Source organism: Saprospiraceae bacterium, from assembly GCA_016713025.1.
In the GTDB taxonomy this organism is placed as follows: Bacteria; Bacteroidota; Bacteroidia; order Chitinophagales; family Saprospiraceae; genus OLB9.
On sequence record JADJPZ010000001.1, the window covers coordinates 1 to 41,991 of the forward strand.

The window sequence follows — 41,991 nt, forward strand, 5'->3', positions numbered from 1 at the left end:
GGGAACATATTTTTATAAAAGTACATAAGCCTGAAAATTATGATTTTTGTAACACCAGTCAAGGATCAGATGATGCCAAAAGATAGCGATGTGATGAATTTTCCAGATGGGACGGCCTTACTATTTACAGTGGGCTGTGCAGTGACAATAACCGATATAGATGCCGGAATAAAATCAAAAGCTCTACCTGTAATACTCAAAGACTTTACGGGAAGATGGAGATCAGACTGATGATGTCAATGAGCTTGCGTGGACAACAATGACAGAAGTCAATAATGATTATTTTGAGATAGAAGGAAGTGTGAATGAGGAGATTTTGGGGTGGTAGGCCGTGTAAAAGGAAAAGGAAATAGTACAAGGAGATCAATGTGTGCAAGCTTGCAGATAGAGAAATCCAGCAGGAATGGTGATTACGTGTATCGTTTGAGACAAGTGGATCATGATGGCAATGAAAGCATGTGGACCACTATCGATAAAAGTAGAAAGAGACAATACAGGTAGAAAGCTGATATGTCAAGCCCAACAAAGACCTATACGATAGAAATCGGGCATCAGAGGGACAAGAAGTGACAGCAGATATCTATGATAGTACCGGCAAGAAGCTGAAGTAAGATCATAGACAGTGTGTCTCTGACGGAGAAGTAATAAAGTATCAGGATACAGGATTAGGTTGGGTAAAGGGATGTACTACATTGCTTGATCAATGTGGATGGTGTTCTGACCAGCAAACCATTGATAGTGATTGAGTAAGTAATCAAAGGTTTATAAAGATCATTCTCAAATTTTAGGTTCGCTTAAAAGTGTAAAACTTGAAATTTATTAGGTCGGGAGCTTCGGAACTTCTGGCCTTTTTTAATTATTAAAATTTCTAAGCTTTAAATTTTTGGGTACCAAATGAGAAATTTATTAACCAATCCCCTTTCCCAATCTCCGTGTCATCAAACTTGAATAAACCAAATGATGACTCGATGAGTTTTCCTGACTGATCAGAAATCTTCATAATGACTAGTCCTTTATAATCCTAAATATCGATGTAAAAAGTCCTTTTAAAGGATTGGGATAGATATTGACAGTGTAGGTTTTCCAGTAAAGCTGGAAAATGTTGCAATAACATCGTTCAACGAGTGATGGGTCAAAAACAAATGGATTTACATTGGATTGGATGCGGGCAAATGGTCATGGATCGTTTGATTTCTGTGGAGTCTGCTGTCCGATCGATGCCAACGGCAGAGATCGGGAACATAAAAGTGAAAAAGGTTTTGCTCTTTTTATCAGCTTCAGATCGGTAGAAAGTGTAAAGTAAAATATAGACCTGGCAATGTCTCTTTTTGAAATTCAATCGGTTCCAAAGCATTAGATTTGGATTCAGAGTACTGGTGAATTTGTGTTCTACAGGTATTGTAGTCAAAACTTTGTCTTTATGGATCAGTATTTAGTTTGATCATCAGGAGTATCTGCAAATGGGGTATTCGTCGAAGTGTATTGATGCTGGCTTTGGTAAGGTCCAGGTGATGCAGATCACCTAGTGCCGGAAACGATGCTGCTCAAATGACCTGGGAAATAAGTGTTCGGTTTGGATGCCCAGTTTAGCTGTTCAGAGACAAGACTTTGCGTTTGTCGGTGATTGGGATTCTGTACCCGGAATAAAAACATTCTATGGAATCTTGTTCCGGGAATATTTCGGTATAGAGTTTGGTCCTGGCTTCGTCGTATTTTAGGATATTTTTGGGGTGTAGTATCCTTTTAGTTCGGTGATTAGGGAATCTTCTTTTAGGCCGGGAAGATGATTTTCCTGGCAATTTAAGGAAGGAAGAGGAATAAGATTAAGGTTGAGAATAGAAATTTGAAGGTTTCATTTTAATTAATTTCGATGATTTAAATGATTGTATTCAATTGATTTTGCATTAATGCCGGCAGGGCAGATACTTTGCATTGCCAAAAAGTATCCAAAAACGCTAGTTCAAAAAGGCGATTACGAAGCATCGTTCATTCCCAAATCAAAATGCTTTTCTATCGCATGTTGATTTTATGTGATATTGTGCCAAATGCGATAGACGCACTTTTGATTCTTCACTCGCTATCGAGTGTTTTTGAACAGTAGAAGTATCCTACAATAAGAGCGCTACTGAGTAGAGCTAAAGCAGCTGCTCTGGACACACACCTTTCTGTATGCGAAAAAGTTAGTAAACTCAATCAATGATGTGAAACAATTTAATGGTGGTTCACTAAAAGTGGCCGCTGCCAGGGCAGCGACCACATAACCAAAACAATGTGAACCATGCATCTTATTTCTTTTATCGGTAGATGTGGATTTGTATTCTATCCAATTGCATCTCACGCCGAACGACTCCATACGCGTTCGCCGTAACATTTTCTATGTGGCGCAGAAAGATTGCTGGTGAAATGTGTCAACACTTTGCGATTGATGAAAAGCTCATAACGCATCAGGATGATCTGGCCAAGGACATTGGTAGTGGTGCCGTAATGTTTGACTTAGTCACTCTGCACCAAGATCGTCAAAACAATACGACTGTTGGATCGTATTCCTGTCAATATAGTCTACATAATTGCGCCCGTACAGCATGAGTACATTGGAACCTTGTTCCATATATTCCAAAGAAAGTTGCTGACATGACTTTATTTTAAATCTTTCGTTCAGGTCCATCAATCTTCTCAAAAGCTTTATATGTACGGTTTTTTCCAACACCTGTTTTTCCGGAAAGAAAAGGCCTTTATTGAGATCAATGGAAATCAAGTTTAACAAGATGACCAAAAAAACGATATAAGAATTCTGACATTTATCAATATTCACCTATCAAAACAGAATAACATTTTGTGAATATTTCTATTTTTCTTGGTGATATTGGAAACCTTTCGATCGCCGCCCCTAGTGCGAGTGTCCCTTGTAGTTTTTTGTCTTTTCTAAAATTTTTAATTTTGCTGTAGTTAAGTAATTATGTAGTATATAGTAGTATATGTCTTTATTTGGTACTGCGACGGGTTTTCGACGAGTTCTCATTACGGTACGCACCCGACTGCGAATCAGTACGCACCTGACCGTAAAAAGAACTCCATATCCTATTTTGAGAACTCATATGGACTGCTGTTTTGGTATCAAAATATGGCAAAATGTGTGATTGGAATTTTGCTCAAAATATTAACTTTTTGGCATCATTTTTAGCGGTTTTAAAAGGCAAAATAAATTTTGCGGTACGCTCAAAATGGTTTAAATTGTATGAAATTACATGTTCCCAGAGATTCCCAAATTACATATAAAGATATGTTTTATTTATAATCAATTGAATAAAAGTGATATATAGAAAAAATCTTCTTTTGCGGCCGACCCGTCCAGTCCGGCAAAAACATAACATCAAATAGAAGTAAATTCTGTTTGGCGTTTGTTTTTCAAGGAGTTATGAAAGGAACAAACTCTAAATCTCACCAAATTATATATGAATTATTTGCTACCAAAATGAGACCAAGTACTAGTTAAAATGTAATGATAGATAGCGAATGATCAAGTTTATACAAAATATAGGGGAATACTTCTCATCCAATTACTTTGATGAAGCCTTTACGTCCAAGGTACCATGATCATCCGGGGTTACCAAAAATTAGATGTACACTCCGTCATAGAGGCTATTTCAAAGGTGTTTTCGAAGAAATAAATGCAATGCCAATAAAACCCCAAATTGTGGGGAAAGAGAAAATCATGATAGTTTAGAATATAAGTTTTAAATAAGAAATCTTTATTCTTTAATCATTTTGCCAAATACTCGGCATTACTCACGAATTATAACGGATACTTAAAATGACGGAATCGTTTTGGGACATTGGAAGAAACGGAAATTCCTAGTGATTTCAGAAATTTAGAAAACAGAATGTTTTGGTTCTAGGTTAATAGTAAAAATTTTTAACATGGTACTGAAATTTGAAATTCTACTAAATGATGCATAAAAAGCAAAGCAAAAAATATTTTAAAATTTTAAAAATCGAAAATTTGTTGTAATGTTGCTTTTAAAATCATAAAAATGAAAAAATCAGGTTTTATACCGCTAGAGTATAAAAAACCATCAGAAGAATTATTGATCCAATATACCAGCGATTTTTACCGAAAAATGAAATCGAGAAGATCAGTCCGACATTTTTCAGATAAAGTTGTTCCTGATGAAGTGATCCAAAATATCATCATGACTGCAGCTTCTGCGCCATCCGGAGCACATAAACAGCCATGGACATTTTTGTGTCATTAAGGATCCTGATATCAAAGCTAAAATCAGAGTTGCAGCCGAGAAGGAAGAATATGAAAACTATCACGGTCGCATGTCTGACGAATGGCTTAAGGTTTGGAAAAGTTTGAAACCGACTGGAAAAAGGAGTTTCTGACCACTGCACCTTCTCGATAGTGATCTTCAGAAAGGCCTATGACCAGGAAGACGATGGGTCAAAATCCAAAAACTACTATGTGTCAGAATCAGTAGGTATCGCTGCCGGATTTTTGATAGCTGCTATTCATATGGCAGGTTTGGTGACCTTGACCCATACGCCCAGTCCGATGAATTTTTGCAGGAATTATTGGGAAGGCCTGAAAATGAAAACCATTTTGTTGCTGCCTGTTGGCTTTCCGGCTGATGGTGTCTTCGTTCCTGATATCAACAGGAAGAAAATAAACGAAGTTTTGGTGAGGTATTAGAAATATGTAAAACAATTGGTACAATTTAGTGTTTCAAAATCATTATATCAAAAATTAAAATTTTTTAGAATATGGCTTTTTACACTTCCTGCTTTAGGATACAATTACGATGCACTTGAACCCCATTTTGATGCGAGAACGATGGAAATTCATCATACGAAACATCATCAGGCATATATCACCAATCTAAATAATGCCATTGCTGGCACAGCCCTGGAAAATCAGGACCTTGATACAATGCTTAAAGGACTGGATATGAACAATATGCCTGTGAGAAACAATGGAGGTGGACACTGGAATCATTCGCTTTTTTGGGAAACTTTAAATCCCGAAAACAGAGGTAGGCTTTCTGGTCCGTTGGCTGATGCCATAGATGCAGCTTATGGAAGCAAGGAGACTTTTATTGAGAAGTTTGCAGCTGCTGCCATGACGAGATTCGGATCTGGCTGGGCATGGTTGTGCGCACATCCTGGCGGACATGTAGAAATATGCAGTAGTGCAAATCAGGACAATCCTTTGATGCCAGGTATCGGTTATGGAGGTACACCGATCCTTGGACTAGATGTATGGGAACATGCATACTATCTGAACTATCAAAACCGTAGGGTGGATTATGTTGCAGCTTTCTGGAATGTGGTCAACTGGAATGTTGTAGAGAAAGTACAACAATGAGATAAAGTAAATAGCTAAAAAGGAATCTTGCTTTTTTGTAACCCGTCGTCCGTCATAGCTTTAGAGCTACGATATCGTATCAGTAGGCATCTTGTCTAAAACTGTACAAAATAGCGATCAACAACAAGGCTGGGTGGAAGGCATTTGATATATTATATTAACGGGCCGCTACACTGAAATTTGGCACAAAGGAGCTGTTTTCACAAAGAGAACGGCTTTTTCTATTTACACATCAACATTTGAACTGTTGTTTACGTTATACACTAATTGAGGAACAGTTTGGTGAATGTAAAAGAAAATTTTTTAAATTTAATAATCATTTAAATATAATTCAATGAAATCCCTTGTGTCGTCCTTTTTCATACTTTTAGTGTTTCTATCACCACTTTTTGGTCAAAATGGAGAAAACAATACTATTCAGTTTTATGAAATTATGAAGTCCAGAGATGCAGGCAAACCGCTTGAATTAAACGGGTCAGAATTTTTGCATGATGAGTGGATACCAATGAAAATATTTATGGAGGATGGACGTGTTTTGATGTTGCTCAGGCTAGAATCAATATTTTAGGAGGCTCTATAGATGTAATGCATAAAGGAAGAGAAATGGAATTATTGCTCACCTTTATTGATAAGGTGGAGATCAATCACGAAAGCAGATCGAAAAGTATGATGCCTATTTTCAGAGTAAAAGCTAAGGAACTGCCGGAAAAGGTTTGTGGAAGTACTTAATGCCGGTGAAGATATTGTCTTGGTGAGATATCATAAATATATCGTAAAAAAGCAGATCCGAATGCCAAAATTTTGGGCTTGGATCCCAGGCCAAAGGTATTCAATAAGCAAGAAATATATGTTGTCAAAAGTAAAATTGCCTATGAAGTTTCTTCAAAAAAGGATCTTAAAAAAGTGTACAAAAACAAATCCAGGAAAATAGATGAAATATTTGATGCTGAAAATATTGATATAAAAAATCCTTTAGCTTTGGCATCATAGATAGCAAGAGTGAATGTCAAAGATGCGCAAAACTGATTTTTATACCAAAGAAAGAATTGCACACAAAATTCAATCTAATGATTATTTATTTAATATATAATGCATTATGATTTGATTTTTTCAAAATATTTTTTGGTCCCTATATGGTATGGTCGACTTTTCTATTTTCCTTTTCGTATTTGTACAACACAGGTGCTATTTTTGCAAATGATGTCTCACTAAGTGTATAAAAAGTCTTTGAATCTGACGCCCATGCTATGGATTCTCCTTGAGGTTCTATAAAGTATGGAGGTAGATACGGTGTTGTTAATAAAGCTTCATCAATCTTTTGATTAGTTGACAAACTAAAGTAATATATTTTCTCGTAATCTTTGATTATCATTGCACTACGATCCTCGCTATATCACCGCCAACTATATATTTGTATGGCAATTCTGCCAATTTTGTAGCTACAATACTTCCACTTTGATATGGATATGCTATTTTGTAAATTCCTACTTTTTGTTCTCTTTTAGTAATGATATAAATGTCACCATTTTGGGGATCTACCATAAGCGTCTCTGCATCACGAGGGCCATCCGGATAGGTGTAAGTGATGGTTTTGATCGGGGTGACGATTGTTGGTAAGGATGAAGGTTTATACGCTGGTTCTTCTATGATGTGTATTTGGCAAAAACTGTATTTTGCATCATTGTCTCCTATGTCACCTATATAAAGATGTGTTTTTCCATTATGAGTATCCTTAAAGGATGCTATATCTTCCCAATCTCTATTTTTGACCCCATCCAATGTGACCGTTTGGATGAGTTCTCCCCTTAGATTGATTAGGAAAAGCCTTGCCTTGTCACCATTATCATTATGTGCCCAAAGATGATCAGAAAAACCTGTTGTTGATACAATACCTGATATCTCATCCATTTGTGGATCCGATAAAATACCAAGTGTTATAGGATTTGTGTAGTATAAACTATCTTTTACCATTTGATGGTTGACCTCATTTTGTGGCATTCTGTAGCAGCTTGCCAACAGTGAAATAGTAAGTATATACCAAACAGAAAATGTATTTCGAAAATATATAATCATAATTATTTAATTTACAATATAATATGATTTAAATTTTTTGCAAAATATTTTCTGTTCACTATAAATCCTAAGAACAAAAACGTTTTCATAAAATGATATTTTGAAGCACAGCCAAAATTTAGATTAATTTTATTAATTTTATATAATGAAAGCCACTAAACATTCTCTTAATGTGGGTTTAAAGAAATAAAAAATAAAACATGTGCTAAAATAAAAAAGGTTTCAATGCAGCATTGGAACCTTTTTTATTTTAAACTACTTCTTAGGTAGAAATATTAATTGCCTTTGATGATATTAGGTTGGGCAGCAGGAACCGGAACTTCTTCTTTTTTAGGAAGAACTTCTCCAATTACCTGTAATGTGTGATCACCTGCATTCGTTCTAACGGTAATAGATTTACTAATTCTACCAACTCTGTCAGTAGCATATCTTACTTCAAGACTTGCGCTTTGACCAGGTGCTACCGGTTCGGTTGGCCACTTAGGTACTGTACATCCGCAAGAACTGGTTGCGTTATTGATGATAAGTGGTTCCGTACCTGTGTTCGTAAATTTTACAATTCTTACAGGATCTGAATTGTGCTCTATGGTACCATAATTCACGTCCAGCGATTCAAAAGTCATCTTTGCTTTTGATGAAGGTGCCATAATAAATTCAGGGGCAACCTGTGGCGCAGATGGTGTGGCTGGTTGTACAACCTCCTGTTTTGGAGTTTCTGGAGCACTTTTTACTGCGTTTTTTGCTTTTGTTTTCTGAGCATTGAGACCGAAAGCAACAAAAACTAATAGGATAAATAAAAGCTGTTTCATGATAATTTTTGTTTTTTATTAATTTAAGGACAAATATAGTGGTAAAAACTGTAATATATGAAAAAAGTTTCATTTTCTGCTGTTAAACAACTGTTAAGAACACAATTTAGACCCATGACATGTTTTTTATACTGTATAACTATATCATTTTCAGACTTTTGTTTTGTTTTATGCGGGACGGTCTATCACTCATCATTTCAAACCTCTGTTAGCCAGCAACTTAATGATTCTATCCGCTTTTTTGATACCCATTGGTCACCATGTATAACTTACCATCTATTTTTGCAACTAATGCCGGAAAAGACTTGATGCCCATGGATCCGGCAAGGTCAAAATCAGAATATGCATCCATTTTTGCCTGGCCCTGCTTGAATCGTTTGTGAAATTCTTTGGGATCCAGACCCAAACCTGCAGCTATCTGTACATATGTATCGTCGTCATTGGGCAGATTGTTTTGGATGTAAAATGATTCCTGCACAGTTTTAAAATAATCATATTTTATAGCCGGATTCATTTTCCCTGCTAATATGACTGCCCTGCATGCTGGTTCGGTATCGTATGTGATTTCAGATTTTTTAAGGATCGCAAAATTGAATCTCTGACCACTTGTTCTGTGGACCTCTGTCCAGTGTTCATGCAGAAAGTCTCTTAAATCACCCATCTTTTCCGTTCCTCCGGGTCTCAAACCGCCCATGACGATCTCAAACGGAGTCTCGGGAAATGCAAGGATAATCTTGTCTAATTCAGGGCTAAAACCATAACACCAGGAACACATCGGGTCACCTATATAAATGAGTGTATCCTTTTGTTGACCTTTTCCCATATAAAATGAAAACATTAATAACAGACAAAATTATTTCTCTTCATTAATTTCTAAACATACTCTTGATTAGCAATAAAATACAGAATTTAACCTGTATAAAAACACAATTGGTTGATTTAAAAACAGGTGTCTATTGATAAATCAGATATTTTTGCCTGACTTGCATAAATTTTCCAATCCTTGTTTCCACGTCGACCTGATTTCTTCTTCACTCTTGCCTGCAAGTATTTGTTTTCTTAACTTATCGCTTCCTGCAAGTTTGTCAATGAAGTTGTTATCAAGAAAAAATTTCTGATTAGCGCTTTTCATCTTATTATGATAGTCAATCAGATAACTAAGATTAATTCTTTTGTCTTTGATGATACTTCCAGTAGTAATATTACTCAGATCTGTGCCATAACACTTCTCGCCTTTCAGTGGTGGTTCTTTGGCTCCTTCATTAGGTATTGGAGTGAAAGAAAAGTCTGATTTTAAGAAAGGGTGTCCGATGACCTGAAATTGTTTTTCTGTGCCTCTTCCTAAACTTAAAGTGGTACCTTCAAAAAACACACAGAAGGATACAATAATATAGATCTCGTATTTGGAAGATTAGGACTGGGTTTTACAGGTAGTTCATAGAATGTGTCATGGGTATAGTTTTTACATTCTATGACAGTCAGATCGCAGATGGCTTTATTGGGCAACCAACCTTCTCCATTGATCATTTTTGCATATTCACCAATAGTCATACCATACACAGTCGGGACCTCATGCATACCTACAAATGATTTGTAGGCAGGATCGAGAATTTCGCCATCAATAAAATACCCGTTTGGATTTGGTCTGTCCAGTACCAACAGAGGCTTTTTAAATTCTGAACAGGCTTCCATTACATAGTGCAATGTGGATATGTAGGTATAAAATCTAACACCTACGTCCTGAATGTCAAAAACGACAATATCCACTTCTTTGAGATCTTCTGCTGATGGTTTTTTCTTTTTGCCATAGATCGAGATGATAGGAAGGCCAGTCTTGGTATCTTTGGTATCATTGATCACTTCACCTGCATCAGCCTTACCCCTGAATCCATGCTCCGGAGCAAAAATCACGCTGATATTTACACCAAGTTTTAATAAAGTATCGACGAGATGACTTTCTCTGACAATACTTGTCTGATTAACCACCAAAGCTACTTTTTTATTTTGTAAAAGCGGGTGGTAGACTGCAATTCTTTCAGCAGCAGTGATGACAGACATAGTTGCTTCAACTGACGACGTAGTCGGTTGAATTGTAGTTTCTTCTGTAGGTTTGCATGTCATCAGGAAAAAGGTGACAAAAGAGTAAATGTAAAAATACATAAGATGGTGGGTTTGTGCCTGAAAGACAATTGTTGAGAAAAATATAACTATAAAATATTCATTTTCAATGTATTATTTCCTATTGATTTATTAGGGCAACAGTCAATTGGATATTTTATCAACCCAAAAGTAAGGGTTTTAGTATACATTAACGCTAATTTATATACTTCTTAACATTTTTTTGGCTCTATATCTGCGTTTTTACAACAAAATGTAATGGTTATGAGACAAGTATTTTTTGTTTTAAGTATTTTATTGATTTCTTTAAGTATGCATGCTTCTCAGAGCATAAAGGAAGGAAGCTGGTATAATCCTTATCTTCAGAGAAATATTTTTATTTCACATCACAGAGATGGTGTTAGGATCAAAGGAATTCATTCGCGTTATGGGTGGACATGGTTTGAAAGATGCGGAAAAAATACCTTTAGGGACAGATACGAAAATACTGTAAAATTCACAGGTAGCAGCAGGATGATATATTTTAAACAAAACAGACGGGCGAGGCTCACATTTTATCCAGTCACTGATAGATATTATGACAGATATGGCGAAAGACCTGGCGGTACGTACAGAAATTACGGTGATGATGATTGGTATTCTGAGCATGATCGAACAGACTACAAATATGAAGAATCCCAAAATGATGTGGAAGGGCGTGGCAGTGCCTTGACTTCAAGAAAACATAGAAATCTCATAAGCCCTGAAGGTACCTGGCAATCTCGGGAACTTAACAGGAATGTGTATATTATTGATACCAGAGACGGACTGAAGGCAAGATTCAGCGATGAACATGACTGGTATATTTTCAAATCTGATGATAAAAACAAAGGTGTTTTTTATAGCGAAAAAGGCCATAGATACGAATACATTGATGAAAACAATATGCTATGGATAGACAGTTCCGGTCAAAGAAAGTATAAGCTGATAAAAATATCTGAAGAGATTAAGTGATCTACAGCATACTTAAGTGTTTAAAATTTTTCTAAGTGGTAGGTGTAAATCAGGAGATAAATTAAGGTAAAATCTTCGAATCATTTTGTATATTAAAGCAAATAAAGGTTACCTGAATTGCCGTTACTCAGGGGTATATTTTATTTTGATATATTTAAAATATCTCAGAACATGTTTTATGATTGAAAAATATTTAATGGTGACCTTGAATGTTTGACTTGTGAGTATGTTTAAACTTTTATCATTTGGCTCCAAGTAGCAAATTTTATTTTGTCCGACGTTATATTATTCGACGTACCGCGTCAAACTATGCTTGAGCCTCAGGGACGCTTCTGTCCCGGTCAAGACATTTTTTTTAAAAATCGTCTTGACCGGCTATGAAATGGATAATAAGGAAGCATAAAAAAAACTCAATATGGTTTTTTGGAGTAAATCCTTAAAAACTAAAAACTATTTACAAAAAAAGAAAATTAAATAAGATTAACTGCATTTTACAAATTAGACTATATTTGTGTTAAGGTATTTCTAATTTATTAAATCAAACAATCAAAACTTATGTTACGATCATTGGTGCTGATCTTAATACTTAACTGTGCATTTATTACTACAGGTAAAAGTCAAATTGAAACCGATACTATTAAAACACCTATTTTTGGAATAAAAATTGCTTTACTAACGAGATTTCTGAAAATAAAAGACATCCGGATGCCATTCCTTTTAAAAGGGCTTCCAGAGGTGGCTTTAGGTCAGGTACATGGAATGTAAATGATGGATATGGCACATCATGTACCCATGATTGTGTCATCACAAGCGCAGCGCCATGCAGCAAGTACCGAATACCAGTTGTATTTACAGTAAGTACTCAACCTGGTTGCGGCGTTTCTACCCCTACACAATCCAATATTGATGCTCAAATAGCGATCACCAATGACTATATGAACTGTATAGGCGTGCCTATTGAATTTTACAAATCTACTACTTATTCTAATCACCCTACGACAGGAGACTTATCTACAAGGTATCAAAATATTGGCTGTACTTATTCAGCAAGTGTATTGAACAATGTACCCAATGTACTCAATATTTATATATTTGCAAATACTTCCTATGGAACAGGGGCAAATGGATGGGCTTACTTACCTACTGGTACAAATGCTCAAAATGTAGTCGTCATGTCAAGAGCAGCATTCAATACATTTACCTATCCCTATCCCAGTGGATATATCGATTGTGGTAATCCTTCATTAGGTCTTAGTATAGTATTGATTCATGAATTTGGGCATATATTAGGATTGCATCACACCCACAATGAAGCTAATGCAACCCTCGAATGCCCTAATATGTCCAACGGCTGTGTTGCGGGAGATTACATTAAGGATACTGATGCAGACCCTGGATTGTTTAATGCATGTGCAAATGGTAGTGGATGCAATAAATCACCCAATAATTGTACTTCTCCCTGTGGTACACCATACCCAACTGATATCAACTCAGAGTCCAATATAATGTCTTATAATAATGGATTTGATTGTAGAAACACATTGACTCCATGTCAGAAAGCAAAGATGATGGATGCCTTACTTTGTGTCAGAGGACCTCAGATGTGCGATAGGAATGTGGAAGTAGAATTTGTCAATGGCATATCAGATACATATAAAGAAATCTGTTTGGGTGGTAGCGCACCTGCATTTACAGCCACATCTAGTTGTTATAATTGGTATGCTAATTTAGGCTCCACTTCCCCATTGACTGTTGGATCAGCAACATTTACTCCGACGATTGGTACTGGGCCTGGACAATTAAATAATTTAGTGCCAGGGGAATATTTCTGGTATCTGGGAGATCGAAATGAAATCAACTCCAATTGCCGGACAAAACTGACCATAAAAGTAAATGCTAATATTGGTACAGCTACAGCCAATGGGTTGTCTGCTTTTGTTTCAAACACATGTACAATGTCCGCAAATGCCAATCTTACAACTACAGCATCAGCCTTACTGAACAACGATATCATAGGTTGGTGGATCACGGAAGGTCAGCCCATCACATCAACAGTCACAAATGATGCAACTTTGGTCAGTGCTTTATCTTCAGCCACCATAAACGGATCCATCTCCAACCCCGTAAACCACCTGATCCAATCCACAGCAGGTACTCCATTGAAAAATTTGACATTACCTTTCAATTGTGGATCATTGAACAAAGAAAAAAACTATTTTGCCACACCTGTTCTTGCTAAATATGCGGCGGCTATTCCAGATGAAGTTTTTAATTGTACCACAAAACCAAGTCTTTGTGGAAATTCTGTAGGAGTTAATTTTGGATGTGGATATGCGAGTGGTGGATTATTTAATACAGGGGCTGTATCAGGCACTCCTTCAATCCCTGTCAATCCTCCTACTTACAATATCGCTATTTCAAACATCGTATATCCATCTAATTGTACTGCAAACAATATGTTGGTCGATGTAAGAAATGCAGCCAATACTGCTAGTATTGGCTTGTTTTTACCCGGTAATGTTACATCATATACCCTGACTCAAAATAATTTCCCTGGTTACAATCCTGCCAACGGTTTTTTGATATTGCTTTACGACCAAGCCACAGGTTCTTGTTGCGGTGGTAGCCCTGCTGTAGTAAGTTTTACCGTAAATATTACTATCACTTATCCAGGGTTGCCTGCTATTGCTTTTCCATCCATTTCATCATATAAAAGTTGTAAATTTGGAAATGCAATCCCTTTAAATTGTGCTTGTTCTTGCTTACCTTCTGCTGAGATTTTTGCAGACAAAGAAGTGATATGTCCTTCCACCACTGTAAATCTATCTTCGTCTCCGGCAATAAATTACTCTTACTTGTGGAGTAATAGCGTCACCACCCAAAATCAAGATGTAACGCCATTGCTTACAACTTCATATACTGTCACAGTAAGTCACAATGTTGTCAATTGCAGCTCTCAAGCTACCAAGTCGATTTATGTCGAGTCAGGCAATACAGTAACCAATCCTGCAAATGACGGTGCCGGTACTTTACGAAGTATTTTAGCGTGTATCTCAGATGGGGGCACGATAGATTTTCCCCCAATTATAAACTTGACAGAATCTTTGGAAGTCAATAAAAATATAAGTTTGCAAGGTGATCCCATCAATTCATCAATTATAGGAATTAACTCATCATCTAATTTTGGTCTAAGTGTAAATGTTAACAAAACTGTTACATTAAAAGATGTCATTTTAAATTTAACGGGAACGGCTTTGCCTTCTCTTAAAAATGATGGAGTACTAAATCTGGATCATTCAGAAATCAAAAGTACAAATGATCCCGTCATCCAAAATAATGGTCAATTGAACATCATAGGAAATAAAATATCTTTGATAAAAAAACTTTGATTGGACATTACGATGTTTGTAAAGAATGGTAAAGAATCAAATTTCTTTAGTAATAAAATGGTGCTACTTTGTCACCTTCAAAAATCTAAGTCAATTACACTTTCATCAAAATGTAAGCAGCCGGAAACCTGATAGCTTTTCATATTTAAAGATAAATGTATGAGTGAATTTGGGTCACAACTGTTGGGTCAACCCAACAGTTTCCGTTTAATTTGACAAAGTAGAATTAGGACGATTAAGATGTCTCTTATACCATTAATAAACCAAATCTTTGAAGCTTATGAAATAACATCAATCATAATGGGAGGATGTGCTGAAATAATATTATTGCATCAAATCCAAAGGGATTACACAGCTGAGAGATCTATGACTGGGCTAGGACACCAAGGAGAAAGATTAAATGTTAGGTACCGTCTGCCTGATAAACACAGAATAACTAGATCTGGCTTATATTCAGACCACCTGAACCCATACTGCTTTGAAGCAGGATAAATTAATTAATTAAATTTAATCATGCTCTAAAGTTATTTCCTGGCAGCCATGGCAGCACCAACAATTCCGGCATCGTTCAACAATGATGCCGTATCTACCTGAACTTTTGTGTTAAGGAATTTACCGTATTGATCAAAGTTTTTACTCACTCCACCACCTATGAGAATGAGGTCCGGACTTAAAAGCAGATCCAGATGATTGAGGTACACATCAAGTTCTTTTGCCCATTTTCTCCAACTGAGATGATGAAATTCCCGCGCGCTATTACTGGCGTATTTTTCAAAAATTGATTTTTTGTATTTCAAGTGACCCAATTCTGTGTTTGCAAGCAACTGCCCGTTATAGAACAATGCGGAGCCTATACCAGTACCCAAGGTCAAAAAGACCACTAAACCTTTTACCCCTTTTCCTTTTCCATATGTCATTTCTGCGATTCCGGCAGCATCTGCATCATTGACGACAGTGATATCACATCCTAACGCCTCGCTAAAAGCACTGTCCACCGGATAGTTTATAAACTGGCTGTCTATGTTGCTGGCTGTGAGCGAAACGCCATTTTTAATGACTGCGGGAAATCCGATTCCAACTTTTTTTCCTTGCCATTTGAAATGATCTACAGCGGTTTTCATACATTCAATGATGGCATCAGGTGTGGCTGGAGTTGGTGTTTTAATTTTAAGCTTTTCGCCGGTCAACTCTCCTGTTTCAATTTTTACAGTATTAATTTTGATTCCAGTACCTCCAACGTCTATACCTAATACTTCCATGATAATCTTACTTTTTTAAATGGTTCGGTGATTCAATATATTTACTTAATTATATTAATTTTTATGATTTTGACATCGCTAACAGGACGGTCATTTTGGTCAGTTTTGACATCTGCAATACTGTCAATAATTTCAAAACCATCAATCACCTGACCGAAAACGGTATATTCCCGATCCAACTGAGGCGCGCCTCCTTTTTGTATCATCAGGTCTCTGGCTGAAGGAGTATATTTTATTTTTTTTTGTGCTTCATATCCATCAAGTACTTGTTCCGGCACGGGCCTTCCCTGGACTATGTAAAATTGCGATCCTGAAGATGATTTGGAAGGATTCATCTCGTCGCCGATTCTGGCAGCTGCCACTGCCCCTTTGATATGAAAGATGCTATCTGATATTTCAGCTTTGACGGTGTATCCGGGCCCTCCGCCACCTAATCTTTGTCCTGCTTCTGCATTTTTTGAATCCGGATCTCCGGCCTGTACCATAAAGCCCTTGATCACCCTATGAAATAGTATCCCATCATAGTATCCACTTTCTGCCAATTTGATAAAATTGTCCCTATGCTCGTGAGTGGCGTTATACAATTTTATGACCATGCTGCCCGAGGTAGTCTGAATTTCTGCCAGACATTCATGAGGTGGAAATACGTGCAAAACCGTTATCTTTTTGGAGGTCTTTTTATTTTTTTTAGCTTCAAGTATTACTTCATATCTTCCGGAATGTATATATCTATTGACCGGATTTGCCAATGCAGAAGAGGTACCGTCTCCGAAATGCCATAAATACTCTTCCGCGTCTGATGATTGATTGATGAATTTGACCTGAGAAGGAGCAAGGTCCGATTTTTTTTCAAATGTAAATGCGGCCTTAGGCCCACTACAGGAATAAGTGAAAATAATAAAAAATAAAAATAACTTGAATGACTCTGACACAAGGGTAGTTTTAAAACAATTTATTTATAAATCTTCATTTTTACATCTTTGAGCGGACGATCCTGATGATCTGTGTCTACAGAAGCAATTTTGTCCACAACATCAAGCCCATTGACTACCTCACCGAAAACTGTATAATCTCCATCCAACATAGGAGTACCACCCAATTTTTTATATTTTTCACGTTGAGCCGGTGTATATTTAAAACCCTTGGTTTTTTCCATGACATTCAGTTCCTGATCGGTAACGGGTGATCCATGGACAATAAAAAACTGTGATCCCGAAGACTCTTTCTGAGGATTGACAGCATCACCTTGTCTTGCAGCAGAAATCATACCTTTGAAGTGTGGTATTGCTATCTCAGCCGGGATAGTATATCCAGGACCACCAGAACCAAGTGGTTGCCCCGGTGATGCATTTTTTGAGTCAGGATCACCTCCCTGGATCATAAATCCACTCATTACTCTGTGAAATAATAAACCGTCATAATATCCTTCACTCACCAGTTTGCTGAAGTTTTCCTGATGTTTGGGTGTTGATTTGAAAACCCTGATACCAATCTTACCCGAATCAGTCTCTATTGTATATGATGTGTCTGATTTACACGATATGATCGTCATAACTGTGAAAATCAATAAAAATATCCTTACCATAATTTATTTAGTTTTCTGTAAAAGTATGTAAATGATTATAATTATTAAAATACTCAATGATCTTTCCAACCAAATAAGCTTCCTGCTCATTGATACCTTTAAGACTAAAAGGCATCTTCTCTTTCCAATGAGGCCATCCGTCCTGATCTCTGCCTTCAAATTCAAAATAACCTTCACTCTCCAGCAAGGTACAGACTGCAATGTGCATCAGATCCCTTTTTTCTTCTTTTGTAAATTTTGATTTTGGTATCCTGCCTAATTCCTGTACACCGATGAGAAACAATATCGTCTGGAGATCTGGTAAAGTGTCTTTTTTTAAGGCATTTTTTACAATGGTCCTGACTCTTAAAAATTCAAAATCTCTTTCCCAAAATTCCATGAATTGAATATGTTTTATAAAAGCCGGCAAATATAAGAAAGAATAAGGTATCAATGTATTCTGTCTCCTCTTAATTCTCTTTTTTTCATGATTTCAGCTTCAAATTCCACCATTTCCTGCCATCTTTTTTTGACTTTCTCTTCAGGAGCATACATTTTTGCCAAATCAAGAAATGTCCTGTAATGACCCGCCTCCGACACCATAAACTCATGGTAAAAGTCTTTTAGCTTATCATCAGAAATGTGTAATGACAATAATCTGAATCGTTCACAACTCCTCGCCTCAATCATTGCAGAAATGAGGAGCTTGTCCATCAGTCTGTCTTCTTCTCTCCCTCCTTTACGTTGGAATTTCATGAGCTCCGTCACATAATTATCAATTCGGTTTTTACCGAAAGCATACCCTCTCGACTTAAGTTCTTTCAGTACTTTTCTGAAATGACCCCATTCTTCTGCGACTATTGGCGTGATTTCTTCCACTAGTTCGGTACGATCAGGAAACTGTATGATCAGGGAAATACAAGTAGATGCCGCCTTTTGCTCACAATAGGCATGGTCTGTCAGTATCTCATCTATACTTTTTTCGGCAATATTTACCCAATAAGGGTCTGTAGCTAATTTTAATCCAAGCATGATCTTCGAATAAGCATTAAATATTCAGTTAAAACATACCTTAATTTATCACTCGTTTGATACAAGAAAGTTGCTTCATGATGACATCTATATTGTAGATCACATAAGACTCAAAACCTGATGTCCACATAATGCCGATAGTATCCACAGGAACTTCACTGAGTGCTTTTACATCACTGTCTTTGAGTAGAAAATCAGTTTTATAGATCACACTACCTGTATAATTTTCTACTTCTCCATATGAAGTTTCAAGACTATAAATGTCAATTTTTTTACCTGATATAAGTGAGATTCGCATCAATGCTTCATATGGAATATGACCATAATTTTTTGATGCATCTTTTGAAATTAGTTTTTGAAATAATCTCAGTTTGGTTATATTTTTTTCTGTAATAATTGCTACATCCGTTTCCATCAACTCTTTGTCCTTAAAATAGCTTTTCAATTTTTCAGGGGTGTAGCTAAATAGATATTCTTTTTTCAACTCTAATGTCCTGTTTTTTCCTTCAGTTACGTCTTTGTTAATGATACAATCCGCTGGAATTGGCTTTGATTTTTTAATAGTAATACCTTCAGGAGATGGTGCCTTTACCTCTGGATTTGCTGCCTGCAATATTAAATTTGATTCTTCTGGAATATTCAATTCCTTCGTAATGATATTCATGTTCTTAAGATAATTTTCATATTCTTGTAACCTTAGTTTTTTGACTTCTTCCACTTTTAGGGAAGCCGAATTGTAGTTGGATTCAGCAAGTTTGATAACTTTTTCGACCGTTTTAAGTTCTTTTTCAAATTGTCTTTGCTCCAGTTTATTCTTCAGTCTTTTGGACTGCGAAATTTTCATTTTTTTATGATCTTTCTCTTTATTGAGTGAGTCTAAGACCATAAATGCCAAAACTTCTTTTAATTCAATTGCTTTTATGACAGATCTGAGTTGCCCGATCAATTCAGGAGTCATAAATGGTTTGTAAGGTAATTCATTGCTTGTGATCGATGTTTCAGCAACTTCAGATTGGTAATATTTCCATGTACCATCGGACATAATGTACACACTTTGACCGGATTTAGTAGTCATGAGTTTCTGACCTTCCATATTTGTGTATAAGGATACGTACAAAGTTACGATTAATAAGTATTTCATAAAACATACACTTTGAAGTTGCAAATATACATTATTCAGTGATGAATTATAAAATTTTATGGTGCACTTGGCTATTATTTATTCAAAACCTTGAGTGCGCCAATTCTTAAAAGGCAATCACTTATCAACTTTGGCTCGAAAGCACCGAATATATAAATCAAGCTGTTATCGGCTAGTGCTCTGACCAAAAAACCAAATGCGCTTGCCCCTTCCCACCCACGACAAAATAGTGGAGTGTGTATAACATATTGCACTTTTGTGAAAAAAATTAACTTGCTACATTTGCCTATACTTACTCCCAACTAAAGGGGAGAGCAGCACTAATATTGAAAGCATTGGCGTGGGTCGTCTCAAGCGTAGCTTGACAGGCTCTTTAGGGAATGAGGGTAGCGAGGGAATTTAAGTATTTGTGCAGTTTGTTATACACACAATAGTGGAAATTTACATTATTGGACAATGTAATTTTGCTATCTTTGACCTGTTAAAAATTCATTAGGCACAAATGAACCGAATTAAAGATGTTTTGAAAGAGAAAGGTATCTCACAAACTTGGCTTGCTAAGCAGTTGGACAAAAGTTACAACACGATTAATGAGTATGCCCGAAACGTGAGACAACCTAGCATTGAGGATTTGTACCGCATTGCAAAAATTCTGAACATTAATGCCAAAGATTTATTGAAAGAAGAATAATGAGCAAAGAGAATCAAATAGAAGAAAATCTAATCGAGCAACTAAAAGGGCTGAAATACACGCATCGCCCTGACATAGTTGATAGAAAAACGCTTGAACAAAACTTCAAAACAAAATTTGAAGCGCTTAATCGTGTGCGATTATCTGATAATGAATTTTTAAGACTAAGAGAAGAAATAATTCAACCAGATGTTTTTAAGGCATCTAAGTTATTACGTGAAAGACAGTACTTTCAGCGAGAAGATGGTACACCATTGCATTATACATTAGTAAATATCAAAGACTGGTGTAAAAATGATTTTGAAGTGATCAGCCAATTGCGCATCAACACTGAAAACAGTCATCAAAGATTTGATATCATTTTGCTGATCAATGGATTGCCCGTGGTGCAGATTGAGTTGAAAAAACTCGATATATCACCACGAAAAGCAATGCAGCAAATTGTAGATTACAAAAATGAACAAGGCAATGGATATGGCAATTCTCTGCTGTGTTTTATGCAATTGTTCATAGTGAGTAACCGAAGCAATACCTACTATTTTGCCAACAATAAGAATCAACATTTTGCTTTTAACGCCGATGAGCAGTTTTTGCCGATTTATCAATTAGCAGACGAAAGCAATAAAAAAATAACACACCTTGATTTATTCGCTGAAAAGTTTCTTAGCAAGTGTACGCTTGGTGAAATGATCAGCAAGTATATGGTTTTGGTAGAGAGCGAAGAGAAATTGCTAGTCATGCGTCCCTACCAGATTTATGCAGTTAAGGCTATTGTAGATTGCATCAAAGACAATAGAGGCAACGGCTACATCTGGCATACTACAGGAAGCGGTAAAACTTTGACTTCTTTCAAAGCATCAACTTTACTAAAAGACAATACCGATATAGAAAAATGTTTGTTTGTGGTTGACCGTAAAGACCTTGACCGACAAACCCGTGAAGAGTTCAATAAATTTCAGGAAGGAAGTGTGGAAGAAAACACTAATACCGAAACATTGGTAAGGCGTTTACTTTCTACCGATTATGCCGACAAAGTTATTGTCACAACCATTCAAAAATTAGGATTGGCCTTGGATGGCACCAACAAAAAGAACACTTCGACCGGGCTCAGGACAGGTTATAAGGAACGCCTAGAACCATTAAAAAATAAACGAATGGTTTTTATTTTTGATGAGTGCCACCGTTCGCAGTTTGGTGAAAATCACAAAGCTATTAAAGAATTTTTTCCAAATGCTCAGTTATTTGGCTTTACAGGAACACCCATCTTTGACGAAAACGCAACGTATCAAATAAGAGAAGGCGAAGAAGCATCTTACAAAACCACGCAAGATATTTTTGAAAAGCAATTACACGCTTACACCATTACCCACGCCATTGACGACCGAAATGTGTTGCGTTTTCATATTGACTATTTCAAGGGCAAAGGAACACATCAAGCAAAGCCAGGCGAGCAAATTGCTCAACAAGCTGTAGTGGAAGCCATTTTAGAGAAGCACGATGCTGCTACCAATTCAAGACGTTTTAACGCTGTATTGGCAACGGCTTCTATCAACAATGCCATAGAGTATTACAATCTTTTCAAAGAAATTCAAAAAAAGAAACAGGTCGAAAATCCTGATTATGTTCCATTGAACATTGCTTGTGTTTTTTCGCCACCATCTCAACTCATTGCAAAAGATGGTGACCAACAAAGCCAAAAAAATGCGGCTGATGTTAAGCAGCTGAAAGAAGATCTTGCTCAGGAAAGAGAAGATAACAAACAAAATCCTGATGAAAAGAAGAAAGTATTAACAAGTATTATTGCTGACTACAATGCTAAGTTTAAAACGAATCACAGTTTTAATGAGTTCGACTTATATTATCAGGATGTGCAAAGCCGTATCAAAGACCAGAAATGGACGAACAAGGAACTGCCCCACAGCCAAAAGATTGACATAACCATAGTAGTGGATATGTTGCTCACAGGGTTTGATAGTAAATACCTGAACACGTTGTATGTGGACAAAAATCTGAAATACCACGGATTGATTCAGGCGTTTTCACGCACCAACCGTGTGCTAAACGATACCAAACCTTATGGCAATATTTTGGATTTTCGTTCGCAACAAGATGCCGTAAACCAAGCGATTGCATTGTTTTCGGGTGAAGACCATGGAAAAGCCAATGAAATTTGGTTGGTTGACCCTGCACCTGTGGTGATAGACAAATACAAGAAAGCAGTAGAAGCTTTGGGTGTATTTATGCAAGAACATGGCCTTGTCTGTGAACCACAGGAAGTATATAATGTAAGAGGTGATGCTGCAAAAATTGCTTTTATACAAAACTTTAAAGAAGTGCAACGCCAAAGAGTGGCCTTAGAGCAATTTACAGATTTAGAACCAGAACAAAAGCAGTTAATAGAAGCAATTCTGCCCAAAGATTCTTTTTTAGAATTTAGAAGTTCTTATATAGAAACGGCCAAACAATTTCAAAAACGCCAACAAAAAGAAGGCGACCAAGCACCGCCAGAAATTCAGCAATTGGATTTTGAGTTTGTGTTGTTTGCTTCTGCCGTGATTGATTACGATTACATCATGAGTCTGATTGCCGACAGTACGCAAAAGAAACCTGCCAAACAAAAAATGACCAAAGCACAGGTGATTAGTTTGCTAAGTTCAAATGCCAACCTGATGGACGAACAAGAAGATTTAACCGAATACATCAATGGTTTGGATTGGAATAGCGGACAAGATGTTGAAACGCTACGCAAAGGGTACGACACTTTTAAAGACGACAAATACAACAAAGAACTGGCTGCCATTGCCCACCAACACGGTTTGCAAACGGCTGACTTGAAAAACTTTGTAGAAAAAATAATGAGCCGTATGATTTTTGACGGAGAAAAACTCACCGACCTGTTAGAACCTTTAGACCTGAGTTGGAAAGAACGCAGGGACAAAGAACTGGCATTGATGGCAGACTTAGTACCCCAATTAAAAAAATTGGCCCAAGGGCGTGAAATTTCAGGATTAGCAGCTTATGAGTAATGATATGAAAATAATACCAGAGTTGAGGTTTCCTGAGTTTTCTGAAAATTGGGAAATCAATTTATTGTCTGATATGTGTGATGTCTATAGAGGTGGCACATTTTCAAAAGCTGATATGGATGAAAATGGTTCTCATCCGTGTATTCATTATGGTGAGTTATTCACAAAGTACAACGAAGTAATTACTAACATATATTCAAAAACAAATAAAAGTGAAGGATTCAAAAGTGAGGTTGGAGATGTTTTAATGCCTAGTTCTGATGTAACACCTGATGGCTTAGCAAAAGCTTCCGCAATAATGCTTGATAATGTTGTTTTGGGTGGAGATATGAATATTCTTAGACCAAAGAAAACCTTTATTCAATTTTTATAAGCTATTTACTTAATCATTCCAAGAAGGAAATTATCAAGCTAGTTTCTGGAACAACCGTAAAACATATTTATCCAAGTCAAATCATTACTTGTCAATTACCAATAGTCTATAACAAGCCAGAACAACAAAAAATCGCATCCTGTCTTTCATCCTTAGATGAAGTGATAGCTGCCCACAGCCAAAAGTTGGATTTACTCAAAGACCACAAAAAAGGCTTGATGCAAAACTTATTCCCGCAAATGTCTGAATCAGGATTTACTGGATTAAAGGATAATAGGATGAATGATGATGAGATTAAAAATAAAACCAAAAAAATCCTGACATCCCAAAATCAAAAAAATCAAGGTTCAGACAATGTTCCAAAGGTTCGGTTTAAGGAGTTTGAGGAGATGGGGAGTGGGTGGAAGAAATATTAGGAGAAATTTGTGATGTTCGAGACGGCACACACGATAGTCCTAAATATGCTTCAAAAGGGTATCCAATGATTACTTCTAAGAACCTTCTTATAAATGGAATGATTGATTTTGACAATGTGAGCTATTTATCAGAAGATGACTACAATCAAATAAATAAACGTTCTAAAGTAGATATTGATGATATTCTATTCGGAATGATTGGGACAATTGGAAATCCTGTGATTGTTAAAAATGATGGTTTTGCAATAAAAAATGTTGCTTTAATTAAAAGTATCGGTAAACTAAATCAGGAATTTCTTTTACACCAACTTAAAAGCAATTACATTTTATCACAATTCGAAAAAGTAAATGCTGGAGGTATATTGAAATTTATTGCTCTAGGTGTTATAAGAAATTTAACCGTTATAGTTCCATCACTCAAAGAACAACAAAAAATAGCTACCTGTCTATCATCCTTAGATGCACTCATCACTGCACAAGCAGAGAAAATAGATCAATTGAAGTTGCATAAAAAGGGTTTGATGCAGGGCTTGTTTCCGAAAATAATTGCGAGTTAAAAATTACGAATTACGAATATGGAAGTGTGGTCTCATGAAATACGTTGACAGCAAAAATGTGGAAAACTTTTCACAAATTTGCAAATATGAGTACAAAAAGAACGAGAAAAGTATTCTCAGAGAGCTTTAAGAAGCAAAAAGTAGACTTAATAGAAAGTGGCAAAATGACCACTGGATCAGTTGCTGCCCAATTTGATGTGAGTTATGCGGCTGTTTACCAATGGGTCAAAAAGTATGGAAAGGTCAGTCCACCGGATAAGATAGTCATTGAGACGGACAGCGATTATCTGAAAGTTTTGGAATTGCAGAAAGAGAAGTCTAATCTTGAGCGGATCTTAGGCAAGCAACAGATCAGAATTGATTATTATGAGACACTTATCGAAATGGCCAAAGAGCATTACAAAGAGGATATTGAGAAAAAATTTTTAAAAAAGTAATCACCCGTCTTCATAGCAATAAAAAGTCGTACAGTATGCAATCAGTGTATAGAGAATTAGGGCTGAGCAGACAAGCCGTGCATCAGCAGTGGAGGCGGGATGATAGACAAACAATGCAATATGAGCAAATTATCCCCATAGTGAGGAATGGAGGATCAAACATCCACGTATGGGAAGCCGTGCATTGTATTATAGTATAAAAAATGTTGGTGGCATTGACCTTGGACTGGGAGTCAATAGGTTTGAACAACTCATGAGTACTTCAGGTTTGACCATCAAGCCTGGTAGAACAAGAATAGTAAAGACAAGTGACGGAAAAGGTAAAGGCGATTATCCCAACCTGATCAATGGGCTCATATTGGATAATGTGAATCAACTCATTGCTGGTGATATTACGTATTATAATATTGATGGTCAGTGCAGTTACATATTCACGTTAAAGGATATTTATTCGCAAAGGGTACTAGGACTGATACCGTCTTTAACTATGGAAGCTTCCATCGCCATACAGTGCCTGGAACAAGTATTTATGTTGCGTAAAGATATAAATTTACAGGGATGTATCCATCATTCTGACAATGGCTCTCAATACAACTCAACAGCTTATAAAAAATGTTGACAGATGCAGGGATGCTAATTAGCAGAGCTGAAAATTGTTTGGAAAATGGAAGTGCCGAAAATTTAAATTCCATTGTTAAAAATATGTACCTCAAACCTTGGAGTATACGCACCTTCAAAGAGCTAGAGCAAGCGTGCCAGGAATTGATTTATATCAATAATCACCAAAGAGCCATCGAACAATTAGGACAGCTAAGCCCTGTACAATTTGAACAATTAGTGGCAAAGTTGCATCCTGACGAAAGACCTAAAAAGTATTATATGATTTTGACAGCTAAGCGGGACATGGGGTTTTTAAGGCATGATTCCCTAAATTGGAATGTAGGTTATAAAAAGTCAAGGAGCATTTTAAATGTGCTCCTCGACCGAACCTTACGTTCCACTTTGAGTAATTATGATATTCCTTCCAAGGTTGCTCCCCAGCAGAGCCTTAGTCCGCTTCACATAATCGTCAAAACAAAGGTACAGTATTATTATTTATTTCTTAACTTTACGTTTTCCACATGTTGTTATAAGTTACAACATTGTTGTCAACGAAAATCATGAGAGCTCAAAGTGATAAGAAATCAAGTTAATCTTAAAATCAAAAAAATCAAGGTTCAGACAATGGGCTTGATGCAGGGGGTGTTTCCGAAAATAAATACGAATTAACATTACGAGATGGAAAATTTACCTTCAAATACAAGCAATTTTATTCTATATACCACACCAGCTGGTGAAGTGAAGCTCAGCGTTTTATTGCAAGATGAAACTATTTGGCTTACCCAAAGGGCTATGAGTGTTTTGTTTGACACCACTACACAAAATATAACCATTCACTTAAAAAATATTTTTGAAAGTGGTGAGTTAAATGAGGCAGCAACTTGTAAGGATTTTTTACAAGTTCAATTAGAAGGCAATAGGGAAGTATCTCGAAAGCAAAAAATGTATAATTTAGATGCCATCATCTCAGTAGGTTATCGGGTGAACTCTTCTAAAGCCACCCAATTCAGAATTTGGGCAACCAAAACACTCAAAGAATTCATTATCAAAGGTTTTGTGCTAGATGATAATCGATTGAAGCAAGGTGAAACTGTTTTTGGCAAGGATTATTTTAGAGAGCTATTAGAGCGGGTACGTTCCATCAGAGCCAGCGAACGCAGAATTTACCAGCAAATCACCGATATTTTTGCAGAATGCAGCATTGATTATGACCCGAATGCAGAAATAACTAAAAACTTCTACGCAATGGTGCAAAACAAATTCCATTTCGCCATTACAGGTCAAACTGCAGCTGAAATCATTTTTAAAAATGCCGATGCTACCAAAGAAAATATGGGTTTAACCACTTGGAAAAATGCCCCAGACGGTAGAATTCTTAAATCAGATACAGCTATAGCCAAAAATTACTTACAGGAAAAGGAAATTAAACAATTAGAGCGCACCGTTACTGGTTATTTTGATTACATAGAAAACCTGATAGAAAGAGAAAACACCTTCACGATGGAAACTTTGGCAAATAGCGTAGATAAATTCTTGAATTTCAACGAGTTCAAGACCATGGACGGAAAAGGCAAGATTTCGCATACTAAAGCCATTGAAAAAGCAGGTGAAGCATACGACCAATTTAATAAGACCCAAAAAATTGTTTCTGATTTTGACAAAAAATTAAAGCAAATAAAGCAAAAGAAGAATGACAAATAAAGACCAACAACAACTGGGCAAAACCCTTTGGGCTATCGCTGACAACTTGCGAGGTGCAATGAATGCGGATGATTTCCGTGATTATATGCCTTCGTTAGATGCGCTCATCACCGCACAAGCCGAAAAGATAGAACAATTGAAGTGGCACAAAAAGGGATTGATGCAGGGCTTGTTTCCAAAAATGTCTGAGCCGTGATTTTGTGATTAAATGATGAATATGATAGATATAAGAAAGGACATAAATCAGACAATTTTAATGGGGTGGAAATCGTCCACTTTAAACCCAACGAAAACAATGGATTAACAAAAGTAGGGTAAAAATATGGCAACAAAGAACAGTATACATGTAAAAGGTACAGCAATCACTGTAGTGGTACAAAACGATTTAGATTATTTATCACTGACAGATATGACAGTTGGCTTTAAGGAAGGAAGCAGTTTAATTGGCAAATGGATAACGAACAAAAATACGCTTGAGTATTTAGGCATTTGGGAAAAATTAAACAATCCTAATTTTAATTACCCTGAATTCGGGGTAATTGAGCAAGAGGCTGGAATAAACCGATTTATTATGTCTGTGGGGCAATGGGTTGAAAGAACAAAAGCAGCTGGTTTATTGGTAAAAGCAGGCAGATATGGTGGTACGTATGCTCATAAGGATATTGCTTTTCATTTTGCAATGTGGCTAAGCCCTGAATTTCAAATTTATTTAATTAACGAATTTCAACGCCTAAAAGAGGAAGAACAAAAGCAGTTGGGTTGGTCTGCTAAACGAGAATTGACAAAGCTCAATTACCACATTCATACGGATGCCATTAAGCAAAATCTGATACCAGCAGCACTCACACCTGCCCAGACAGCTATAGTTTACGCTTCAGAAGCGGATGTATTGAATGTGGCAATGTTTGGAATAACAGCCAAGCAATGGCGAGAAGACAACCCTGGTTTAAAAGGAAATATGCGTGATTATGCCACAATTAACGAATTGATTTGCTTGGCTAATATGGAAAACCTGGATGCTGTTTTTATTCAGGAAAAAATTTCACAAAAAGAAAGACTCATTAAATTGAATCAAATAGCTATTCAGCAAATGAAAGTGCTGATGGATGTTGAAAATAGAAAATTATTAAAATAGATGACAAATAAAGACCAGCAACAACTGGGTAAAACCCTTTGGAATATTGCAGACGATTTGAGAGGTGCAATGAATGCAGATGATTTTCGTGATTATATGCTTTCGTTTCTTTTTCTTAGGTATTTGAGCTACAACTACGAAGAAGCGGCAAAGAAAGAATTGGGCAAGGACTATCCCAACCTACCTGAAACGGATAAGAAAACCCCACTTTCTGTATGGTATGCATCCAATAAAGATGAAGTAGTGGACTTTGAGCAACAGATGCGTAGAAAAGTGCATTATGTTATAGAACCAGACCACTTGTGGAGCAATATCAGCGAAATGGCTCGCACACAGAATCCAGAGCTTGTTTTCTGAAATCAATTTGAATTCTGAAAAATTGGGGAAAACATCAGCGGAACGGAACAAAAAACTTTGTACCATCATTCAAAAAATTGCAGAAGGCATTGCTGAATTTTCTGCCGACTCTGATACGCTTGGCGATGCTTATGAATATTTGATAGGCGAATTTGCAGCAGGTTCAGGCAAAAAAGCAGGGGAATTTTATACACCACAACAAATTTCAACCATACTTTCTGAAATCGTAACCTTAGACAGTCAAGAGCCAAAGACAGGTAAGAAAAAGAAGTTAGACAAAGTGTTAGATATGGCTTGTGGTTCAGGTTCGTTGTTGCTCAATGTAAGAAAGCGAATCAAAGATAGTGGCGGTAGTGTGGGCAAAATTTACGGTCAAGAAAAAAACATAACCACTTACAACCTTGCCCGAATGAATATGCTTTTGCACGGTATGAAAGACACCGAGTTTGAAATATTCCACGGAGACACTTTGGAAAATAGTTGGTCATTGCTTAACGAAATGAACCCAAGCAAAAAGACAGAGTTTGATGCTATTGTAGCCAATCCGCCTTTTAGTTTGCGTTGGGAACCCAATGACACCTTAGCAGAAGATTTCCGTTTCAAAAGTTATGGTTTAGCACCTAAATCAGCTGCCGATTTTGCTTTTCTATTACAAGGTTTTCACTTTTTAGGCAAAGAGGGTACAATGGCGATTATTTTACCACACGGAGTTTTATTCCGTGGTGGAGCAGAAGAAAGAATTCGAAAAAAATTGTTACAAGACAATCATATTGACACCGTCATTGGTTTGCCTTCAAACTTATTCTACTCGACAGGTATTCCAGTTTCAATTTTGGTTTTAAAGAAATGCAAAAAACACGATGATGTTTTATTTATCAATGCATCAGAACATTACAAACAAGGCAAACGACAAAACACGTTAAGAGTGGGAGAAAACGGAGAGCCAAACGATATTCGAAAAATCGTTGAGACATACCAATACCGACCAGACCATATTGAAAGATATGCCCGTAGAGTTTCAATGGACGAAATTGAAAAGAACGGCTACAACCTGAATATTTCAAGGTATGTCAGCACATCAGAAGATGAAGTGCAAATTGACTTGAAAGATGTAAATGATAAACTGACTTCAATAAATGAAAGCATAAAAGCAAACACAGACAAGCACAATGAATATTTAAAAGAATTAGGACTGAAACCTATTTAATGCCAACGCTATACGCCATTTTCATAACATCATGCAGACTGCGTGCCGTTTTTAGAAAGAAAGCCAAAATAACATTTATAATCAAGAAATTAGTAATTGTGCAATTTGTTATACACACAAATTGATCATCCCCAAATAGTGGCAAATTAATTTTATTATTTTATCATTGTGCCTTGAAGTTTGTTAGATTTAGATTTTTACAAAGATTTTAGGATTTTCTTGATTGATGGGAAATCCCTTGGCTTAGATAATTGATAAAACACACTCTCGAAAGCAACAAAAAATAATAAACCAATTCAAGATGACAAAAATATATTATTTCATTCTGATAATTTTGATTTCACCATTGATGGTATTCAGTCAAAAATCAAAAGAAAAAAATACGGTGAGCAGTAGTGTTCCCGTAGCAATTACTCAGGATCTGAATACGTACTTTAAACCCATGAAGTGGCGGAGTATTGGACCATTCAGGGGTGGAAGGTCAGTGGCCACTTCAGGAGTCAGGGGCGATATTACTACATACTATATGGGTACTACCGGTGGCGGACTCTGGAAAACTGAAGATATGGGACTCAATTGGAGAAATATATCTGACGGCTATTTTAAGACCGGTTCTGTCGGAGCTGTTGCGGTGGCAGAAAGTGACCCCAATATCATATATGTGGGAATGGGCGAACATGCTGTACGAGGTGTGATGACCCATCATGGAGACGGGATGTACAAGTCAACAGATGCTGGCAAAACATGGAAACACATAGGTCTTGAAAAAACGCAACATATTTCCAGAGTAGTCATACATCCCAAAAATCCTGACATCCTATTTGTAGCGGCACAAGGTGCACTTTATGGACCATCAAAAGAAAGGGGAATCTATAAATCTACTGATGGAGGATTGACCTGGCAAAATGTACTATACAATGATGAAAAAACAGGATGTGTCGAATTGTCCATGGATATGAATAACCCATTGATACTATATGCAGCTATGTGGGAACATGGGCGGCTTCCATGGAAGGTCATCAGTGGCGGACCAGGTAGCGGATTATATAAATCTCAAGATGGTGGCATCACATGGAGTAAAATTCATGAAGGATTACCTGCTGAGCTTGGAAAAATGGCTATTGCAGTCTGTCGATCCAATTCCGACAAAGTGTATGCATTGATAGAGAGTGATTCTGAGAAGGGACTTGGAGGTTTGTTTTTATCTGAAAATGGTGGCAAATCATGGTTCAGGGTATCTTCTGACAATCGATTAATACAAAGAGCCTGGTACTATATTGAGCTATTTGTGGATCCAAAAGCTGAAAACACGGTATATGTTCTGAGTGCACCCGCCTTAAGATCTATAGACGGCGGAAAGACCTGGGCCAATCTTGACGGGCCTCACGGTGATTATCATGATTTATGGATCAATCCTGATAACCCCAAGAATATGATCATTGCTGATGATGGCGGTGCTTCTGTAAGTTTTAATTTTGGTAAATCATGGTCACTGCAAAACAATATGCCGACAGCTCAATTATACAGGATTAATGTGGACAATCAGTTTCCTTACAGGATTTATGCTGGTCAGCAGGATAATACTTCCATGGTGATATCAAGCAGTGAGCTGAGTAGTGGTGGTATCACTCATAAGAGTTGGTCAGTGTCTGCAGGTGGTGAGAGTGCCTTTCTGGCATTCAATCCCGACGATCCACGTTACGTTTTGGGCGGCAGTTACCTCGGCACCATAGAAGTACTGGATACTAAAGCAAAAGCAGGAACCAATATCATGGCTGCTCCTATCCAATATCTGGCGCGAAACTAAAGACATGAAGTATAGATTTAACTGGAATGCTCCGATAATCTGGTCTAAACATGAACCCGACACATATTATCACGGGTCTCAATTTTTACTTCGTACCCGCGATATGGGTAAATCATGGACTGAAGTCTCTCAGGATCTCACAAGAAATGAAAAAGAAAAACAAGGAAAAGGAGGGGGACCATACACCAATGAAGCAGTTGGTGCAGAAAACTACGGTACGCTGAGTTATGTACTCGAATCGCCACATGAAAAAGGTGTCATATGGACAGGCAGTGATGATGGATTGGTTTATCTTACGAAGGATGGCGGAAAAACCTGGCAAAATGTGACACCATCAGGATTGCAGGAATGTCTTATAAACGCCATAGAAGTATCACCGCATGACCCGGCTGTAGCTTATATAGCCACTACCAGATATAAGTTTAATGATCATACTCCAGGCATATACAGGACCAATGATTACGGCAAAACATGGACAAATATCAACAATGGAATACCAAAAAATGCTTTTACAAGAGTAGTCCGTGAAGATGAAACCCGTAAAAATTTGCTTTTTGCAGGCACAGAGACTGGAATATTTATTTCCTGGAATGGAGGTAAAGAATGGTCTTCATTCCAGCTAAATCTGCCTGTAACTCCTATAACAGATTTAAAAGTACATCAAGGGAATCTTATTGCTGCTACTTCAGGGAGATCATTCTGGATACTTGATGACTTATTTTTATTAAACCAATACAAGGCAGACACAACAAGTTTGACTTTGTTCCAACCTGCACCTTCTATGCTGGTCAATGGGTATAGTGAGCTGGATGGCAACAATCCTGAGTTTGACGGAACCAATCCATCCAGAGGAGTCAATCCTGCGACAGGTGCGGTTTTGTATTATCATTTGCCGGAATTAAAACCAGATGAACATATCACAATAGAAATTCTTGACAGTCAGGGCAATAATGTCAGAAGCTTTTCTTCCAGGGCGGATTCAACTTTTTTGCAATATGATGGCGGACCCCAAGCAGAGCCAGTACTTCCAAAGAATAAAGGTCTGAACAGGTTTGTATGGAACCTGAGACATGCCACCATTCCGGGTGTACCCTATGTGTATATTGAGAGCAGTTTCAGAGGTCACAAGGCCATTCCCGGTACTTATTCTGTCGTCCTGAAATACGGCCAGATGTCAAAAAGTACTTCATTACAAATAACACCCAATCCGCTTTACGCTATCGATCCGGCAACCTATCTGGAATATGACCGCCTCATGACCAAGATGGAAAATGAAGTAAGGATCATGCATCAGATGACCAATACTCTGAATAATAAAAGACTCCAGATAGAGAAGATGCTTGATATTCTCAACAAAGATCAAAATTTATTAATGTCGCCACTACAGGAAATGCATTAGTGACTAAAATGAAAGCATGGGATGAGGATATGGTGCAGCGTAAATCCAAGGCCTATGATGATGTGGAAAACTTTCCTAATAAATTTACTGCCAATTATCTTTTATGCTGAATCATACCGAAAGCGATTTGCCCCGAATAAACCAACCAACACTGGACCGCAAAAAGGAACTCGATAGCGAATGGGAGGCATTAAAATCAAGAGCAAATGAATTTCTGGGCAAAAGCCTGCCGATGTTTAACCAACAGCTTTGGGAAGCAGGAGTGGGTGCTGTATGGGAAAAATAAAATAGTCCGATGATAAAAAAAGCAGTCTTGGTCGGTGTATTGATTTTCATGGTCGGAATATATTTTTATCCGTCTACAAAATATTCTTTTTCTGAGATTTATCAGAGGGAAGACGATGTAAGCCTATCTCTGCAAAAATTCAGAGCCAGACCCACAAAAACAGCTGATGTAAATGGTATGACTATCACTTACCAAAAGGAAGGAACGGGCGATACATGCATCCTGTTTTTACATGGCATGGGTGGATCATATGACACCTGGTGGCAACAGATGGATCACTTCAAGCAAAAATATACCACCTTAAGCCTGACATATCCGAGAGTTAATAATCTGAAAGATTTATCAAAATGTGTACTGTCCATACTTGATAGAGAAAATGTAAGAAAAGTGGTCATAGTTGGCAGCTCTTTGGGAGGATATCTGGCACAATATATTACCACTTTTCATCCGGATCGTGTTTTGATGGTCTCATTGGGGAATACCTTCCCACCCAATACAGAAAATAAAGAAAAAAATGAAACCCTGATGCAGATCATGACGTACATGCCTGAGTGGTTTGTAATTCATTCTATACGGAAGAAGTACAATGCAGAAGTTGTCCCCGCAGCAGAAAACTCTATGGTAGTCAATGCGTTTTTGAACGAATTGCTTGGAAGTCAGGTGAAAAAAGGAGATTTCTTAAGCAGGTATTACTGTGTTGTCGATACTTTTATATCAAAATATCCACAAAACTATACCCATTCAGATCATTGAGTCAGATAATGATCCATTGGTCAGTAAAACATTGCGTGATCAGCTTAAAGCAACCTATCCACAGGCAAAAGTTATTACCTTAATCAATAAAGGCCACTTTCCATATCTGAATGATGCGGATCACTACAATACCCTGATTGATACTTTTTTGAGCAGTGATGAGAGATAGAGTGTAAAATTATTTTTTGCCAAACCTATTGAATGCTCACCTTTATTTTAGCAACTTAGAGAGTAGTGTAGCTCTAATGCTCTGACTAGATAAAAGAACTTAATTAAATGTGGTTCTTTTTCCGAATATCTGCGTTAAAAATACTCGCGGTCCATAGAACATTTATATCATTCAGTTTAAGCTGTGGTACGGAGCCCACAGTTCAAAGCTAAAATCGTTTGCGACGATTTCTGTACGCTCTTCTTCTTGATCTTAGAAAAATTACTCCCATTTTAATTTAAACACGTTGGAGTTCGAATTCTAGAAATAAGGCTATGTTTTCAATACATTCATTAACTCCTACGAGGTTAGCTTATTATCTGGACAGAGCGCTTGTATTAAATGTTGTTGAGGTTTTGTTCTTGGCGTTTTATAAAATTGAGAGCATTTTGTGGAGTGATATAAAAAGAATTGTGAATCCACTCCCAAAAGCTTAGGATGAAGTAAAATAAATCATATTGATTTCTACTGCATTGATAATCAAGTACATTTTTTTAGGTCAACCTTCTGATTAGGCATGAGATAGTGTAAAAAATGGTTGTTTATCATAAAATTATTGTTTTCGGAGCAGCAATGATGATTCGAATAATGGACTCAGCAATATTTTCTATTAATTCTTCAGCATTGGTGATGGCATCGTCAAGGGTTGTTGGTTTATCAATAATCGAAAAGATGCCGTCGAATCCGTTGTTATAAAGCTCCTGATAACCTATCCCCAAGCTGCCGGCAATTGCAATTACGGGTATATTGTTTTGTTTTGCTACTTGTGCTACTCCGAACGGGGTTTTTTCCAAACGCAGTTTGAGAATCAATTCTACCTTCACCTGTAAACACCAAATCGGCACCCACGACTGTATCGGCAAACTTGGTTTCCCGCATAATAATTTCAATGCCACTTTCGAGCTTAGCTCCCAAAAAAGCACATAACTCCATAACCCAGTCCACCTGCTGCACCGGCACCCGGATACTCACTAAAATCCAATCCGGTATAAGATTTCATTAGGTCGGAAAAATGTATCAGACCTTTATTCAAGGTTTGAACATCAGCATCGGATGCCCTTTTTGTCGTCCATATACGTTTGATGCTCCATTTATACCACACAATGGATTGTCCACATCGCAGGCAGCTATAATATTTAAACCTTTTACTCTTGTATCAAGACCCGACATATCCACAGAGTGAATATTGATAAGTTCAGCGCCGCACATATTTTGTTCTTTGCCTTTTTCATCCAAAAACCGGACACCAAGTGCTTGAGCCATACCAGTTCCTCCATCGTTGGTGGCACTACCACCTAAACCTATAATGATCTCTGTACAACCCCTGTCAAGGGCATGTTTTATAAGTTCGCCTGTACCAAAAGTACTTGTATTTAATACATTTCTCTCATCATTTTTTAATAATTCAAGTCCGCTGGCAGCAGCCATTTCGATAACCGCCGTTTTACCATCGCCCATAATGCCATAAAATGAGTTAAACGGGCGTGATAAAGGATCATGAACCATCACTTCCAACCATCACACCTTCAGACATTGCGATAAGCGATTGAACTGTCCCTTCGCCACCGTCGGCCATTGGAACTATAACAGTTTCAATATTTGCATCCACTTTTTTATTCCCTTTTCAATGGATTTAGCCACCTTAATGGCAGTTAAACTTCCTTTAAATGAATCGGGTGCAATAATTACTTTCATTTTTATCAATGTTGACTTTTATTTGTTGAGAATTGAAAAATAAATTCTCAGCAGCTTACTACTATATTTTGGGCGTCTATTCTGCCCAAAAGTACAAATATTACCTAAACATCTTATGAATTCTATCAGTGCATTTGCCTATATGGTGTGCAAGATCAAAGTACAACCTGACTTCACTTCGTTGGCAGTCGGGTAGGGAGAATCATTTTAAAATTTCAGAGTACTCTTAGTTTATTTCTGGTTCTTTTAAAAACGTACCAATTTGTTATACACACCTACCATATTGTGTGTATAACAAATTGAAATTGCACAAATACTTAAATTCCTCCCTTCCCTCATTCCCTAAAGAGCCTGTCAAGCTACGCTTGAGACGACCCACGCCAATGCTTTCAATATTAGTGCTGGTCTCCACTTTAGGGGTTGGGGGTAAGTATAGGCAAATGTAGCAAGTTAATTTTTCACAAAGTGCAATATGTTATACACACTACCATATTTTGATGATAAGTAATTCCACGATATTCATTATCTTTGCCTTCATCAAGAAAAATCTTAATGAAGTTTTCTAACTACCATTTTGTGAATGAGATAAAAAATAGTCTCGAGAAGCTCGGTTTTAAAAAGCCCACCGACATTCAGTTTAAATGTATACCCAATATTCTGAAAGGAGAAGACTTACTGGCTATCGCACAGACCGGGACAGGAAAAACTGCTGCTTTTGCTATACCTATCTTACATATACTGCATAGCAAGGTAAATACCAAAAGGGAGGATGGTATCAAATGTGTTGTTATGGTTCCAACTCGCGAGTTGGCAATACAGATAGCTGAGGTTTTCAATATCTTAGGAAAGAACACCAGAGTCAACATATTTTCGGTATTTGGCGGAGTCGAACAAGGCCCGCAAATAGCCAGGTTGGAAAAAGGAATTGATATCCTGGTGACCACTCCCGGTAGAATGTTTGATCCGGCAAGTCAGGGGTTTATCAAGCTCAATCGTGTCGAAATCCTGGTGCTGGATGAAGCTGACCATATGCTTGACCTTGGTTTTATCAAAGATATCAGAGATTTGATCCGTCATCTACCTGTAAAAAGGCAAACTCTCTTTTTTCAGCCACTATTGATGATCAAATTAAGGATCTTGCCTATTCACTCGTAAAAATCCTATTCGGATTCAGATTTCCCCCCAAAGATCCAGTTTCAAAAAATGTAGACCACTCCGTGATGTTTGTCAATATGGATGATAAACGTTTTTTCTTGAAAGGCTTGTTAACGAGCAACCGGAAGCCAAAATTCTGGTTTTTGTAAGGACAAAGGTAAAGGTGCGAAAGGGTAAAAGCAGCGATGCATCGCGTTCATATTGCATCTGAATATATGCATGGCGGGCAAGAACAGGCAGACAGGCTATCTGTACTCAACATGTTTAAGAACGGTACAGTAAAACTCCTGATAGCCACAGATGTCAGCGCAAGAGGTATAGATATTCCGGATGTGGATTTTGTTGTCAATTATGACCTACCGGAGCACTCCTGAAAGCTATGTACACAGAGTAGGACGTACAGGTAGAGGCAGGAAGCGGGTATAGCATATTCTTTCTGCGATGAGTCAGAAAAGACCTGCTTAAGCACATAGAGGAGTATATGGGTACTAAAATAAAAGTGTCCACTATCCTCCATGAAGACTATAAAGAAGTCGTAGATCTTTCATCAGAAAAAACACTCAACCTCAAGGATATCATCACAGAACTAAAAATGTCGCCTAATAAAAGATATGGAGTGAAAAAGTCTAAAAGAAAGCTGTAAACCATTCTCTTTCTCCAAAGAATGCAGCAAAGTTATGTGGATAAAAGATCATTTAATATACCACAAATTCATCTAAATGTGTGATGATTTCCTGTTTTGAAATGATGATATTTCATCAAAATTCCTAAGCAGAACTGATAGTTTATTTACCTTTCAAATCCGCAATCTTCTTTTCGAGTTCCAGCTCATCACCAGGATTATAGCCATTATGGGCATACACTATTTCACCTTTATCGTTGAGCAGGAAAGTCTGGGGGATAGTCTGGAAGTTGAGTGCTTGCTGCAACTCCTGTTTGAATCAGCTAAGACTGTAAACTCCCAACCTTTGGTCTTGACCATGGATGGCACCTTAGAAAGTCCTCTTGCATCATCTATGGTGATTGCCAATAATTGAATATCATATTTCTCCACCCATTCGCTGTACAGTTCATTGAGTACATCCAGTTCTCTTTTGCATGGAGTACACCAGGTTGCCCAGAAGCTTACGATAGTGATCTTTCCTTTTGAAGTATAATCTGTTGTACTGACCTGCTTTCCGTCAAGAGATTTGATATTGACTGTCGGAAACGGATTGCCGAATGCAAGTGTCAAAAATGTAAATACAGTGGGTAAAAGAATTTTAAAGGGTTCATTTTTTTATGTTGAATGAATAAAGGTAACATAAATACGCAAAAAGTGTCTGTATTGTTCCTTATTAACTTAATTTTAAGATGATATGCAAAAAAAAGCCCGAACAAATTTGTTCGGGCTAACTACGGTGCGTACGGAATTCTTCAGATTGCCTTATAGCTCATAGCCATAAAGACTATTAAAATGCTAAGTAGCAAGAAGGCAAAAAAGAAAACGTGAATCCCGGAACAAATTTCGTCTTTTGTAAAACATAAAAATCTGAGTTTGGTATTGGTTATTAAGTTCTATATTTCGATAACTTTTATCGTGTCGTCTTATCACACTATGCCAAAATGATACCATATGAAAAATAGATAATATGAACTATACCCACTATTTTATACCAAAATCAGGGTGTTTTTCTCATGTAAAATTATTACTCCCTTTGTGTTTTAAGCATCAACTGTTTTTATATGATGATTTTATTAAAATGTCAATTTCACTAATATATGGCTGGTGAAAATTACCCAAATGATGGTAATAAATAATTTTTATCCATTTAGACATTATAGATACTTCAGGAATAAATATAAAATTTGGAAAATCATACTTGATATATTACCTTTGATGATCTTCTAATAAGAGTGTTAAAGGAATTTTCAAATACAACACAATACGAACAAAACATATGACTTATCCATTAGAATTTGAATTAAAGTATTGGCACTTGCTCCGCAATTTTATGTAAGAGACATTCGGCAGAAATGTGGCCTATGTGAAACAAAACTTTTTAAACTAAAAGAAGATATCTCCGTATTTGAAGATGAAAGCCAGCGAAATGTCATTTTCAAAATCAAAGCGAATCAATGGATTGATTGGTCAGCATCCTACATTACGTATGATAAGGAAAACCATGAGATGGGACGGATAGGGCGAAAAGGAGCCAGATCGCTCTGAAGGCCACCTACGAAGTATTTGATGATGCTGATCACAAAGAGTTCATCATAGGGAAGAGAATGCTTTTGTCAAAATCATGGATGGTATCTTTTCTGAAGTTCCGATTCTAGGTATTTTTACAGGATACTTTTTCAACCCCAATACAACATCACCAATACAAATGGTGAATTGGTGGCTGTATTTAGTAAAGAACAATCTTTTTGGGGTAAGAAGTTTTCATTAAATCACTTCCCATTTCGAAATGGAAGAACAAAGAGTCATTCTTGCCCTTATCATGATGGTGTTATTAGAAAGAAGCAGAGGGTAAAAACTGCCCCAAGTGGATGGTTGTAAATAGGTAACTACATTTTACCATCAATTTGACGGGCTATAAAAATCCGTCATGGCCTCCTGACTTTGGTACAAGGCATCAATACCAGTGCTTCTTGCGGCGCAAGGTCGCAACTGGTGTTTTTACTATTATGAATTTTCTTAACCTAATATACCTGTATGAAACTTTTCCTAGGCTTTTACTTGCTCAATTGCTTCTTTTTTATACATTGGTAGTTATTTGCAGAAGAGCATTATCTGTAAACTATTTTTTTTATAAGTGATTAACGATTTGCTATCCTTTAACATTTTATGTTTTAACCTGAATTGCTGGAAAATCAGGTGATTATATCTAATTTTAGATTGAGTATTTTCATACTAAGGTAGCTTATAGTGACAGAAAATATTTTCCATAAAAATTAAATTATAATGCATTGTAAATTAAATAACTATGATGTTAAATTTTGCACTCAACTTTCTGTTTATTATAAACTGCTATCATAACTTTTCTAAACGAAATTAATAAATTATGAACACTCATTTACAGCTCAAAGAAGAGACAAAAACCAATAACGATACGGGATCATATTCTAGGTAACATGTCATTTTGTACACTTTGTAATAGTGCGCTTGGGGAGTGTATTCGCATCAGGTGATTATGCTCCACTTTATGAAGTTTTAACCCTGATGCAGAAACTTTTTCCTCAAGGAATAGATGAACAACGCCGAAACATTCAAGGTATTCAAAAGATTTTTGATTTTTGGCAAACTTGGCGCATCAGCAATAACACCATCGCCATGACTATCACTGAAATAAATTCAGTGCCCGTCATCGTAAGCGGATCAGTTGGAGAAACAGCAAAACCTGGCACCTGGGCGGTATTTTCTTGGTTCAATGTCAATGTCAATTTTGTTCCAAGCATGCAAAGAGGCCAGGTAAATGCTACATTTAGTTTCTAAGGAAGAAAGCATGATCCAAAAAAATATTTACTTATTATGACCCAAACCAGTTTTAACAATTTGCTTGATCTTAAATCAAAATTCTTTTTATCAAAACCCCATCCACCGCGTACAATTTAATGGTAAACTTTTCTTAACCCCAAAATCAACAAATATGATTCACCCACCAAGCCAAGGTCCATTGATTCTGCAAAAAAAACTACATGAACACATAGTAAATTCCGGCTCAAGCGAAAAACTTCAATTACATGACAGGAAAGGCGCCGAAACATTAGAAGCACTCTTTCTTAGGTACTAAAGGAATCAATCCCGAAGTACCTTACTGAGTTGTTACTTGTTGCTGTTGCAGGTATGTTTATGCTAGAGAATCCCTTTTCCAAACAAACCTGATTATGTCAACAAAGAAATTCAGAGTCCGAAAGTTTCAGGATACAATGATGCTTATGCGGCGGTTGTTAGTTTTGGTAGATGAATTGACCAAGTCAGGCACTTTTATAGCATGCGCTCGATCGGCCATATGGCACAGGATGCGGCGATGCCTGGAATTTTGGGATATTTTGCTGCATTGCTATATAATCAAAAATAATGTTGCTGTTGAAGCTTCTGCAGTTACAACTTGGCTGGAGATGGAAGTAGGTAATGAGCTTTGTAAGATGTTTGGGCTATAAATAAAACCCATCGGATTACCACCTTTACTTCGCTGAATCCAATTCCTGCGTCTGATGAAGCAACAAATAATTCTATAACTGCTTGGGGCACATCACTTGTGACGGGTCTGTAGCAAACCTCGAAGGTGCCGTGGATGGCACGAAATCAGAAGTTTTATGCAGTAGGTACTAAAGGCGGCAATATTAAATAGACCAGCTTTGGCAGCAGCTAAAAACTTTAAAGTTACACTTCTTGATGGCACAAAACCATTGATTCAACTTGATAACTGGACATTGTAACTTACCAATTGACGAAGTTT

At 37.0% G+C, this 41,991-nt stretch carries 37 protein-coding genes and 7 pseudogenes; 30 read left to right on the plus strand and 14 right to left on the minus strand.

Going from position 1 to position 41,991, the window contains the following annotated elements; genetic code table 11:
- The first annotated feature begins 39 nt into the window (after positions 1 to 39).
- Together IPK35_00005 and IPK35_00010 are read left to right on the plus strand one after the other, a co-directional pair.
- Positions 40 to 231: a hypothetical protein gene (locus tag IPK35_00005; protein MBK8051689.1), complete on the plus strand. Its 192-nt coding sequence runs from the start codon at positions 40 to 42 to the stop codon at positions 229 to 231.
- Between the two features lie 922 nt (positions 232 to 1,153).
- Entirely contained in the window at positions 1,154 to 1,303 is a 150-nt protein-coding gene (locus tag IPK35_00010) for a hypothetical protein (protein MBK8051690.1), read from the plus strand.
- A 1,194-nt stretch (positions 1,304 to 2,497) separates the two neighbouring features.
- Here IPK35_00010 and IPK35_00015 read toward each other — a convergent pair.
- Positions 2,498 to 2,755: a hypothetical protein gene (locus IPK35_00015; protein MBK8051691.1), complete on the minus strand. Its 258-nt coding sequence runs from the start codon at positions 2,753 to 2,755 to the stop codon at positions 2,498 to 2,500.
- 1,276 nt (positions 2,756 to 4,031) lie between these two features.
- On the opposite strand from IPK35_00015, the pseudogene IPK35_00020 reads away from it, so the two are divergent.
- From IPK35_00020 to IPK35_00035, 4 genes and pseudogenes are all read left to right on the plus strand, one after another.
- Positions 4,032 to 4,693: pseudogene (locus IPK35_00020) on the plus strand (nitroreductase family protein).
- 84 nt (positions 4,694 to 4,777) lie between these two features.
- Positions 4,778 to 5,365: pseudogene (locus tag IPK35_00025) on the plus strand (superoxide dismutase).
- 495 nt (positions 5,366 to 5,860) lie between these two features.
- Positions 5,861 to 6,094: a hypothetical protein gene (locus IPK35_00030; protein MBK8051692.1), complete on the plus strand. Its 234-nt coding sequence runs from the start codon at positions 5,861 to 5,863 to the stop codon at positions 6,092 to 6,094.
- A gap of 78 nt (positions 6,095 to 6,172) precedes the next feature.
- Positions 6,173 to 6,355, plus strand: coding sequence for a hypothetical protein (locus tag IPK35_00035; GenBank protein ID MBK8051693.1), 183 nt, complete (start codon positions 6,173 to 6,175; stop codon positions 6,353 to 6,355).
- Positions 6,356 to 6,494: 139 nt separating this feature from the next.
- On the opposite strand, the gene IPK35_00040 is transcribed toward IPK35_00035, so the two are convergent.
- The 5 genes and pseudogenes from IPK35_00040 to IPK35_00060 all read right to left on the minus strand — a co-directional run bounded on the left by IPK35_00040 (position 6,495) and on the right by IPK35_00060 (position 10,407).
- Positions 6,495 to 6,698: a hypothetical protein gene (locus IPK35_00040; GenBank protein ID MBK8051694.1), complete on the minus strand. Its 204-nt coding sequence runs from the start codon at positions 6,696 to 6,698 to the stop codon at positions 6,495 to 6,497.
- Between the two features lie 35 nt (positions 6,699 to 6,733).
- Positions 6,734 to 7,438, minus strand: coding sequence for a hypothetical protein (locus IPK35_00045; protein MBK8051695.1), 705 nt, complete (start codon positions 7,436 to 7,438; stop codon positions 6,734 to 6,736).
- A gap of 275 nt (positions 7,439 to 7,713) precedes the next feature.
- On the minus strand, positions 7,714 to 8,247 hold the full coding sequence (locus IPK35_00050) for a DUF1573 domain-containing protein (protein MBK8051696.1): 534 nt from the start codon (positions 8,245 to 8,247) through the stop codon (positions 7,714 to 7,716).
- A gap of 229 nt (positions 8,248 to 8,476) precedes the next feature.
- Complete coding sequence (locus IPK35_00055) at positions 8,477 to 9,070, minus strand: DsbA family protein (protein ID MBK8051697.1); 594 nt, start codon at positions 9,068 to 9,070, stop codon at positions 8,477 to 8,479.
- Between the two features lie 130 nt (positions 9,071 to 9,200).
- Positions 9,201 to 10,407 (minus strand): annotated as a pseudogene (locus IPK35_00060) (DUF1343 domain-containing protein).
- A gap of 222 nt (positions 10,408 to 10,629) precedes the next feature.
- Between IPK35_00060 and IPK35_00065 the strand changes: the two are divergent.
- The 3 genes from IPK35_00065 to IPK35_00075 all read left to right on the plus strand — a co-directional run bounded on the left by IPK35_00065 (position 10,630) and on the right by IPK35_00075 (position 14,747).
- Positions 10,630 to 11,358 carry a hypothetical protein gene (locus tag IPK35_00065; protein ID MBK8051698.1) on the plus strand — a complete coding sequence of 243 codons (729 nt, stop codon included), beginning with the start codon at positions 10,630 to 10,632 and terminating at the stop codon, positions 11,356 to 11,358.
- A 555-nt stretch (positions 11,359 to 11,913) separates the two neighbouring features.
- Positions 11,914 to 12,123 carry a hypothetical protein gene (locus IPK35_00070; protein MBK8051699.1) on the plus strand — a complete coding sequence of 70 codons (210 nt, stop codon included), beginning with the start codon at positions 11,914 to 11,916 and terminating at the stop codon, positions 12,121 to 12,123.
- 170 nt (positions 12,124 to 12,293) lie between these two features.
- Complete coding sequence (locus IPK35_00075; protein ID MBK8051700.1) at positions 12,294 to 14,747, plus strand: hypothetical protein; 2,454 nt, start codon at positions 12,294 to 12,296, stop codon at positions 14,745 to 14,747.
- Positions 14,748 to 15,271: 524 nt separating this feature from the next.
- Here IPK35_00075 and IPK35_00080 read toward each other — a convergent pair.
- Genes IPK35_00080 through IPK35_00105 form a run of 6 tightly spaced genes read right to left on the minus strand, consistent with a single transcriptional unit; the run spans position 15,272 to position 19,743 of the window.
- A complete protein-coding gene (locus tag IPK35_00080) occupies positions 15,272 to 16,006 on the minus strand; it encodes an ROK family protein (GenBank protein ID MBK8051701.1) in 735 nt (244 codons plus the stop codon).
- A 41-nt stretch (positions 16,007 to 16,047) separates the two neighbouring features.
- A complete protein-coding gene (locus tag IPK35_00085; GenBank protein ID MBK8051702.1) occupies positions 16,048 to 16,938 on the minus strand; it encodes a peptidylprolyl isomerase in 891 nt (296 codons plus the stop codon).
- A gap of 20 nt (positions 16,939 to 16,958) precedes the next feature.
- Positions 16,959 to 17,591 carry a peptidylprolyl isomerase gene (locus IPK35_00090; protein MBK8051703.1) on the minus strand — a complete coding sequence of 211 codons (633 nt, stop codon included), beginning with the start codon at positions 17,589 to 17,591 and terminating at the stop codon, positions 16,959 to 16,961.
- Positions 17,592 to 17,598: 7 nt separating this feature from the next.
- Positions 17,599 to 17,970, minus strand: a complete 372-nt coding sequence (locus IPK35_00095) for a hypothetical protein (GenBank protein MBK8051704.1) — start codon at positions 17,968 to 17,970, stop codon at positions 17,599 to 17,601.
- Between the two features lie 50 nt (positions 17,971 to 18,020).
- Entirely contained in the window at positions 18,021 to 18,602 is a 582-nt protein-coding gene (locus IPK35_00100) for a tRNA-(ms[2]io[6]A)-hydroxylase (protein MBK8051705.1), read from the minus strand.
- A 40-nt stretch (positions 18,603 to 18,642) separates the two neighbouring features.
- Entirely contained in the window at positions 18,643 to 19,743 is a 1,101-nt protein-coding gene (locus IPK35_00105) for a hypothetical protein (protein ID MBK8051706.1), read from the minus strand.
- A 502-nt stretch (positions 19,744 to 20,245) separates the two neighbouring features.
- Between IPK35_00105 and IPK35_00110 the strand changes: the two genes are divergently transcribed.
- The 16 genes and pseudogenes from IPK35_00110 (at position 20,246) to IPK35_00185 (ending at position 34,657) form a co-directional block, all read left to right on the plus strand.
- Complete coding sequence (locus IPK35_00110; GenBank protein ID MBK8051707.1) at positions 20,246 to 20,434, plus strand: helix-turn-helix transcriptional regulator; 189 nt, start codon at positions 20,246 to 20,248, stop codon at positions 20,432 to 20,434.
- Complete coding sequence (locus IPK35_00115) at positions 20,434 to 23,460, plus strand: type I restriction endonuclease subunit R (GenBank protein MBK8051708.1); 3,027 nt, start codon at positions 20,434 to 20,436, stop codon at positions 23,458 to 23,460. Before IPK35_00110 ends, IPK35_00115 begins: the two co-directional genes overlap by 1 nt.
- A gap of 4 nt (positions 23,461 to 23,464) precedes the next feature.
- Positions 23,465 to 23,833, plus strand: coding sequence for a hypothetical protein (locus IPK35_00120; protein MBK8051709.1), 369 nt, complete (start codon positions 23,465 to 23,467; stop codon positions 23,831 to 23,833).
- Positions 23,824 to 24,249, plus strand: coding sequence for a restriction endonuclease subunit S (locus tag IPK35_00125; GenBank protein ID MBK8051710.1), 426 nt, complete (start codon positions 23,824 to 23,826; stop codon positions 24,247 to 24,249). Before IPK35_00120 ends, IPK35_00125 begins: the two co-directional genes overlap by 10 nt.
- Positions 24,234 to 24,806 (plus strand): restriction endonuclease subunit S, encoded by a 573-nt coding sequence (locus IPK35_00130; protein MBK8051711.1) that lies wholly within the window; start codon positions 24,234 to 24,236, stop codon positions 24,804 to 24,806. Before IPK35_00125 ends, IPK35_00130 begins: the two co-directional genes overlap by 16 nt.
- 86 nt (positions 24,807 to 24,892) lie before the next feature.
- Positions 24,893 to 25,243, plus strand: coding sequence for a transposase (locus IPK35_00135; protein MBK8051712.1), 351 nt, complete (start codon positions 24,893 to 24,895; stop codon positions 25,241 to 25,243).
- Positions 25,244 to 25,278: 35 nt separating this feature from the next.
- Positions 25,279 to 25,443 carry a hypothetical protein gene (locus tag IPK35_00140; GenBank protein ID MBK8051713.1) on the plus strand — a complete coding sequence of 55 codons (165 nt, stop codon included), beginning with the start codon at positions 25,279 to 25,281 and terminating at the stop codon, positions 25,441 to 25,443.
- Positions 25,413 to 25,862, plus strand: coding sequence for a DDE-type integrase/transposase/recombinase (locus IPK35_00145; GenBank protein ID MBK8051714.1), 450 nt, complete (start codon positions 25,413 to 25,415; stop codon positions 25,860 to 25,862). The genes IPK35_00140 and IPK35_00145 overlap by 31 nt, the downstream gene beginning before the upstream one ends.
- Positions 25,856 to 26,407, plus strand: a complete 552-nt coding sequence (locus IPK35_00150) for an IS3 family transposase (GenBank protein ID MBK8051715.1) — start codon at positions 25,856 to 25,858, stop codon at positions 26,405 to 26,407. Before IPK35_00145 ends, IPK35_00150 begins: the two co-directional genes overlap by 7 nt.
- A 114-nt stretch (positions 26,408 to 26,521) precedes the next feature.
- Positions 26,522 to 27,544, plus strand: coding sequence for a virulence RhuM family protein (locus IPK35_00155; protein ID MBK8051716.1), 1,023 nt, complete (start codon positions 26,522 to 26,524; stop codon positions 27,542 to 27,544).
- The gene (locus tag IPK35_00160) at positions 27,534 to 27,740 is read left to right on the plus strand and encodes a hypothetical protein (protein ID MBK8051717.1); all 207 of its coding nucleotides are present in this window, start codon (positions 27,534 to 27,536) and stop codon (positions 27,738 to 27,740) included. The genes IPK35_00155 and IPK35_00160 overlap by 11 nt, the downstream gene beginning before the upstream one ends.
- 126 nt (positions 27,741 to 27,866) lie before the next feature.
- Positions 27,867 to 28,679, plus strand: a complete 813-nt coding sequence (locus IPK35_00165) for a KilA-N domain-containing protein (GenBank protein ID MBK8051718.1) — start codon at positions 27,867 to 27,869, stop codon at positions 28,677 to 28,679.
- Positions 28,680 to 30,243: pseudogene (locus tag IPK35_00170) on the plus strand (type I restriction-modification system subunit M).
- 301 nt (positions 30,244 to 30,544) lie between these two features.
- Positions 30,545 to 33,735 (plus strand): annotated as a pseudogene (locus IPK35_00175) (glycosyl hydrolase).
- Positions 33,736 to 33,744: 9 nt separating this feature from the next.
- On the plus strand, positions 33,745 to 34,488 hold the full coding sequence (locus tag IPK35_00180; protein ID MBK8051719.1) for an alpha/beta hydrolase: 744 nt from the start codon (positions 33,745 to 33,747) through the stop codon (positions 34,486 to 34,488).
- A gap of 16 nt (positions 34,489 to 34,504) precedes the next feature.
- A complete protein-coding gene (locus IPK35_00185; protein ID MBK8051720.1) occupies positions 34,505 to 34,657 on the plus strand; it encodes a hypothetical protein in 153 nt (50 codons plus the stop codon).
- A 584-nt stretch (positions 34,658 to 35,241) separates the two neighbouring features.
- Here the strand turns inward: IPK35_00185 and IPK35_00190 are convergent.
- Positions 35,242 to 36,391 (minus strand): annotated as a pseudogene (locus tag IPK35_00190) (glycerate kinase).
- 552 nt (positions 36,392 to 36,943) lie between these two features.
- Here IPK35_00190 and IPK35_00195 point away from each other — a divergent pair.
- Both IPK35_00195 and IPK35_00200 read left to right on the plus strand, forming a co-directional pair.
- Positions 36,944 to 37,972, plus strand: a pseudogene (locus tag IPK35_00195) (DEAD/DEAH box helicase).
- Between the two features lie 55 nt (positions 37,973 to 38,027).
- Entirely contained in the window at positions 38,028 to 38,189 is a 162-nt protein-coding gene (locus IPK35_00200) for a hypothetical protein (GenBank protein MBK8051721.1), read from the plus strand.
- Positions 38,190 to 38,408: 219 nt separating this feature from the next.
- Here IPK35_00200 and IPK35_00205 read toward each other — a convergent pair whose 3' ends face one another.
- Positions 38,409 to 38,780, minus strand: coding sequence for a TlpA family protein disulfide reductase (locus IPK35_00205; protein ID MBK8051722.1), 372 nt, complete (start codon positions 38,778 to 38,780; stop codon positions 38,409 to 38,411).
- A 738-nt stretch (positions 38,781 to 39,518) separates the two neighbouring features.
- Here IPK35_00205 and IPK35_00210 point away from each other — a divergent pair.
- The 3 genes from IPK35_00210 to IPK35_00220 all read left to right on the plus strand — a co-directional run bounded on the left by IPK35_00210 (position 39,519) and on the right by IPK35_00220 (position 41,692).
- A complete protein-coding gene (locus IPK35_00210) occupies positions 39,519 to 39,755 on the plus strand; it encodes a hypothetical protein (protein MBK8051723.1) in 237 nt (78 codons plus the stop codon).
- Positions 39,756 to 40,751: 996 nt separating this feature from the next.
- Positions 40,752 to 41,024 (plus strand): hypothetical protein, encoded by a 273-nt coding sequence (locus tag IPK35_00215; protein ID MBK8051724.1) that lies wholly within the window; start codon positions 40,752 to 40,754, stop codon positions 41,022 to 41,024.
- A 392-nt stretch (positions 41,025 to 41,416) separates the two neighbouring features.
- Positions 41,417 to 41,692: a hypothetical protein gene (locus IPK35_00220; GenBank protein ID MBK8051725.1), complete on the plus strand. Its 276-nt coding sequence runs from the start codon at positions 41,417 to 41,419 to the stop codon at positions 41,690 to 41,692.
- The last annotated feature ends 299 nt before the right edge of the window (positions 41,693 to 41,991 follow it).

Coding starts and splice junctions, on each gene's coding strand:
- IPK35_00005 (MBK8051689.1), top strand. CDS start 40: ATGATTTTTGTAACACCAGTCAAGGATCAGATGATGCCAAAAGATAGC.
- IPK35_00045 (MBK8051695.1), bottom strand. CDS start 7,438: ATGATTATATATTTTCGAAATACATTTTCTGTTTGGTATATACTTACT.
- IPK35_00050 (MBK8051696.1), bottom strand. CDS start 8,247: ATGAAACAGCTTTTATTTATCCTATTAGTTTTTGTTGCTTTCGGTCTC.
- IPK35_00055 (MBK8051697.1), bottom strand. CDS start 9,070: ATGGGAAAAGGTCAACAAAAGGATACACTCATTTATATAGGTGACCCG.
- IPK35_00065 (MBK8051698.1), top strand. CDS start 10,630: ATGAGACAAGTATTTTTTGTTTTAAGTATTTTATTGATTTCTTTAAGT.
- IPK35_00070 (MBK8051699.1), top strand. CDS start 11,914: ATGTTACGATCATTGGTGCTGATCTTAATACTTAACTGTGCATTTATT.
- IPK35_00075 (MBK8051700.1), top strand. CDS start 12,294: ATGAACTGTATAGGCGTGCCTATTGAATTTTACAAATCTACTACTTAT.
- IPK35_00080 (MBK8051701.1), bottom strand. CDS start 16,006: ATGGAAGTATTAGGTATAGACGTTGGAGGTACTGGAATCAAAATTAAT.
- IPK35_00090 (MBK8051703.1), bottom strand. CDS start 17,591: ATGGTAAGGATATTTTTATTGATTTTCACAGTTATGACGATCATATCG.
- IPK35_00095 (MBK8051704.1), bottom strand. CDS start 17,970: ATGGAATTTTGGGAAAGAGATTTTGAATTTTTAAGAGTCAGGACCATT.
- IPK35_00100 (MBK8051705.1), bottom strand. CDS start 18,602: ATGCTTGGATTAAAATTAGCTACAGACCCTTATTGGGTAAATATTGCC.
- IPK35_00105 (MBK8051706.1), bottom strand. CDS start 19,743: ATGAAATACTTATTAATCGTAACTTTGTACGTATCCTTATACACAAAT.
- IPK35_00110 (MBK8051707.1), top strand. CDS start 20,246: ATGAACCGAATTAAAGATGTTTTGAAAGAGAAAGGTATCTCACAAACT.
- IPK35_00115 (MBK8051708.1), top strand. CDS start 20,434: ATGAGCAAAGAGAATCAAATAGAAGAAAATCTAATCGAGCAACTAAAA.
- IPK35_00120 (MBK8051709.1), top strand. CDS start 23,465: ATGAAAATAATACCAGAGTTGAGGTTTCCTGAGTTTTCTGAAAATTGG.
- IPK35_00135 (MBK8051712.1), top strand. CDS start 24,893: ATGAGTACAAAAAGAACGAGAAAAGTATTCTCAGAGAGCTTTAAGAAG.
- IPK35_00140 (MBK8051713.1), top strand. CDS start 25,279: ATGCAATCAGTGTATAGAGAATTAGGGCTGAGCAGACAAGCCGTGCAT.
- IPK35_00145 (MBK8051714.1), top strand. CDS start 25,413: ATGGGAAGCCGTGCATTGTATTATAGTATAAAAAATGTTGGTGGCATT.
- IPK35_00150 (MBK8051715.1), top strand. CDS start 25,856: ATGTTGACAGATGCAGGGATGCTAATTAGCAGAGCTGAAAATTGTTTG.
- IPK35_00155 (MBK8051716.1), top strand. CDS start 26,522: ATGGAAAATTTACCTTCAAATACAAGCAATTTTATTCTATATACCACA.
- IPK35_00160 (MBK8051717.1), top strand. CDS start 27,534: ATGACAAATAAAGACCAACAACAACTGGGCAAAACCCTTTGGGCTATC.
- IPK35_00165 (MBK8051718.1), top strand. CDS start 27,867: ATGGCAACAAAGAACAGTATACATGTAAAAGGTACAGCAATCACTGTA.
- IPK35_00180 (MBK8051719.1), top strand. CDS start 33,745: ATGATAAAAAAAGCAGTCTTGGTCGGTGTATTGATTTTCATGGTCGGA.
- IPK35_00200 (MBK8051721.1), top strand. CDS start 38,028: ATGGGTACTAAAATAAAAGTGTCCACTATCCTCCATGAAGACTATAAA.
- IPK35_00215 (MBK8051724.1), top strand. CDS start 40,752: ATGCAGAAACTTTTTCCTCAAGGAATAGATGAACAACGCCGAAACATT.
- IPK35_00220 (MBK8051725.1), top strand. CDS start 41,417: ATGTCAACAAAGAAATTCAGAGTCCGAAAGTTTCAGGATACAATGATG.